56 protein-coding genes and 1 riboswitch (2 of these 57 only partly in view) are annotated in these 56482 nt (G+C 59.7%); of the genes, 28 read left to right on the plus strand and 28 right to left on the minus strand.

All coding sequences use genetic code 11. From position 1 onward, the window contains the following. The 5 genes from FYJ43_RS12550 to FYJ43_RS12555 all read left to right on the plus strand — a co-directional run. A protein-coding gene (locus tag FYJ43_RS12550) for a radical SAM/SPASM domain-containing protein (protein WP_154561682.1) crosses the window boundary here: on the plus strand, nucleotides 1-16 show its 3' portion. The gene continues 893 nt to the left of window position 1, outside the view; the window shows 16 of its 909 coding nt (coding positions 894-909); its start codon lies off the left edge, out of view; it ends in the stop codon at nucleotides 14-16. An 11-nt stretch (nucleotides 17-27) separates the two neighbouring features. Continuing rightward, complete coding sequence (locus FYJ43_RS02660) at nucleotides 28-480, plus strand: hypothetical protein (RefSeq protein WP_154561684.1); 453 nt, start codon at nucleotides 28-30, stop codon at nucleotides 478-480. Between the two features lie 329 nt (nucleotides 481-809). Then, on the plus strand, nucleotides 810-1259 hold the full coding sequence (locus tag FYJ43_RS02665; protein WP_154561686.1) for a hypothetical protein: 450 nt from the start codon (nucleotides 810-812) through the stop codon (nucleotides 1257-1259). An 8-nt stretch (nucleotides 1260-1267) separates the two neighbouring features. Continuing rightward, nucleotides 1268-1909 carry a hypothetical protein gene (locus tag FYJ43_RS02670; protein ID WP_154561688.1) on the plus strand — a complete coding sequence of 214 codons (642 nt, stop codon included), beginning with the start codon at nucleotides 1268-1270 and terminating at the stop codon, nucleotides 1907-1909. 355 nt (nucleotides 1910-2264) lie between these two features. Next, nucleotides 2265-2564 (plus strand): IclR family transcriptional regulator domain-containing protein, encoded by a 300-nt coding sequence (locus FYJ43_RS12555; RefSeq protein WP_154562178.1) that lies wholly within the window; start codon nucleotides 2265-2267, stop codon nucleotides 2562-2564. Nucleotides 2565-2746: 182 nt separating this feature from the next. Here FYJ43_RS12555 and FYJ43_RS02680 read toward each other — a convergent pair whose 3' ends face one another. The 8 genes from FYJ43_RS02680 to hemE are packed head-to-tail and all read right to left on the minus strand — an operon-like array spanning nucleotide 2747 to nucleotide 10916. Beyond that, nucleotides 2747-3331, minus strand: a complete 585-nt coding sequence (locus tag FYJ43_RS02680) for a nucleoside/nucleotide kinase family protein (protein ID WP_229771570.1) — start codon at nucleotides 3329-3331, stop codon at nucleotides 2747-2749. Continuing rightward, a complete protein-coding gene (locus tag FYJ43_RS02685; RefSeq protein ID WP_326833250.1) occupies nucleotides 3328-4203 on the minus strand; it encodes an HhH-GPD family protein in 876 nt (291 codons plus the stop codon). Before FYJ43_RS02685 ends, FYJ43_RS02680 begins: the two co-directional genes overlap by 4 nt. 3 nt (nucleotides 4204-4206) lie before the next feature. Continuing rightward, a complete protein-coding gene (hemL, locus tag FYJ43_RS02690; protein ID WP_154561690.1) occupies nucleotides 4207-5520 on the minus strand; it encodes a glutamate-1-semialdehyde 2,1-aminomutase in 1314 nt (437 codons plus the stop codon). Nucleotides 5521-5567: 47 nt separating this feature from the next. Next, nucleotides 5568-6614: a porphobilinogen synthase gene (gene hemB / locus FYJ43_RS02695; protein WP_154561692.1), complete on the minus strand. Its 1047-nt coding sequence runs from the start codon at nucleotides 6612-6614 to the stop codon at nucleotides 5568-5570. Nucleotides 6615-6643: 29 nt separating this feature from the next. Further along, the gene (locus FYJ43_RS02700; RefSeq protein WP_154561694.1) at nucleotides 6644-7372 is read right to left on the minus strand and encodes a uroporphyrinogen-III synthase; all 729 of its coding nucleotides are present in this window, start codon (nucleotides 7370-7372) and stop codon (nucleotides 6644-6646) included. Further along, the gene (gene hemC, locus FYJ43_RS02705) at nucleotides 7369-8373 is read right to left on the minus strand and encodes a hydroxymethylbilane synthase (protein ID WP_195839865.1); all 1005 of its coding nucleotides are present in this window, start codon (nucleotides 8371-8373) and stop codon (nucleotides 7369-7371) included. Before hemC ends, FYJ43_RS02700 begins: the two co-directional genes overlap by 4 nt. A gap of 45 nt (nucleotides 8374-8418) precedes the next feature. Further along, nucleotides 8419-9852, minus strand: a complete 1434-nt coding sequence (locus tag FYJ43_RS02710; RefSeq protein WP_154561698.1) for a protoporphyrinogen/coproporphyrinogen oxidase — start codon at nucleotides 9850-9852, stop codon at nucleotides 8419-8421. A 2-nt stretch (nucleotides 9853-9854) separates the two neighbouring features. Continuing rightward, on the minus strand, nucleotides 9855-10916 hold the full coding sequence (hemE, locus tag FYJ43_RS02715; RefSeq protein ID WP_154561700.1) for a uroporphyrinogen decarboxylase: 1062 nt from the start codon (nucleotides 10914-10916) through the stop codon (nucleotides 9855-9857). 129 nt (nucleotides 10917-11045) lie between these two features. Here hemE and FYJ43_RS02720 point away from each other — a divergent pair, with 129 nt between their 5' ends. The 3 genes from FYJ43_RS02720 to FYJ43_RS02730 all read left to right on the plus strand — a co-directional run bounded on the left by FYJ43_RS02720 (nucleotide 11046) and on the right by FYJ43_RS02730 (nucleotide 15123). Then, the gene (locus FYJ43_RS02720; protein WP_154561702.1) at nucleotides 11046-12380 is read left to right on the plus strand and encodes a glutamyl-tRNA reductase; all 1335 of its coding nucleotides are present in this window, start codon (nucleotides 11046-11048) and stop codon (nucleotides 12378-12380) included. Then, on the plus strand, nucleotides 12377-14443 hold the full coding sequence (hemQ, locus tag FYJ43_RS02725; protein WP_154561704.1) for a hydrogen peroxide-dependent heme synthase: 2067 nt from the start codon (nucleotides 12377-12379) through the stop codon (nucleotides 14441-14443). Before FYJ43_RS02720 ends, hemQ begins: the two co-directional genes overlap by 4 nt. Nucleotides 14444-14748: 305 nt before the next feature. Further along, on the plus strand, nucleotides 14749-15123 hold the full coding sequence (locus tag FYJ43_RS02730; protein WP_154562182.1) for a hypothetical protein: 375 nt from the start codon (nucleotides 14749-14751) through the stop codon (nucleotides 15121-15123). Nucleotides 15124-15138: 15 nt separating this feature from the next. Here FYJ43_RS02730 and disA read toward each other — a convergent pair whose 3' ends face one another. The 3 genes from disA to FYJ43_RS02745 are packed head-to-tail and all read right to left on the minus strand — an operon-like array spanning nucleotide 15139 to nucleotide 18378. Continuing rightward, nucleotides 15139-16248: a DNA integrity scanning diadenylate cyclase DisA gene (disA, locus tag FYJ43_RS02735; protein WP_154561706.1), complete on the minus strand. Its 1110-nt coding sequence runs from the start codon at nucleotides 16246-16248 to the stop codon at nucleotides 15139-15141. 52 nt (nucleotides 16249-16300) lie between these two features. Next, the gene (gene radA / locus FYJ43_RS02740; protein WP_154561708.1) at nucleotides 16301-17698 is read right to left on the minus strand and encodes a DNA repair protein RadA; all 1398 of its coding nucleotides are present in this window, start codon (nucleotides 17696-17698) and stop codon (nucleotides 16301-16303) included. Between the two features lie 41 nt (nucleotides 17699-17739). Next, on the minus strand, nucleotides 17740-18378 hold the full coding sequence (locus FYJ43_RS02745; RefSeq protein ID WP_154561710.1) for a VOC family protein: 639 nt from the start codon (nucleotides 18376-18378) through the stop codon (nucleotides 17740-17742). 211 nt (nucleotides 18379-18589) lie between these two features. Between FYJ43_RS02745 and FYJ43_RS02750 the strand changes: the two genes are divergently transcribed. The 14 genes from FYJ43_RS02750 to FYJ43_RS02815 all read left to right on the plus strand — a co-directional run bounded on the left by FYJ43_RS02750 (nucleotide 18590) and on the right by FYJ43_RS02815 (nucleotide 31505). Continuing rightward, nucleotides 18590-19414 (plus strand): sugar phosphate isomerase/epimerase family protein, encoded by an 825-nt coding sequence (locus FYJ43_RS02750; RefSeq protein ID WP_326833308.1) that lies wholly within the window; start codon nucleotides 18590-18592, stop codon nucleotides 19412-19414. A 59-nt stretch (nucleotides 19415-19473) separates the two neighbouring features. After that, complete coding sequence (locus tag FYJ43_RS02755) at nucleotides 19474-20370, plus strand: proline dehydrogenase family protein (RefSeq protein WP_154562184.1); 897 nt, start codon at nucleotides 19474-19476, stop codon at nucleotides 20368-20370. Nucleotides 20371-20372: 2 nt separating this feature from the next. Further along, nucleotides 20373-21206: a CPBP family intramembrane glutamic endopeptidase gene (locus FYJ43_RS02760; protein WP_154562186.1), complete on the plus strand. Its 834-nt coding sequence runs from the start codon at nucleotides 20373-20375 to the stop codon at nucleotides 21204-21206. A 48-nt stretch (nucleotides 21207-21254) separates the two neighbouring features. Further along, nucleotides 21255-22289 carry an aspartate-semialdehyde dehydrogenase gene (locus FYJ43_RS02765; protein WP_154561714.1) on the plus strand — a complete coding sequence of 345 codons (1035 nt, stop codon included), beginning with the start codon at nucleotides 21255-21257 and terminating at the stop codon, nucleotides 22287-22289. Next, on the plus strand, nucleotides 22286-23077 hold the full coding sequence (gene proC, locus FYJ43_RS02770; protein WP_154561716.1) for a pyrroline-5-carboxylate reductase: 792 nt from the start codon (nucleotides 22286-22288) through the stop codon (nucleotides 23075-23077). Before FYJ43_RS02765 ends, proC begins: the two co-directional genes overlap by 4 nt. 135 nt (nucleotides 23078-23212) lie before the next feature. Beyond that, nucleotides 23213-23314: a 30S ribosomal protein bS22 gene (locus FYJ43_RS02775; RefSeq protein WP_002550589.1), complete on the plus strand. Its 102-nt coding sequence runs from the start codon at nucleotides 23213-23215 to the stop codon at nucleotides 23312-23314. Between the two features lie 19 nt (nucleotides 23315-23333). After that, nucleotides 23334-23675 carry a glutaredoxin family protein gene (locus FYJ43_RS02780; RefSeq protein WP_154561718.1) on the plus strand — a complete coding sequence of 114 codons (342 nt, stop codon included), beginning with the start codon at nucleotides 23334-23336 and terminating at the stop codon, nucleotides 23673-23675. Nucleotides 23676-23798: 123 nt separating this feature from the next. Further along, on the plus strand, nucleotides 23799-25514 hold the full coding sequence (locus FYJ43_RS02785) for a bifunctional uroporphyrinogen-III C-methyltransferase/uroporphyrinogen-III synthase (protein WP_154561720.1): 1716 nt from the start codon (nucleotides 23799-23801) through the stop codon (nucleotides 25512-25514). A 69-nt stretch (nucleotides 25515-25583) separates the two neighbouring features. Beyond that, nucleotides 25584-26252, plus strand: a complete 669-nt coding sequence (locus tag FYJ43_RS02790; protein ID WP_154561722.1) for a histidine phosphatase family protein — start codon at nucleotides 25584-25586, stop codon at nucleotides 26250-26252. Then, nucleotides 26249-26818 carry a TlpA family protein disulfide reductase gene (locus FYJ43_RS02795; RefSeq protein WP_326833252.1) on the plus strand — a complete coding sequence of 190 codons (570 nt, stop codon included), beginning with the start codon at nucleotides 26249-26251 and terminating at the stop codon, nucleotides 26816-26818. Before FYJ43_RS02790 ends, FYJ43_RS02795 begins: the two co-directional genes overlap by 4 nt. Nucleotides 26819-26865: 47 nt before the next feature. Continuing rightward, nucleotides 26866-27576 (plus strand): cytochrome c biogenesis CcdA family protein, encoded by a 711-nt coding sequence (locus tag FYJ43_RS02800; RefSeq protein WP_154562192.1) that lies wholly within the window; start codon nucleotides 26866-26868, stop codon nucleotides 27574-27576. Next, nucleotides 27576-29165: a cytochrome c biogenesis protein ResB gene (resB, locus tag FYJ43_RS02805; RefSeq protein ID WP_154561724.1), complete on the plus strand. Its 1590-nt coding sequence runs from the start codon at nucleotides 27576-27578 to the stop codon at nucleotides 29163-29165. Before FYJ43_RS02800 ends, resB begins: the two co-directional genes overlap by 1 nt. Nucleotides 29166-29167: 2 nt before the next feature. Further along, nucleotides 29168-30061, plus strand: coding sequence for a c-type cytochrome biogenesis protein CcsB (gene ccsB / locus FYJ43_RS02810; protein WP_326833253.1), 894 nt, complete (start codon nucleotides 29168-29170; stop codon nucleotides 30059-30061). Between the two features lies 1 nt (nucleotide 30062). Next, nucleotides 30063-31505, plus strand: a complete 1443-nt coding sequence (locus FYJ43_RS02815) for a sigma factor-like helix-turn-helix DNA-binding protein (protein WP_154561726.1) — start codon at nucleotides 30063-30065, stop codon at nucleotides 31503-31505. Nucleotides 31506-31513: 8 nt separating this feature from the next. Here FYJ43_RS02815 and FYJ43_RS02820 read toward each other — a convergent pair whose 3' ends face one another. From FYJ43_RS02820 to FYJ43_RS02835, 4 genes are all read right to left on the minus strand, one after another. Further along, on the minus strand, nucleotides 31514-32302 hold the full coding sequence (locus tag FYJ43_RS02820) for an SDR family NAD(P)-dependent oxidoreductase (protein ID WP_154561728.1): 789 nt from the start codon (nucleotides 32300-32302) through the stop codon (nucleotides 31514-31516). 23 nt (nucleotides 32303-32325) lie between these two features. Continuing rightward, nucleotides 32326-33840 (minus strand): threonine ammonia-lyase, biosynthetic, encoded by a 1515-nt coding sequence (gene ilvA, locus FYJ43_RS02825; RefSeq protein ID WP_154561730.1) that lies wholly within the window; start codon nucleotides 33838-33840, stop codon nucleotides 32326-32328. 11 nt (nucleotides 33841-33851) lie between these two features. Next, nucleotides 33852-35729, minus strand: coding sequence for a dihydroxy-acid dehydratase (gene ilvD, locus FYJ43_RS02830; protein ID WP_195839866.1), 1878 nt, complete (start codon nucleotides 35727-35729; stop codon nucleotides 33852-33854). A 223-nt stretch (nucleotides 35730-35952) separates the two neighbouring features. Beyond that, a complete protein-coding gene (locus tag FYJ43_RS02835; protein ID WP_407643717.1) occupies nucleotides 35953-36483 on the minus strand; it encodes a hypothetical protein in 531 nt (176 codons plus the stop codon). Between FYJ43_RS02835 and FYJ43_RS12200 the strand changes: the two genes are divergently transcribed. After that, nucleotides 36374-36646, plus strand: coding sequence for a hypothetical protein (locus FYJ43_RS12200; protein ID WP_229771573.1), 273 nt, complete (start codon nucleotides 36374-36376; stop codon nucleotides 36644-36646). The genes FYJ43_RS02835 and FYJ43_RS12200 overlap by 110 nt on opposite strands. Nucleotides 36647-36763: 117 nt before the next feature. Beyond that, nucleotides 36764-38164 (plus strand): mycothione reductase, encoded by a 1401-nt coding sequence (locus FYJ43_RS02840; protein ID WP_154561736.1) that lies wholly within the window; start codon nucleotides 36764-36766, stop codon nucleotides 38162-38164. 46 nt (nucleotides 38165-38210) lie between these two features. Here FYJ43_RS02840 and FYJ43_RS02845 read toward each other — a convergent pair whose 3' ends face one another. The 10 genes from FYJ43_RS02845 to FYJ43_RS02890 form a co-directional block, all read right to left on the minus strand. Then, on the minus strand, nucleotides 38211-39221 hold the full coding sequence (locus tag FYJ43_RS02845) for an ABC transporter substrate-binding protein (protein WP_456064342.1): 1011 nt from the start codon (nucleotides 39219-39221) through the stop codon (nucleotides 38211-38213). A gap of 11 nt (nucleotides 39222-39232) precedes the next feature. Next, nucleotides 39233-40009 carry an ABC transporter ATP-binding protein gene (locus FYJ43_RS02850; protein WP_154561738.1) on the minus strand — a complete coding sequence of 259 codons (777 nt, stop codon included), beginning with the start codon at nucleotides 40007-40009 and terminating at the stop codon, nucleotides 39233-39235. After that, the gene (locus tag FYJ43_RS02855; protein WP_154562198.1) at nucleotides 40006-41025 is read right to left on the minus strand and encodes a FecCD family ABC transporter permease; all 1020 of its coding nucleotides are present in this window, start codon (nucleotides 41023-41025) and stop codon (nucleotides 40006-40008) included. Before FYJ43_RS02855 ends, FYJ43_RS02850 begins: the two co-directional genes overlap by 4 nt. 36 nt (nucleotides 41026-41061) lie before the next feature. Beyond that, nucleotides 41062-41222: riboswitch (cobalamin riboswitch) on the minus strand. 61 nt (nucleotides 41223-41283) lie between these two features. Then, entirely contained in the window at nucleotides 41284-42060 is a 777-nt protein-coding gene (gene pstB / locus FYJ43_RS02860; protein WP_154561740.1) for a phosphate ABC transporter ATP-binding protein PstB, read from the minus strand. A gap of 18 nt (nucleotides 42061-42078) precedes the next feature. After that, nucleotides 42079-43005 carry a phosphate ABC transporter permease PstA gene (gene pstA / locus FYJ43_RS02865; RefSeq protein ID WP_154561742.1) on the minus strand — a complete coding sequence of 309 codons (927 nt, stop codon included), beginning with the start codon at nucleotides 43003-43005 and terminating at the stop codon, nucleotides 42079-42081. Continuing rightward, the gene (gene pstC, locus FYJ43_RS02870; protein ID WP_154561744.1) at nucleotides 43002-44006 is read right to left on the minus strand and encodes a phosphate ABC transporter permease subunit PstC; all 1005 of its coding nucleotides are present in this window, start codon (nucleotides 44004-44006) and stop codon (nucleotides 43002-43004) included. Before pstC ends, pstA begins: the two co-directional genes overlap by 4 nt. A gap of 106 nt (nucleotides 44007-44112) precedes the next feature. Continuing rightward, the gene (gene pstS, locus FYJ43_RS02875) at nucleotides 44113-45255 is read right to left on the minus strand and encodes a phosphate ABC transporter substrate-binding protein PstS (protein WP_326833254.1); all 1143 of its coding nucleotides are present in this window, start codon (nucleotides 45253-45255) and stop codon (nucleotides 44113-44115) included. Nucleotides 45256-45427: 172 nt separating this feature from the next. Further along, nucleotides 45428-46369: an NUDIX hydrolase gene (locus tag FYJ43_RS02880; protein WP_326833255.1), complete on the minus strand. Its 942-nt coding sequence runs from the start codon at nucleotides 46367-46369 to the stop codon at nucleotides 45428-45430. Between the two features lie 7 nt (nucleotides 46370-46376). Beyond that, the gene (locus FYJ43_RS02885) at nucleotides 46377-48482 is read right to left on the minus strand and encodes an RNA degradosome polyphosphate kinase (RefSeq protein ID WP_195839867.1); all 2106 of its coding nucleotides are present in this window, start codon (nucleotides 48480-48482) and stop codon (nucleotides 46377-46379) included. A 115-nt stretch (nucleotides 48483-48597) separates the two neighbouring features. Further along, on the minus strand, nucleotides 48598-49305 hold the full coding sequence (locus FYJ43_RS02890; protein WP_154561750.1) for a winged helix-turn-helix transcriptional regulator: 708 nt from the start codon (nucleotides 49303-49305) through the stop codon (nucleotides 48598-48600). Between the two features lie 53 nt (nucleotides 49306-49358). Here FYJ43_RS02890 and FYJ43_RS02895 point away from each other — a divergent pair, with 53 nt between their 5' ends. Next, nucleotides 49359-50237: an NADase-type glycan-binding domain-containing protein gene (locus FYJ43_RS02895; protein WP_154562202.1), complete on the plus strand. Its 879-nt coding sequence runs from the start codon at nucleotides 49359-49361 to the stop codon at nucleotides 50235-50237. A gap of 9 nt (nucleotides 50238-50246) precedes the next feature. Here FYJ43_RS02895 and dtd read toward each other — a convergent pair whose 3' ends face one another. Continuing rightward, nucleotides 50247-50684, minus strand: coding sequence for a D-aminoacyl-tRNA deacylase (gene dtd / locus FYJ43_RS02900; RefSeq protein ID WP_154561752.1), 438 nt, complete (start codon nucleotides 50682-50684; stop codon nucleotides 50247-50249). Between the two features lie 388 nt (nucleotides 50685-51072). On the opposite strand from dtd, the gene FYJ43_RS02905 reads away from it, so the two are divergent. From FYJ43_RS02905 to FYJ43_RS02915, 3 genes are read left to right on the plus strand one after another with little or no spacing between them, the layout of a single operon-like run. Further along, nucleotides 51073-51573: a nitrobindin family protein gene (locus FYJ43_RS02905; protein ID WP_154561754.1), complete on the plus strand. Its 501-nt coding sequence runs from the start codon at nucleotides 51073-51075 to the stop codon at nucleotides 51571-51573. Nucleotide 51574: 1 nt separating this feature from the next. Then, nucleotides 51575-52516 (plus strand): CAF17-like 4Fe-4S cluster assembly/insertion protein YgfZ, encoded by a 942-nt coding sequence (ygfZ, locus tag FYJ43_RS02910; RefSeq protein WP_154561756.1) that lies wholly within the window; start codon nucleotides 51575-51577, stop codon nucleotides 52514-52516. A 40-nt stretch (nucleotides 52517-52556) separates the two neighbouring features. Then, on the plus strand, nucleotides 52557-53942 hold the full coding sequence (locus FYJ43_RS02915; RefSeq protein WP_326833256.1) for a sugar transferase: 1386 nt from the start codon (nucleotides 52557-52559) through the stop codon (nucleotides 53940-53942). Between the two features lie 20 nt (nucleotides 53943-53962). On the opposite strand, the gene FYJ43_RS02920 is transcribed toward FYJ43_RS02915, so the two are convergent. Together FYJ43_RS02920 and ptsP are read right to left on the minus strand one after the other, a co-directional pair. Then, complete coding sequence (locus FYJ43_RS02920) at nucleotides 53963-54700, minus strand: SDR family NAD(P)-dependent oxidoreductase (protein ID WP_154561758.1); 738 nt, start codon at nucleotides 54698-54700, stop codon at nucleotides 53963-53965. A 110-nt stretch (nucleotides 54701-54810) separates the two neighbouring features. Then, on the minus strand, nucleotides 54811-56482 hold the 3' portion of the coding sequence (gene ptsP, locus FYJ43_RS02925; RefSeq protein ID WP_154561760.1) for a phosphoenolpyruvate--protein phosphotransferase. It continues 2 nt past the right edge of the window; 1672 of the gene's 1674 nt are visible here — the last part of the coding sequence; the start codon is cut by the window's right edge — 1 of its three bases falls inside, at nucleotide 56482; it ends in the stop codon at nucleotides 54811-54813.

Raw genomic sequence — 56482 nt, forward strand, 5'->3', positions numbered from 1 at the left:
AATCCATATAGATTGAGGAGAACTGTCATGAAGAACTGCGACATCATCTTTAATGATTCCATTAACGAGTCGGACTTGTGTGCCCGCTCTGGCCTTCACAGCCCCTCTCCGATGGTGGCGATCTACGTCGAAAACCTGGAGGTGGCGTCTGGCTTCTATCGCCAGTTGTTCCCGACTTCTGCTGTTCGGTTCGAAAATGATGAGGTGTTCTGCATGGAACTTGACGAGCGTGTTGAGATATTTATCCAGAAGGTTGAGAAAGACTCAGTTTTTGGTGAGCTTTGTGGAAAACAGACGGTTGCTGTTTCGGTTTCCGAGGAGGTGTTCAACAGCGCCGGCCAGAACCTGCCCGAAACTGCTTCATTGGACGTGGAGACTTGGACTGGAGGGCCGGCTGTTGATGACGGCTTTATGTTCGGCGACGTTGAGGGGAATCGCGTTCTCCTGATGCCAGTCCGCGAGACAGCTGCTACTGCATGATCGTTTCAAGGGCTGAACCGGTCAGGGGTGCTTCGGCTCCCCTGACCGGTTTGGGCGGAGACCGTATGAGAAAAGCCGGACTATGGCGTAAATTGGCAGCGGGACGGTACGAGCTAACTCCTCTGGGTAGTTATATCCGACAATCCTGGCTCCAGGCGCTGGCGAGAAGTATTCCGGCTCCTTTGTCTGATGCTAGGCAGATCGAGCGGGCAGTACTGCGGCCATCACCACGACGGCTAGTTCAGTTCTCTCTTGTCTGTATCGAAAGATCAACGTCTTTTGATGGAGGGTTATCTGTACTGCTCGATCTGCAGCATGCCCTAGCAGGTATGAGCCTGATTACGCAGCTTGGTCGATGTCGCAATAATGAACTGTCTCTGTGGCCGCTTTCCTCCGATGACTTTGATGTCAGCATCGCCTCTTATGACCCGTTCGAGGGAATGGTCTTCTTGGGAGTGGACGTTCTGGAGGGATCTTTAGTTGCAGAGTGGCACGAAAATGTGTGGCCGTGGGGCTTCATCCCAACGATTGTGGTCCCCCGGGTTCCGCGATTCCTTCCTCTCGCTAATAGCGTCGTCCGCCAGCTATGCCGAGCTGAGGAGAGAGCCGTTCTGAGTGAGCGTGCGCCCGAGGGATTCGTGGCACCGTGCGTCGTGACGATCATGAGTGCACAGAGAGCGGTCATCAACCGCGCCAACGGGAACGAGAGGTATGAGGAAGGATGCTCGATAGGGGACCTACCTGTCCTTGTGGGAGAAGCTGGAGTGTCGCAGCGGTAAGCGATTATGTGGACGAGGCAACAGCGAAAATCGCAGCTCGTCTGGGCCTGCCGACGAAGGCCGACCACATTGACGTGGTTGATTCAAGCCGGACGGATGTTGAGGCCTTTACTCACGATGGCGTCATTCACCTCAATATGGACGCGTGGCGTTGCTGGAAGGCACGATGCATTCTTGCTCACGAGGTAGCACACGCGCTTTTATCGCCGTGCCATTCCGAGCGCTGGGTTGAGGAGACGATTGCTGAGGGCTGCGCGCTCTGGGCTCTTTATACTGTCTCTGGCCCGCTCTATGAGGCCTCGCTACATCTACTTGTGGCCAGCAACCGCGCTCGGTTGTTCCCTGGACCACTCCCTGACGCGCTGTCGTGGTACGGGTTGGGCGCTCTCTCTGTCTCTCATCGGTTAGTTGCTGGAGAAATCGATGCGTCATATTTAGTGGAGGCACTCTTATCTGCAGAAGATAGTGGATTAGTGCTGGCAAAGCAGCGATTCGTGGCTCCACCTGAGATAGAAATGTTCGCTCGATATGTAGTGGATATAGACAAAGGTACTATAGGTTGCCATCTGCCTCATTTAGCAATGGACAGGCTGTCCAGTGTGACAGACAAAGAAGTATTTAACTGGTGGGATTTTTCAATGGTGCTTTAGAAATATTGCATGATATGAAACGAAAGATAGGAATCTAGCGGTTGTTTGAGTGGCACTAAAGAGGCTCTTCGCAGATGAAGGTGTAGTGCGGGCTGGCGCGCCCAGAAGAGGCGAGTGCGTCCCTTGGTGGGCTGTCCGGGGGCTCTCGATATGGACAAGTCAAGCCTCCACCATACTCTCGCCACTCTGAAAGATCGGGATGGGTTGATCAGGATTCGAACGGACAGTACTGTTTGGGGGCTGGAAGTTTGGTTGTTGCGCAATGGTGGTCAAGTTTTCGGAGAATAATCAATGTTCTTCATCCAACACTGGTGGGAATTCTTCAGAAAGGCCATGAGACGGTGCATTTGGGGTTCTGTCGGGTACCTCGGTTGTCTACCTTGACAAGGTTGAACCAGGTCGACCGATACGTGTCGTCTCACGGGTGGGGCGGCGAGTCCCTGTAGTATCTACAGCAATGGGCCGCGCAATCCTAGGTGCGAGAGCCCTCAAATTGGAGCAAGCTCGCGCTTTCTTGGATGCCGCCGATTGCCAAGGCAGTGGGTTCATAAACAGTTTCGATCACGAGTGTCAGAGGGTTCGCGAACAAGGGTACGCTGTTGAAATAGAAGAGAATGAACCAAATATGCGTGCATCGGCGTTCCTGTCGCTCTGAATGGCGTCTATTCATTAGCGATATCGGTCGCTATGCCTGTAGGGCGGTATAGTGAGAAACGACTGCTCTCTCTTGCTCGCGTCATTGGCGAAGCCGTACGGCAGCTCGACGACGAAGCCGTGTCGGCTTACCCAGTTACCCCAATGGTGTGATTTTGAGCCCACTTTGTCGTCAAGGTGTGGTTAGGTTGTTCGACGGGTTACGACGCGTTGACGCGTGATTACAGCAGGGCGCCTTTGTGGTTCGGTCAGATCTACCACGACGTCAGCGAGGTGCTCAGGGTCGTGACGGACCTGGTGAAGCCTCTCCTGGATGGCCCACATGGCCCAGGAGTCGACGAAGTATTCGTCACGCCCGAGAGCGCGGTCGCGGCGGGCTTTGTAAGGGCAGGAACACCACACCGTCATCGTGGCTTGCTTGGCATTCAGCACGGTGAGTACTCCGCAGCCCTCGATGACTACGGGACGGTGAGCGTCGAGGGTCACCTCCTCGGCGAAGCAACCTTGGTGCCAGTCCCAGCGTTGGTATCGATTTTTGACGGTGAGTTCGCTCAAGTCCCACACCGCTGACAGCCTGGCCCAGCCGGGGTAGAGGTCGTCACCGTGGACGACCTGGGCCGTTGGGCAGAGCTCGGTCAGGCGGCCGGCAAGAGTCGTCTTCCCTGACCCCGAGCCACCGTCAATGAGGACAACTGCCCGCCCCGACGTGGCGTCGATGTGGTCGGCAATGGACCGGGCAGCGGCAACACTTCCCGTAATCGTCTTCACAGCGTTACCCGCTCCCCGCGTCGATGCACCAAACCGTCGCTAAGCAAGGAGTCCAGGCACCGTGATGCCTGATCGGGTTCGGGCCACGCAGAAATTGCCACCTGAACCTCTACTCCGTGGGGGTTGTTGCGCACCACGTCCATGATCACTCCGCGGCACTGACGATCCGTGCCCTTCCATGGTTGTCCCCGACGGGCCGGAGCGTTGTCGGGTTTGCCGTCTGCCACCCAGCGACACCGGTTTCTGATTGGGCAGGCCTCGCACTGTGGTGACCGTGCCGTGCATACCAGCGCTCCCAGTTCCATGGAGGCTACCGCCCACTTCGCGGCGTGAGCGTCGTCTTCGGGGACAAGCGCGTCGGCGACGACTCGTTCGGCTTTTGTCACCGAGGTCGGGCAGTTGGCGATCCCGGATTCTGCGCGCGCAATGACTCGACGCACGTTGGTGTCCAGCACCGTTGCACGTCCTCCGAAGGCGAAGGACACCACTGCGGCTGCGGTGTAGTCGCCGATGCCTGGCAGGGCGATGAGGTCGTCATAATTGCTGGGCACATTCCCCTCGTGCCTGGTGGCGATGGCGACGGCACACGCATGTAGGCGAAGGGCCCGACGCGGGTATCCCAGGCGTCCCCACGCGGCGACCGCTTCGCCAGAATCCTCTTCGGCGAGATCGTCGGGGGTAGGCCAACGGTTCATCCAGTCGTGCCACGGGCCAATTACCCGCGACACTGGCGTCTGCTGGCTCATGACTTCGCTGACGAGTACACCCCACGGTGAGGTGCCAGCTCGACGCCACGGCAGATCGCGACCGTTAGCGTCAAACCAGTCACACACTGCCTCGACGGCCTGTGGAGTTAGCCCGGTGCCAGGCACTGATCACGCCTGTGATGTCACCCGGGCAGCTGCCTCGGCGGCTTGTGGTAGTGCGGAGCTAAAGACCGCAAACGCCTCGTCGTCGTGGGCGTCAGAAAGGAACCAGGCCTCGAAGCACGATGGCGGTAGGTTGACCCCGGCGTCCAGCATGGCGTGGAAGAACGCGGTATATGCCTCGGCGTTTTGAGATTTCGCGTCGTCATAATTGCGCACCGGGGAATCGACGCCAAAGAAGACGCTGAAGAGATTCCCGGCGTTCTGTAAGCGGTAGGTGACTCCCGCTGCATCGAGTGCTGATGTGAGCTCTGTGCGCCACTTCTCAGATCGGGCATCGAGTCGCTGATATACCTCGTTATTAGCAAGTTGCAGGGTCTTGACCCCCGCGACGGTGGCTAGTGGGTTACCAGATAGTGTGCCAGCCTGGTATACGGGGCCGGTGGGAGCGAGCAGGTCCATGACATCGGCGCGTCCTCCCAGGGCGGCCAACGGCATACCCCCGCCAACCACTTTGCCGAAGGTGAAAATATCGGGAGCGAAATCCTCGCCCTCGTGTTGTTGAAGACCCCAGAACCCCGATGCGCTACACCGGAAGCCGGTGAGTACTTCGTCGGTAATCATCAGGGCACCGTGCTCGGTTGTGAGGCGACGGATTGCGGCATTGAAGCCGGGTTCGGGAGGAACGACTCCCATATTGGCGGGGCAGGATTCCACGATCACTGCGGCAATCTGGTCGCCGCGCTCTAAGAACACCGTCTCCAGCGCCTCGACGTCGTTGTACGTTACGACGATGGTATCGGCGGTCGATGCAGCCGGCACACCGGCCGAACCCGGCAGTCCAGCTGTTGCTACACCGGAACCGGCTGCGGCAAGTAGTGCGTCGGAGTGGCCGTGATAATTGCCTGCAAATTTGACGATGACGTCACGTCCGGTGGCGCCACGGGCCAAACGAACTGCCGTCATGGTCGCTTCTGTGCCGGTAGAGACGAAACGTACCTTCTCGACTGGGGCCATCCGTTCGACGATGGCATCGGCGAGTTCGGTTTCGGTGCGAGTCGGAGCGCCAAAGGACAGTCCTTTTGATGCGGCCTCTTGAACTGCACGGACGACGTCGGGGTGAGCGTGTCCGAGCAGAGCTGGACCCCAGGTACACACCAGGTCGAGGTAGCGAGTGCCCTCGGCGTCCCAAATCCACGGGCCCTGAGCTTTCTCGATGAAGCGGGGGACTCCACCTACTGAGCCGTAAGCCCGCACCGGGGAATCCACTCCGCCGGGAATGACAGCTTGAGCGGCGGAAAACAGTTCGGCGTTGGAGGTCATGGCTTCCTTCCGGTGTTGGGGCTTGCGGTGAGCATGATCACGGCGGATTAGAAATCTTTGCGGAACATCTGGGCGGCCTCGATCGCCCAATAGGTCAAGACAAGATCGGCACCGGCGCGCACAATCGACGTCAGCGACTCGCTGATGCAGCGGTGGCGATCGATCCAGCCATTGGCGGCAGCGGCTTCGAGCATGGCGTATTCGCCGGAGACTTGGTAGGCGGCCACTGGCACCTGCGACACCGTGGCGACGTCGGCCAGGACGTCGAGGTAGTGGGATGCGGGCTTGACCATGACCACGTCGGCTCCCTCGGCGAGGTCGAGCAGAGCTTCGCGCATACCTTCCCGGCGGTTCGACGGATCCTGCTGGTATGCCTTGCGATCACCCTTGAGGGAACAATCGACGGCGTCACGGAAGGGCCCGAAGAAGGCTGAGGCGTACTTGGCCGAATACGCCATGATCGACACGTCAGTGAATCCCTCGCCATCTAAAGCATCGCGAATAACCGCGATCTGGCCGTCCATCATTCCCGACGGGGAGACCATGTGTGCTCCGGCGCGCGCCTGGGAGACCGCCATCGCGGCGTACAGCGGTAGAGTGGAGTCATTGTCGACGCGACCATCAGGTGTCAAGGCTCCGCAATGGCCATGGTCGGTGAACTCGTCGAGACACGTGTCGGCGCAGACCACCAAATCGTCACCGACGGCTTCGCGCACCGCAGAGATGCCAGCGTTGAGGATGCCCTTGGGATCCCACGCCTGAGAACCGATCTCGTCTTTATGTTCGGGGATGCCGAATAGGTCAAGACCGCCGATACCAGCTTCGGCAGCTTGGGTGGCGAGCTCCTTGATCGACTCAGTGGAGTGCTGGAACTGTCCGGGCAGACTGGCGATCTCGACGGGAGAGCTAATCCCCTCCTTGACGAATACCGGCAGCATCAGCTGGGCGGGGGCGACACGGGTTTCGGCAACCATCCTGCGTATCGCGGGGGTGGCGCGTAGTCGGCGCGGGCGGGAGACAGGGCGCAGCCTTTCGGGCAGTGGTTTGACTCCGGTCATGCGTGGATCACTGGCATCAGGCAGGTACAGGTTCATGATCAACTTCTTTCATGAGCGGTCGTCGATCAGGCGACCAGGGATTCCACCGCTTCAAGGACGGCCTGTGGCGTAGGGGAGGAGGCCACCGCATCCGCTGGGCGACCAAGCTCTTCAAGGGTCCCGGCGGTGGGCTTACCAAGGGCGACGAGCTTTTGACGGCGCCATCCCAGCGGCTCAACCAGCTTGACGAGCGCACGCCCTACCGAGGAAGCAGTAACGACGACAGCCCCGACAGATGGCCACGATTGGGCGATGACCTCAGGCAATTCCTCGACGGCGGCAGTGGTGTACACCTCGCGGCGATTTACTGTGCAGCCGATTTTTGTTAGCCCTTGCGGCACGGTATCGGCGGCTAACTGGGATGTCGGTAGTAGCACGTTGGCCACCCCGCCAGGCCACTGCGTGACCAACCCGGTACCGCTGTGATCGTTGGGAACAAAGTCGACATTGATGCCGCGCCCGCGCAGTGCGCTAGCGGTGGCGGTGCCAACCGCAGCCACCTTGATGGTGGGATTCGGTAGCGGGTCAGGTAGGAGCGCAACGGTGGTTTTCGAGGTGACGACTAGCCAGTCGGCCTGCCGCCACAGGTCGGAGTTGGTGAGTTCCTCGGCTGGTGGCAGCGTCACGGTGCGCGTCAACGCCTTGTGGATGACCCCATAACCGGCTTGCTTCAAGGTTGTTACGAACTTGTCGTGGGGGTCGTCGCGGGGAACGACGACTGGGGGCTTGATGCGATCGGCAGGGTTTGTGGTCATCGAGTGCTTCCTGAGGCTTTGAGGTCTGCAACGTCGGTAGCGCCGTCGTCCAGTAATTCCTCGGCGGCCGTCACACCTAGCGTATGTGCCGCTGCCAGCGCTGGATCAACCTCATCGGGCAACTCGACGCTGACCCGTTCTCGAATGGTGCGCGATCCGTCGATGGCAGCCACCACGACGTCCAGCGTCAGTATGGCCGGAGACTTTCCAGCAGCAGGCTTGAGGTGTGCCAATGCTCCGATGGGGGCAGCGCACCCCGCTTCCAGATGGGAGAGCACCGCACGCTCGGCGGTGACTGCCAGCCTGGTCTGCTGGTCGTCAATCTTTGCTAGCGCCTTGGCGAGTGTGCCGTGGCGTGAATCGGCGGTTCGGCATTCGACAGCGAGCGCTCCTTGCGCGGGAGCTGGTAGCACGATTGATGGGTCGAGGACCTCAGTGATGACGTCGCGATGGCCCAGCCGAGCCAATCCGGATGCTGCCAGCACGACGGCGTCAAGGTCCTCTTTGCCACCGCCCTGGGCGTAATGGCCAAGTCCCTTCACGCGACCCAGTCGGGTGTCGACATTTCCGCGAATGTCGACAATGGTCAGGTCCGGGCGCACCGCCAATACCTGTGCTGCCCGTCGCGGTGAGCCTGTTCCGACGCTAGCTCCGTGCGGGAGGTCGGTAAGGGTGAGCCCGTCGCGGGCTACCAAGGCGTCGCGCGGGTCTTCCCGAACTGGAACGGCACCGATCGTCAACCCGAGCGGGTGTCCGGTAGGAAGGTCCTTGAAGGAGTGGACAGCTATATCGGCATCTCCGCTAAAGAGGGCAGACCGGATCGCTGAAGCGAATACCCCGATCCCACCCATTGCCGCTAACGATGCTGTCGAGGTGTCGCCGTGGGTCGTGATCGTCGTCAGATCGACGTCTAACCCCTCCGATCTGAGTAATCCCGCAACCATTTCTGATTGAGTAGTGGCCAGGGTACTGGCTCGGGTTCCCAGACGGATCGCAGACATATTCTTCATTGTGTCACTCAGCACCGACGCCGGTTCAGTCCGCTATCAGACCAACTGACGAACGGTTTGGCGAGCTTGCGGCACCAGAGCAGCGATACCCGATCCTGACGCCCACGCCCCGACGAGGCCGATTCCTCCCCGTCCCGCCTGGTTCAATGCTTCGAGCTGACGATGCAGACCGTCACGCCATGCTCTCGTTTGAGGAGTCGTCGGAGCCAGCGAGCCTGTCCAGTGGATGATCTGAGAGTCCACAACCTGATCGGCTGAGAGGTCGACGCCGAGCAATACGGAGGCGTCTGCTAGAGCCTGGTCAACGCTCAAGGCGACATTCGTCTCACCGGATCGACCGTAGGAGACCCTCAGTAGGTGCAGGCCGTCGGGGCACGATTGTGCCAAGCTGGGCCACTTCGCCGACATATGGGTGAGCGCCTTGGCGGTGACGGTGGTCGTTCCGGGGGCTACCAGCATTCCGTTTCCGCGCGGGTTGGCATCGAGCTCGGGTGCTTGCAAAGCGAGATTGACGTGGCCAATTGGGGCGCCGGGTACCATCTCGGGCCCGGCAGTATCAATGACACTGCTCAGCAGCTTTGTGGCAGGCCCGGCTGAGCATGCCACCACGACCCGAGGAGTCACAAAGGACCGGACGTCGCCGTCAGGAATTGGTGGCAACGAGGGATTCGGGTTGCGGGAGGTTCCAGCTGCCTCTACCAGCCACTCGTCGCCGTGGTGAGTAACCTCGCGTGCCCCCATTCGGGTCATGATGGTCGCGCCAGCGCGTTCGGCTTGACGGTGTAATTCTGCGGGCATGGTGAACATGCCGCCGGCTACCGAGGCGACGGCAGGCCCACCTGGCATCCGTGAACGGCACAGCGCAACTCCTGCGGCCAGTGATCCAGTGGCCTGAGTGGCGGCTCTGAGGCCGGGGGAGACGACGTCGGCTGACAGCACATGCGGATCGGCGGCATGAATGCCGCCGGCGATCGGGGTAACGAGGCGACGTAACACTTCGGGCCCCATACGGGAAGCCACCAGCGTTCCCAGGTCTCGGGGGAGTTCCTCGGGCATCGGGGCGCGATCGAGCTCTGCAGCACGGGCGGCTTCGTCGGCCCCCAGGGCACTGATGACGGCTAGGTCTGACAAGTCCGCCGGGATGCCCAAAATGGCGTTGGTTGGCATCGCGAAGCAGGCGTCGTCGAAATACACCCACGACGGGGCTGTGGCCGGTGTTTCAACCGTCAATCCCAGCTCGGTAGCAAGCTCGGCGGAATCCGGTAGACGGGTCGCCCACCCTTCGGCTCCAATGTCGTAGCTGATTCCGGCCAACGTCGACCCTGCCACCAGGCCGCCGGTGTACCCGCGTGACTCGACAAGGACGGGGCGCAGACCCTCCTGGGTGAATTGCCAGGCGGCTATGAGGCCAGCCATGCCCCCGCCAATAACGACAGCGTCGACGCGCTGCGGATCAGAAGTGTTCGTCATAGTCACAGTGAATGCACCAGCTCTACTAGGCGTGTCAAGATGTCAGGGTCGGTATTCGAGGGCACGCCGTGGCCCAAATTGACGATATGCCCAGGGGCTTGACGTCCTGCTGCGACGATCTGGCGGGTGGCAGTCTCTAACGGTTCCCATCCGGCGAAGAGCAACGCAGGATCAATGTTTCCCTGCAGCGGCATCTCCATGCCGGAAACTATGAGAGTCGCTGAGGCTTCGTCGAGGCTGACGCGGTGGTCGACGCCAAGTACCGGATACCGCGACGCCGTAGCTGCTACCTGCGCAAACTCAGAAAGCAGGTGCGTCGCGTTTACGCCGAAATGAATTACTGGGGTAGTGGGATCGACGCTAGCTAGCGCACGCTGAGAAAAGGGTGCGGCGCTGGCTCGGTAATCAGTAGCGCTCAGTGAGCCAGCCCAGGAATCAAACAGCTGAATGGCTCGCGCCCCACCCCGCAACTGGGCTGCCAGGAAGGCGGCGTCGAGGTCAGCAACCCAGTCCATGAGCTTCGACCAGGCGGATGGATTGGAATGCATCATCGCCCGAGCAGCCAGATGATCGCGTGACGGACCACCCTCGACAAGGTAGGCGGCAATAGTGAACGGGGCACCCGCAAAACCGATGAGTGGGGTGGCGTTGCCTAACTCAGCGACGACTAGGCGTGCCGCCTTCTCAATAACAGAACAGTCCCCGATATTGCGCTCAGTAATGCGGTCAACATCCGAGGTTGTACGGATGGGCTCGTCGAGGACAGGCCCGACTCCCGGCTCAATGCGTACCCCTGTCCCGGCGAGGGCCAGCGGCACCATGATGTCGGAATAGAGGACGGCCCCATCGACGTGATGGCGGCGCACAGGTTGGCAGGTGATTTCGGCAGCGAGCTCGGGGTTGAGGCACGAGTCGAGCATCGTAGTGCCCGCTCGGGCTTTCCGATACTCCGGCAGCGAACGGCCTGCCTGGCGCATAAACCACACCGGGGTGACGGCAGGGCGATGTCCGCTCATGGCCTGTAACAGCGGTGAATCTGCTGTGAACGTAGTGGTCTCAGTCATCACCTTGATTGTGCCTCACTGCGCGTCGATGTCGTCCACGGGGCGGCAGTTGGGTGAAATACGCCCCTCAAATGTGCTGGGGTTCGTCGTGACAGCATGGTTGAATAGCGCCTCGTGGGATTGTGTGTCTTGACCGTGGATCATGCCGAGCAAGGGCTTGGCGTCGTTTCCGAGGCTGCCGCGCAGGTTGACGGACTCGGCCTGGCATTGACCGATCATCCCCAGATTCGGGGAGCCCTTGTGCTGTCCACGTGCAACCGGGTGTGCCTGATTGCTGAGACGTCTCCCGATGCCACCGTGCAGGGGTTTGACGAGGCCGCGCTGCGCACCCTCATTGCAGATCACGGTGCGACTGTGTTGGCCGAATCGGCCCAGCTCTTTTGTGAAAACGACGCTGTGTGGCGTGTGTTCCGGGTGGCTTCCGGCTTGGAATCGATGGTCGTCGGGGAGCGTGAGGTTGCCGGACAGATGAAGCGTGCCCTCACCCAGGCGCGCCATGAGCAGACCGTCAGCTACACCATTGGCCACGTCGTCGAGGAGGCCCTCAAGACGTCGCGTCACGTCGCTACTGAGACCGCGCTGGCTGCTGAGGGCCGTACGGTCGTCGCGGTCGGCCTTGAACTTGTCGCTCAGCGGGTGGATTTGGATGGCGCTCGGGTGCTTGTCATGGGGACTGGCTCCTATGCCGGCGCATCGTGCGCTCAGCTGACGTCTCGCGGGGTTGCTGAGATTATGGTCCATTCGGCCTCCGGGCGCGCCGCAGGATTTGCTCGACGCCACCGGGTGACTGAGGCCCTCGACCTTGACGCTGCACTGGCGCAGGCTGACCTTGTCGTTACCTGTCGTGGGTCGGGGATTCCGGCATTGTCCACCGAGGCTGCTCAACGTGCGGTTGACGCTCGTGATGGCCGCGATCTGATGGTCCTTGATCTAGCGGTCAGCGGGGATGTTGAGGAGCCTGTTCCCGCCGGGGTGGAGGTCATCGACTTGGAGACGATCCGGCAGGCTGTCCCCGCGTCGGCGGAGGCTGAAAGGGCTGCCGCCGAGCACATCGTCGCTACCGGAGTCCGTCATCTTGCCGTCGATCTTGAGCGTCGTCGGATGGCTCCAGCTGTTGTGGCACTGCGTGACGTTATTTCAGATTTGGTTGCCGCTGAGCTGGAGCGTCTGCCCGAAGAAGGATCGGTACCTGTCGATGAAGTAGCGGCGTCCCTTCGACGGCTTGCCGCGTCAATGGCGCACATCCCGTCGGCTCGGGCCAGAATGGCCTCTGAACAAGGTTTGGGAGATCGCTGGCTGAATTCCTTGTCAGACGTATTGGGTATCGACGTAGACATTGCGGCACCCGTTATCGACATGTCCAATTTCGCTAAATCTGACTATATGACGTGTCCGGTCACCGGTTTGCGAGTGGAAGATCTTGCTGCAAACGCCGTGCACCGAGGTGAGGAGAGGAAATCATGACTGCCAACCCCTATGCTGCTCCCGCAGATCCGGTGGCTCCTTATGACGCCGTGCTCGTCGCCTCTTTTGGTGGGCCACGTTCTCCTGAAGAGGTCGTACCTTTTTTGAAAAGGGTGTCTAATGGTCGCATTCCCGAAGAGCGTTTAGACGACGTCGCACATCACTACGACCGTTTCGGTGGTGTTAGCCCAATCAATAGCGCGACGGACGCATTCGTCAAGGCGCTTGAAAGTGAATTGCGCCGTCACGGGGTGCGAGTTCCGGTACTGCTGGGAAACCGCAACGGCACCCCCTTCCTTGATGATGTCTTGCCTCAGATGCGCGCGCACGGAGTGCGTCGAGTGTTGACAGTTGTTACCTCGGCCTACGCTAGCTACTCCGGATGCCGTCAATACCGTGAGGAGATCGCCGCTGCATTGACTCATGCCGGTATCACCGACATGCAGGTCGATAAAGTACCCCCCTTCAATGAGGCTCCCGGATTTATTCGCGCCAATGCAGACGCCCTGATGCAGGCTTTTATGAGAATTCCGCCGACTCCTCTCGAAGCTACCCGCGTCGTTTTCGTTACGCATTCCATCCCTGACGCCATGCAAGACGCATCCGGCGCTGGGCAGTCGGGAACGGACTACGTTTCCCAACACAAAGCAGTGTGTGAAAGAGTCGCTGCCCACGTGCGCCATACTTTTGGGAATATGCCCCAGTGGGATTTGGCGTACTGCTCGAGGTCGGGACGCCCCACGGATCCTTGGCTTGAACCCGACATTAACGACCATCTGCGTGGTCTTTCCGAGCAGGGTGTGAAGTCTGTTGTCGTCGCGCCGATTGGTTTCGTCGCTGACCACATGGAGGTCGTTAACGACCTTGACTACGAGGCTGCCGAGACGGCAAGAGAGGCCGGGCTCGCCTTCGCGCGGGCGGCAACTGCTGGTGTCCATCCAGCCTTTATTGCAGATCTGGCTGGGCTTGTCATATCCCAGGCTGCCGCGGCTCGTGGCGAGGGGAGCGTCCTGACATCGTGGCCGACTCCGTGTGCCGCCGGTTGCTGTCGACGCTGCCCAGGCGCCGACGATATCCCAGCCGTTTCCGGCAGTGATGTCGTTGAGTCTCCGGTCGCTGAGGGCGAGGCATCTGCGCCCCAACGAGCAGGTGCGCGAATGGCGTCACATGGACCAACCGCAGCCGGTGCCGCAACTGCAGCCGCACATCCGGAACCAGAAGCCGATGACCCCGAGGCTTCTTCCCCGTACGACCTGCTGACGAAGGAGATCCCCATGTCTGAGCACTCAAGCGCTGAATCTGTGATCGAAGGACCACGAGACGACGAGGTCCCAGCCGGCTCCTACACTGCGCCGACTGATCCCCGCGACACCCCGGTTATTCCCGAGGAAGTCAACGCCTCAAGTAGGTGGGCTATGTACTCGGTGTTCCGTGTCGCGACCCCGCTGCCCGCTGACGACGACGAGCGTCGCCACCTCGTTGAGGGGTCCGATGAGTGGGTGGGGTTATCTGGTGTCGGCACCCGGGGATGGTATGACCTGTCGGGGCTGCGCGCTGACGCCGACTTGCTGGTGTGGTGGGTTAGCGATGATCCGACGGTGCTTCAGGACGCCTACCATCGTTTCCGCGCCTCCGGGTTGGGTCGCCACTTGGATCCGGTGTGGTCCAATGTGGGGGTCCATCGTCCTGCCGAGTTCAATAAGTCTCACCTGCCTTCGTGCTTCGCCGGTGTGGCTCCCCGGCGTTGGGCTGCTTTCTATCCGTTCGTCCGGTCCAAAGAGTGGTACCTCCTTCCGGCGGCTGATCGTTCCCGCATGTTGCGCGAGCACGGCATCGTCGGTGCCGCCAGTTCTGACGTCAAGGCGTCGACCTTGGCTGCATTCGCACTAGGCGACTACGAGTGGATTCTCACCTTGGAAGGTGATGACCTTGCCCGTGTCGTCGACGTCATGAAAGACCTTCGCTACGTCGAGGCCCGTCGCCACGTCGACGTCGACACCCCCTTTTTCACCGGTGAGCGTGTTTCTCCGGTGACGTGGGCCGACCGCCAGATGAGATCCTGATGACGCCACTGCGTGGTTTAACTGATCCGGTGGGGCCAGAATCTCCACAGACGTATTGGATGCGGCGACTGGTGCTGTTGGTTGCTGCGGTCGTCGTCGTAGCGTTGGTTGTTGGCGGAATCGCCAAGCTGGTAGGAGGGTCGAAACAGTCGAGTGCTCCGGCAGCATCGCCGTTGACGCCAAACCCGTCATGGACGGACACCGCATGGGGGCCAACGGCTAGCTCGTCTGTAGCCAGTCCGCCCAGTAGGTCTGCACATCGGACGGCCTCTCCATCGGCACCGACGCCGTCAACGTCGTCAGCGATGTGTCAGGGTTCGCAATTATCGGTGAAGGTGACTGGGGATACCAAGAATCCCACTGTCGGCGACACGGAAAAGTTCACCGTGACGGTGAGTAGTTCGGCTGATTGCCGGTGGGACGCCCAGAAGGTGAAGCAGACACTCGTCGTCACGTCTGGGTCAGATCGCATCTGGTCGACCGATGATTGTGGCTCCTGGGGGCCGAAAGGCTCGCACGAAATCAAGCCCAACCATCCCTGGAGCTATGAAGTTTCATGGCCGACAAAGCGCTCTACTGGTACGTGCACGTTGTCGCAGGAGGCTCTGGGAGCCGGATACTATGTCGCCACCGTCAATATCGGTTCCAGCGACCGTTTCGTGATGCACATGCGTGGCTAGAAGCGAGCGCACACGTCAGCGCGAATGGCGGTGATGGGTGCGCTGATCGCCCTCGAAAATGGACTCCAACCCCTGACGGATCTCACGGGCTCGCCTGACGCCAACCCCCTTAATGTCGCCGAGTTCAGAGGTGGACGCCGACACAAGGCTTTGCAAATCGTTGAAGTGGTCGATAATGCGCTGGATCGTGCGCGAGGAGAGGTCCGTCATGATCGTCAATTGGCGATGACCGCGTGCCCGAATAGCGGAATCCAACGGATGCTCGGCTGCGCCAAGGTTGATGGCCTCGGCAACGTTGCCTAGCTCAAGCAAATCTTCCCACGATAACTGTTGGAGTCCGGACAGAGAAAACTCGCCAGGGCTGACGGAATCAGGGCGATAATCCTCGGTGAGTAACCGGCCAAGATCTTCCACTCCTAGGGATAATTCGTTGCGCTGCAACTGGACGAGGCGTCCTTCTAAACCCAGGGCCGAGACGTACCCGCGAACTTCGGCGTCAATCCGACGCCACATCTCGAACCGCTGAGCGACGGCTGCGACGTCACGCACTTGGACTTGGTCGCGAATCTCCAATGCGGTGAGATTCTCAGCCTCCTCGACCAGCCGCCTGCGATAACTCGCCAGGGTCGCGAGGGCCTGATTAGCTCGAGCAAGTAATTGTTCGGGCTTTTCGATTAGATACCGGCGGCCATTAAGGAACAGTGACATGACCGACATCGACGCCGATACAACCACCACCGGAGCCCCGGTTTGTTGAGAAAGCCGATCGGCAGTGCGGTGACGGGTACCAGTCTCCATCGTGGGTAGGTCGCCGTCAGGAACGAAATGGACGGCCGCTGCTTTGATGCGTTCGTGGTCACTCGAGACGACTAGCCCGCCGTCCATCTTGGACAGCTCACGCATCGCCTGCGGGGTGAGCCGGACGTCGAGCGGGAATCCGCCGGAACAAACCTTGTCGATCTCTGGCCCATCACCGAGCACGATAAGACCACCCGTGCGCCCATTGACGATGCGATCTAGCCCTTCTCGGATAGGCGTGCCGGGAGCCAACAAAGCCATCAGGTGGCGTACTCGCTCTGCCTGCACGTCCCGGGAGGTGTCGGGATTGGGCTGGCCGTCGGTCATGAGTCGACTCTAGTTCGCTGGCCCAACGTTCTCACGTCGGATGTCTTTGCTATCAACGATCAGCCCTCCGCTGTCGGCGCAGGTTGAGCACTGAAAGAGACTCCGCCACACTCCCGACTTCAATGACGTGTAACCCGTGCATTGTTGGAACCTTGGTATGCGCCTGCCGAGAATTGCGCGGCACGACAGCGAGGTCGAATCCCAACCGTGCCGCCTCGCCCACTCGTTTCTCTAAGCCTGGGACGCGACGCAAATCCCCGGCCAGACCGACCTCTCCGAGAGCAACGACTCGGGTCGGGAAATTGGTATCGAGAACCGCAGAAGCGACCGCGACCGCGATCGCTAGGTCAGCCGATGGCTCGGAGATGCGGGCGCCACCGACCGTCGAGACGTAAACGTCCCGATTACTCAACGGCAAGCCTGCTTTGCGTTCCAGCACGGCCAAAATCATGGCCACACGACCGCCCTCGACCCCATGGGTGGTGCGTCGCGGGTATTTCTCGGAAGCCGACGGAGCCACCAAAGCCTGCACCTCGGAGAGTAAGGGTCGGCGTCCCTCCATCGTTACCGTCACACAGGTGCCCGGCTGGGGATCGGCGTTGTCTGATGTGAACAAGCCTGACGGGTCAGGGACCTCCATAATTCCGGAATCGGTCATCTCAAAGCAGCCGACCTCGTCGGCTGGGCCGTAGCGGTTTTTCGTGGCACGGACCATGCGGAATCCGCTGTGGCGATCCCCCTCGAAATTGAGAACGACGTCGACGAGGTGCTCCATTGTGCGCGGACCGGCGATAGACCCTTCCTTGGTGACGTGGCCGACGATGATGACTGCCATGCCGCGCCTTTTTGCCACTCGCACCAGGGCCCCGGTGACCTCCCTCACTTGGGAGACCCCGCCGGGGGAGCCATCAGCCTCACTGGTGCCAACCGTTTGCACTGAGTCCAGCACCATGAGAGAGGGCTCGGTTTGCTCGATATGCCCGAGGACTGTACCTAAATCGGTCTCGGAGGCCAGGTAGAGCTCGTCGGCTAGTGCCTTCGTTCGGCCCGCCCGCAGTCTTACTTGAGCAGCCGACTCCTCCCCAGTGACGTAGAGGGTACGCCTGCCAGCTTGAGCCCACTTGGCTGCGACGTCGAGCAGCAGGGTCGACTTTCCGACTCCCGGCTCTCCGGCCAGCAGGACCACGGCTCCCGGTACCAGCCCACCGCCTAGCACGCGATCGAGTTCACTGATCCCGGTGAGATGACGATGAGCGGCTTGCTCGCTCACCTGGCTGATGGGCACGGCCTTTGACGTGGGCGTCGCTGGGGCGACCTCAGTGAGCTTGGGGGCCCCTTTTTCTACCACCGAGCCCCAGGTTTGACACTCGCCGCATCGGCCGACCCATTTGGTCGTCGTCCAGCCGCATTCGGTGCACACCCACGTCGGAGTCTGCGTCTTCCTCGCCATGGCGTCTACCCTGCCAGCACGAGCCGACAGGTTTGATGGCGTCAGATGCGAACTCTGCCGCGCGAGGGGGTGTCGAAGGTCACCGCATCAATGCCGGGGTGTCCGTTCGGGCTGGTGAAGTCGAAAGTGATTCCCTCAACCTCGTCAGGGATCGTCTCTCCCAGCCAATCCTCGACGCGTTGCCGCGATCCGGACATCTCGACAGAGGCCAACGTGACGTTACCCGTCAGGCTGGACGGCAGCAGCTCAGCCGGAGAGGTCCACTTGATGAAGAAAGGCAGCTGTGGATCGGCCATCAGGCCCCTAATTCCGATCTGACGCCATTCCAGATGCCGACCGTCAGGGAAAGTACGCTTACCGGGCACCGACTGGCGCTCAAGACGCTTCTCGTAGGGGGCGAGGTCGTCGACCGAGACGGCCCATCCCATCCAACCGCCGCCCTGCTCTTGGCGCGCCCGCACTGCTTGCCCAAAGACAGCTTTCTCTGCGGCTGGGTGGTCGAGCACCTCCACAATCTCGATGTAACGCGGACCGACCAGCGGAAGGATGCGATTACGGGTGCCGAAGCTGGGATGGACTCCGCCGTTGATGAAGGAGGTCCCCAAGACATCGCCGATGCGAGCGGCGTCCTCATCGAGACCTGCAGGGCCAGCGGCGAACATGAGATGGTCGACGTGCATGGCAGTATTGTCTCCCGTGCGCTTCCCACGATGAAATCGACCCCCCATTTGTCAGTGATAAAGCGGTGCAACATCGCTATTCATCCTGACGTGGAGGCGGCACATCAGGTGTCCGCGTCACGGCGTCGGCCTGGGCACGGTAGGTTGATGATGTGCCTGATTTTTCGGACTTTCTGAGATAACGCTCATGTCTGCTTCAGTCGCTCCTCGCGTGACATTGTCGACGACCTCGGTGTATCCCGAGTCGACTGCCGACGCTTTTGCCCGCGCTAGGGCCATCGGTTACGACGGGGTCGAATTGATGGTCGGGATTGATCCAGTCGCCGCCGATGTTGACAGGATCGTCGATCTCTCTGCTGAGCACGGTGTCAACGTGTGGTCGATTCACGCGCCATGCCTGCTCGTCACTCCGAATGTGTGGGGTAGTGATTCGTGGGGCAAGCTGGATAAGGCTGCTGAAGCTGCTGGGCGGCTTGGCTCTCAGCTCGTCGTCGTCCACCCGCCCTTCCGCTGGCAGCGCGACTATGCCAGTAGATTTGAGGAAGGTATTGCTGAGCTTAACGAGAAATATGCTCCACTGATCTTCGCGGTAGAAAACATGTATCCATGGCGCACACCCGCTGGTCGCTTTGCCGCATATTCCCCCGGATTTGATCCTACGAACCTCAGTTACGATCATCTCGTTTTGGACCTCTCCCATGCCGCAACAGCGCAGATGGATTCTCGTGCTTTAGTTGACTTGTGGGGCCCGCGGCTGCGGCATATCCACTTGACGGACGGTTCGGGCACGTTTAAAGACGAGCATCTTCTTCCTGGTCGGGGAAATCAGCATGCCTGGGACGTTATTGAGCGGGCAGTCGCCGGTGGATTCAACGGCGACATTGTTTTGGAGGTCAACACTCGTAAGCTCTCCGGTACAGGACACGATGCGCGCTTCGAGGCATTGTCTGAATCTTTGATGCAGACCAGGATGGCAGTTGACCGCGGAATCTTCGCTCGTCGACGCGATCCTACGCGTGAAGGGGCTCAGCAGTGACTGAGAATCGTCATGATTTCCGGGGTGGAGCTTTACTGGCATCGGGTCGACGTTGTGCCATGCATGTGGCGATGGACCCCACGATTGCTTACAAAGTGTCTCAGTCTCGACTCGCTCGTGAGATCGCCGCGACGTATGTTGCGGGCGAGGACGTCGATTCGGCGATTGTCAAGGCTGTCGACCAGGTGTGTAAGGGCCTCGACGTCAGCCTGCATCCGTTGGATCCTGATCCCGTCGACCTAGCCCAGGCTCGACGAGCTACCGTCAGGCTGTGCAGAGCTATTGAAAGCCTCGGCGCAAATCCGGTCTTTGATGGCCATGCTGAGGTGTCGATCAGCCTGGCAGCGCTCGGTTTGAGAGTCGATGACGATCTGGCTTTGGATCACGCCCGGCAGGTGTGCCAGGTCGCTCGCGACAACCACGTCGCTGTCACTGTTGACGATGAAGGCCCTGACATTCATGACCGTTCCCATCGCATTGTGATGGACCTGCTCGACGACTACGAAGACACCGGAATCGTTATTCAGGCGGCACGTCACGATTCCCTCACACAGGTTCGACAACTGGCTGCTCCAGGACGTCGCATCAGGTTATGCAAAGGCTCATATACCGGTCCTCGCTCGGTCACCTTGATTCGCCCGCATGACGTCGATCTGAGAATGGCGGCTTGTCTACGTGCCCTCATGACTGGGCCTTCGACGGTGATGCTGGCCAGCCATGATCCAGTCTTTGTGGCGCTCGGCGAGCAGCTCATGGCGAGCTTGGATCGCCCACTAGAATTTCAAATGCTGCAAGGAATCCGTCCCCTTGAACAGCGGAGACTGGTAGATATTGGCCATCGGATGAGGGTTTATCTGCCCTACGGCCATGACTGGTACCGGTATTGCACTCGACGGATAGTTGAGAGGCCGAGCAACATATGGCTGTTTGGGCGGTCATTGGTGGAGAGGCGTTGACGATGGGGGACGGTACGGGCACAGCTGGTCCTCGCCGGCGCCTGGATGAGTCGCCCCGTCGGGCAATTGCGAGGAGTAGTGCGTCGGATCGACGCTTGCTTTGGGAAACAATATTTTTATTGGCCGTCAGTCTGGGGCAATCAGCCTGGTACTCCATTCTGCGTATGGCCGAGCGTCTTACCCGGGGCGTGCCCATGAGGCAGCAGACCTCCACCCTCAATTCCTCGGTGACTCCGGAACGTCCATGGCTCGATCTGGTGTATCAGCTGTCTGACATCGTTTTTGGGGTGGTGCCAGCCCTGCTCGCAGTTCTCCTATTGGCCCAGGCCAAGCCACCACGACGAGGGGTCCGTCACGCTCTAGGTTTAGAGGCCCCAGGCTGGGGACACGACGTCGGAGCTGGGGCGGTACTGGCGGCCATTATTGGTATCCCTGGGCTTGGTTTCTACTGGGCGGCTCGTGCGCTTGGCTTTAACACCACTGTTGAGGCAGCCGGGTTAGAGCACGTGTGGTGGACCGCCCCGATTCTCATTGGGCTAGCTGGCATGAACGCAGTCCTCGAAGAAACCGTCATGGTCGGCTACCTTTTTACGAGGTGGCGTCAGATTGGGTGGTCGACGACGGCTGCCATCCTCACGTCAGCTATCATCCGTGGCACCTATCACCTCTACCAAGGGTGGGGTGGTTTTATTGGCAACATTGCCATGGGCTTGCTCCTGGGATGGGTCTTCTCCCGTCGGCGTCGACTCCTACCTCTCATCGTGGCACACGCCATCCTCGACATTGTCTCGTTCCTGGGATACAGCTATCTAGCTGGCCATGTGAGCTGGTTATAGAACGATCCGTGCGCTCGTCATGTCGTGGTGTGCCCCTACTATGGCGATATGAAGCTTGGAGTCTTCGGAGCCACTGGACAAGTTGGCCGGGTGATGCGCACCCTGCTGGCGCAGCGTCATTTCCCCGCCGATGAGGTGAGGTTCTTCGCCTCCTCACGTTCGGCTGGCCAGAAGTTACCCTGGAATGACGGTTCCGGTGATAGAGACGTCGTCGTTGAGGACACCGCAACGGCGGATTTTGCTGGACTCGATATTGCCATCTTTTCTGCTGGCGGTGGCACCTCCCGCGAGTTTGCCCCCAAGGTCGCCGCTGCCGGAGCGGTCGTCATTGACAATTCGTCAGCGTGGCGACGCGACCCTGACGTTCCCTTGGTTGTTAGCGAGGTCAATCCTGAAGACGTCGCCCGGCGCCCCAAGGGGATTATCGCTAACCCCAATTGCACGACGATGGCCGCGATGCCGGTGCTCAAACCATTGCACGACGCTGCTGGCCTGACTCGCCTCATTGTTGCTACATATCAGGCTGTTTCGGGTTCTGGAGTGGCCGGGGTACGGGCGCTCACTAACCAAACCGCTGCTATCGACGACCCCGCAGCCCTGGCCTTGCATGGTCGCGGCGTGCCGGTAGCAGACCTTGGCCCCTACGTCGCACCAATTGCGTTCAATGCTGTACCAGTGGCAGGCAATGTCGTCGACGACGGTACTGGCGAAACTGACGAGGAACAGAAGCTCCGCAACGAGTCACGCAAAATTCTCCACATCCCAGATTTGCTGGTTGCGGGAACATGCGTTCGGGTACCGGTGTATAGCGGTCACGGACTCGTCGTTCACGCTGAGTTTCGGGAGGAGCTCAGCCCCGAAAAGGCCACTGACCTTTTGAAGCAGGCGCCCGGAGTTAGGGTCGTCAACGTTCCCGATCCCCGGTCGGCAGCCGGACGTGATCCATCCTTGGTTGGGCGCATCCGTGCCGACCAGTCCGCACCGGCTGGCAAGGGTCTGGTGTTCTTTTGTACTGCCGACAATTTACGCAAGGGTGCCGCCCTCAATGCTGTGCAACTCGCTGAGTTGGTGGCTGCCGAATGAGTGGGAAGATCGCCGTCCTGGGCTGCGGGACGATGGCTGGGGCGCTTGTCGAGGGACTTATCAGCGCTGGCACAGTGCGGGCCGAGGATGTGGTAGCGACAGCACGATCGGCGTCGCATCGCGACGAGATCGCCAAGACCTTGGGCGTGACTACTAGCGGTGACAATGTTGCGGCTGTGCGTGATGCCGACCTCATCGTCCTCGGCGTCAAGCCGTATGCCGCTGTTGACGTACTCGACGAGGTGTCGGGCGCTCTCAAAGCCGACGCGACGGTCGTCTCCATCGCTGCCGGCGTCACGACGGAGACGTTGCTCAGGGCGTGGCAGGGCAACGTCGTCCGCGTCATGCCAAATACTCCCGTTCAGGTGGGCAAGGGGGCGTTCATCGTGAGCCCTGCCCCTGGTGCCGACGTCGCAGCTGCGAAGGTGGGGGAGTTGCTCGAATCTGTGGGAGTCGTCGCCACCGTGCCCGAGAAGCTCCATGATGCCGCCACCGCAGTGTCGGGATCTGGTCCGGCGTACGTGTTTCTTGTGGCTGAAGCGATGATTGATGCTGCGGTGGCGATGGGTCTGCCACGTGACCAGGCCAGCCAACTCACCGTGGCAACATTGGCTGGCTCGGCTGAACTGCTGGCAGGGGGAGAGCACCCTGCAATCCTGCGGTCTCAGGTGACGAGCCCGGGGGGCACGACTGCGGCTGCTCTCGCGGCACTGGAGGCTGGCGGTGTGCGCCCCACATTCGCTACTGCGATGGCGGCTTGTCGGGATCGTGCAGCTGGCCTGTCGTGACGGGTCGGCGTGGCCATTTTGGCTACCGTGCCTGACACGGCGTAAAGTACCCCTTTGTCCGCCTTGTCGGTGGGCCTAGAACTTCGCACCTGCCCAGGTGCATCAAGCGTCCAATTCCAACGAAAGAGGTTGATCGTGGGATCCGTGATCAAAAAGCGTCGCAAGCGCATGGCGAAGAAGAAGCACCGCAAGCTGCTTAAGAAGACGCGTATCCAGCGTCGTCGCGCCGGCAAGTGACGCTTTGGGTGGTTGTGACATGTGGCGGCATCGACATGGCGCGACTGCCCCCCGCAGCGGTGAATCACGGCCCCTCGACCCGCCGGTCGAGGGGCGCGTCGTCATTATTACCCGCCAAGGCTGTCATTTGTGCGATGAGGCCGTCAGCCTCGTTGCACGTATGAGGCGCGAACGCCGCGATCTCGTGCCCGAACCGACGATCGTTGACGTCGATGCCACTGAGGCTCTTCGCTCCCGCTGGGGCGATCATGTCCCGGTCACGTTCGTTGACGGCACTCTTATTGCTTATTGGACCCTTGACGCTGATACTTTCTGGTCAGCCTTGAACGATGGTCCCTCGCTCCCAGCTGTGTTGCCCTGACAGCCGGGATGTCTCGTGGGCGAACTGGTTTGCACCTTTGCTCACAGACCAGCACTATTAACCTCGATGCCCCATGCTGGAGCACACCGCCTGGCATGACGGCAGACACCGGAAGGACTCCAGATGACTGACGAGGCTCACCAGTCGACGATGCAGCCGGCCGGTGATCTGAGCACGGCGTCGGCTCAGGCCAGAGTGCAGTTTGTGGGTACCGGTCCAGGAGATCCGAATCTGCTGACCCTCGGGGCTGTCGAGGCCATTAATCGCGCCCAGGTCATCGTCATTTCATGCGCTCAGCACCGCATATTGCTCGGCAGTGATTGTCTAGAGCTGCGTCCTGACGTGCGAATCGTATCGGCCTGTGACACTGATGGAGAAACCGCCGTCCTGCCTAGTCAGCCAGGGGCTGGCGCTCCGGTTCCCGTTGACATAGACGAACATTGCGCTGACGTCACGGCCACTGTTATTAATGCGGCTTCCCAAGGCCTTGAGGTCGTTCGTCTCGTCTCTGGTGACCCTTTCCTTGATGGCGATATTGGTGCCGAAGCTGCCGCGGTGGCCCGCGCTGATCATGACGTCGACGTCATTCCTGGTGTTACCGGCATGACGGCCGTTCCGGAATACGCCGGGCTGACATTGCATGGTCATGACGTCCAGCTCATTGGCCAAGCAGCATGTCAACGCGATGTCGATGGGCGCGGCTCGGACTGGTCAGATCAAGGGCTCATCGTCGTCAATACCTCTGCTGGCAAGCTCAAAGATGTCGTCAAGCATGCTGTTGAATCTGGCCGCAGCCAGGACGAGCCGGCAGCCCTCATCTGCCATGGTGCGACGACTCAGCAGACCACCCACACCGTTACTCTCGGTGAGTTGCCGCAGGCGGCCAAGACGGCGCGGCTGGGCAGCGCTGAGCCGGTTCACGTTGCTATCGGCAAGGTTGTTGAGGCTCCCGAGCGTGAGCAGCTTGATTGGTACGAATCCAAGCCGTTATTTGGCTGGAACATTCTTATCCCGCGCACTCGCGACCACTCAGCAACTCTGCCTTCACGACTGCAGAGTTACGGTGCGCATTCCCTAGATGTGCCGACGATTTCGATGGAGCCTCCGCGTACTCCCCAGCAGATGGATAAGGCGATTCGCGGTCTTGTTGAGGGGCGCTACGAGTGGGTCGTCTTTACCTCTGCCAACGCCGTGCGCGCTGTTTCGGAGAAGCTCGAGCAGATCGGTCTGGACGCTCGGGCATATTCAGGCTTGCGGATCGCCGCGATCTTTGATTCGACGATCAACGCCTTGGCTGAGTGGGGTGTTCGACCCGATCTCGTGCCAGCCGGAGAGCAGTCCACTCGAGCGCTCGCTGCCGTGTTTCCAGCCTTTGACGAAGCTCTCGACCCCATCAATCGGGTTTTCGTGCCGCGTGCCGATATTGCCACGGAATCGCTATCAGCCGATCTGTCTGAGTTGGGCTGGGAGGTTGAAGACGTCGTCGGATATCGCACCGTGCGTGCCGCCCCACCGCCTGCCGAGACCCGTGACGCCATTAAGACTGGCAAATTTGACGCCGTCGTGTTTACCTCATCGACGACGGTGCGCAATCTCGTCGGTATCGCCGGAAAGCCGCACAAACACACCGTGGTTGCCGCCATCGGTATGCGCACCGCAGATACCTGTCGCGAGCACGGCCTGACCGTTGACGTCGTCGCACCCGAGCCGACGGCGTTGAGTTTGGCGGACGCTCTGGCGGATTTCGCGGCCAAGCGTCGTGACGACATGATTGCCAAGGGCCTGCCGGTGGTCCGGCCGTCGCAACGCAAGCGTCGGGGTCGTCATCCGTCACGCTGACACAGACTCATGACGTAGGGTCGTGGGCAGGACGGGAGGGCCGTCCGCGAGGTATCGGAAGGGGGGACTATGGTCGCCACGACGACTGTCCATTTGCTGCGTCACGGTGAAGTCGACAACCCGACCGGGGTTCTGTACGGCTGTATGCCCGGATACCACCTATCGGCGCTGGGGCGACGAATGGCCGCTCGTGCCGCTGAACATTTCGCCGGAATTGAGTTGTCTGCCCTGGTGAGTTCCCCGTTGGAGCGCGCTCGTGAGACGATGGCGCCTATCGCCGCCGTGCATCCTGAGCTACACGTGCGGATTGATTCTGATGTTGTCGAAGCCGCAAATGTCTTTGAAGGTCAGGTGTTCGGCAAGGGCAACAAGGCCTTGCGTAACCCTCGTAACTGGCGCTATCTGGTGAATCCTATGACCCCCAGCTGGGGGGAGCCCTATGTCGAGATCGCTGAGCGGATGACCAGGGCCATCATGCGGGCCGCAGATGAAGTCCCGGCTGGCGGTCAGGCTCTCATCGTCTCGCATCAGCTGCCGATCTGGGTTGCGCGTTGCGCAGCCGAGGGTCGACGTCTTCCCCACGATCCCCGTTCTCGCAAGTGCACGTTGGCTTCGGTGACGAGTTTTGGGGTATTAGATGGTCGTATCGTCCGCGTCGACTATTGCGAACCGGCACGTGACCTCATTCCGGCGAAGGATCGTCGGGCCAATATCTCTGCAGGTGGTGCACCACGGTGAAGATTCGGCTTATCGCCATGATCGCTGTAGCGACCCTTATGGTGACGGGTGTTTCGGCGTGCTCGTCGACGTCAGCCAGTGACGACAAAGGATTCGCAACCGGAGATGGATCCTGGTCGAAGCTTCCGGTCGAAAAACGTGAGCCTGCCGCTGTCCTCACCGGTAACGACTTAAATGGTAAGACGATCAGCACCGATGACGCTAAGGGCAAAGTCATCGTTGTCAATGTGTGGGGATCCTGGTGTGCGCCGTGCCGTCACGAAGCTCCTGCGTTGGCGAAAGCGGCGGATAGTACCAAGACCGTCGCAGCGTTTTACGGGATTAACACCCGCGATCTTGACCCTGGCCCGCCGCAGGCGTTTTCCCGCGCATTCCATGTCCCTTACCCGAGCTTCTATGACCCCGATGGGCAGATGCTGCTTAAGTTCACCGAGTTGCCTCCCAAAGCAATCCCATCCACCCTGGTCATCGACCGTAAGGGCCGTTCGGCTGCCCGATTCGTGGGAGAGGTGAGCACCGCCACCCTTGTCCAGGCGATTAATGATGTTGCCAAGGAGAGCCAGTGACGCCGCTAGACCTGGGATCCTGGGCAGCTGACGCCTTGACAGGGTCGATGGTTGGGGCGATCCCCGTGGCGGTATTTGCTGGCCTGCTGTCGTTCTTTTCACCATGCGTCTTGCCTCTCATCCCTGGCTACTTCAGCTATGTCACAGGTCTGGGAGCCGCAGATGTCATTGAAGGACGTCGTCGGGCCCGCACCGTGGTGGGCACCGCCCTTTTCGTGGTCGGCTTTACCGCCGTTTTCGTTGCCACAGGGACGATCATTGGCACTCTCGGCAGGGTGTTGATGGTTCATCGTCGCGTTATCGAGGTCGTCGTCGGAATCCTGACGGTTGTACTTGGGGCGATGTTTGCTGGGCTCGTTCCGCTGGGTCGCCGAGAACTGCGGATCCATCGTCTACCTCGGGCAGGATTGGCTGCTGCACCGATTCTGGGAATTGTCTTCGGCTTGGGCTGGACGCCGTGCATCGGGCCAGCGCTGTCGGTGGTTTATGGGCTGTCGTTGGCTCAGGGATCAGCGATCAGAGGCGCAGTGTTGGCTACCTGCTATTCGTTGGGTTTGGGGATTCCATTTATTGCGGCTTCTGCTGCGTTGGTGTGGATGGGGCGCACGATTGAAGCGGTGCGGAACCATCAGCATGGTGTGCAGCGTTGCGGCGGAATACTCCTGATGGCTATCGGCGTGTTGTTGGTCACCGGATGGTGGGAGTCAATTATGGCAATGCTGCGATCCTGGGCAGCTCAATTCGGGGCGGTGATCTGATGAGCCGTTCTGTGAGGAATTCGAAAGCAGCGACGTCGTCAACGCCATCTGCCGGTCATCGCGGGCTGGGTTTGCGCCCATTCATGCGTTGGCTATGGGGTCAATTGACGAGCATGAGGACGGCTCTCGTTCTGCTTTTTCTGCTCGCACTTGCAGCTATCCCAGGATCGCTGGTTCCGCAGAGCGCTAATAGCGCTATCAAGGTTTCTGATTTCGCTGCCAACCATCCCATTCTAGATCGCATTTTTCGTCCGCTAGGGATGTACAATGTCTACACCTCGGTGTGGTTTTCAGCGATTTACCTGCTATTGTTCATCAGCCTTATTGGTTGCATCGTCCCGCGTATTATGAGCCACGCGAAGGCGTTGCGTCGCCAACCTCCTCGCGTCCCGGCCAGATTGGATCGGTTGGCGGCTTATGCGTCGACGACTACCTCTGCGTCAGCCGACGAGGTCAGTAAACGCGCTCAGCGATGGTTGAAATCTCATCGGTATCGTTTCCTTGTTGACGACGATGGCTCCCTTCGCGCTGAGGCTGGCCGTCATCGCGAGACGGGGAATCTGGTATTCCACGTCTTCTTGGTTTTCCTGTTGGTCGGTGTTGGTTGGAACACCTTGTGGGGGTACAAGGGAACATCCGTTGTTGTGGAGGGGCAGGGTTTTTCCAACAACATCACCCAGTACGACGAATTCAAGGCTGGAGCGATGGTTGATGCCGATAACCTCACCCCATTTTCCATGAAGCTGCGCAAGTTTGTCGCGTCGTTCGAGACTGGCGAGGTGCAGCGAGGGGCCGCCCGCACTTTCGATGCTACCGTCGACCTCACTGTGGATGGGAAAACACAGACCCGAGATTTACAGGTCAACCATCCGCTGCAGATTGGGTCAACGAAGGTACACCTGCTTGGTCATGGCTACGCCGCGAACGTCGTGGTCCGCGACGGCGAAGGCAAGGTCGCCTTTTCCGGGCCTGTCGTCTTTTTGCCACAGGATGGCAATTTCACATCGGTTGGTGTGATCAAAGCCCCCGACGCGCGTCCGGATCGGCTGGCCTTTCAGGGGTTCTTTTTACCTACCGGCGCAATCACGGCTGGCGGTCCGACGTCCTTGTTTCCGGACGCCCTCAATCCGCAGCTTTATCTGACGGCGTGGTACGGCAAACCGGCTGTCGAAACAGGGGTGCCGTCAAATATCTACACCCTCGACGCCACTGGCATGACCCAAGTGATGGATGGTAAGGACAAGTCCCACTTCGCGCTCTCTGTGGGCCAGGGGTACACGCTGCCCAACGGCAAGGGCTCGATCCAGTTCAATGGCTGGCAGCGGTGGGCGAAGATCCAGGTGTCGCAGGCCCCAGGTCTCCCATTGACCTTCGTGTCAGTGCTGTTGTCGGTAGCTGGCCTGTGTGTGAGCTTGTTCTCGCGATCTCGGCGGGTGTGGGTGAGGACTACCCCCAGTGGTGACGGTTTCAGGGTAGAAGTTGGCGGCTTAGACCGCAGTGATTCCCGATCCAGCGCGGTGGACGATGTAAATTCTCTGCTGGCTGCGGTAGGCGGGGATACCATGTCTGGCGATACCGAGGAGGACTAGTCGTGAGCGTGGAGAATCTGTCTGCCGTCGGCATCGTCACTGCGGCGGTGCTTTATATGCTTGCGTTCCTCGCTCATGCTGCGGAATGGGCTAGTGTGCGGGGCGCTGAGCATCCTAGCCGTAAGGTACTGCTGCGTTCGGAGACCTGTGGCCGTATGGGGCTTAACCTCACCGTGCTCGGTGCGGTGTGTGCCGCGATCGGTGTCGTGTGCCGCGGCATCGCTGGTCGCCGGTTGCCCTGGGGCAATATGTACGAGTTCGTCACATCGGCGCTGTTTTTCGTTGTCATTGTTTATCTTGTGCTTGTCGCTGTGCGTCGTGTTAGATGGATGGGTATTGCTGTCGCGTTGCTATTAGCGCTTGGTAACGGTCTGGCGGCGACGGTCTTTTATGTGGCTGTGGCGCCGCTGGTGCCGGCTTTGCACTCGGTGTGGTTTGTGATTCATATTGTTGCTGCCTGTATTGCTGCGGCTGCTCTCAATGTTGGGGCTATTGCGTCGATCATGTATCTCATATCGATGAATGCTCAGGTGAGGGCTGAGCGGACTGGAGTTCCTGTTAAGGGGTTGTTGGCGAGGCTGCCTTCTTTGGAATCCATGGATACTCTTGCTTACCGGGCTCACGGCATTGGTTTTCCGATCTGGACGTTTACGATCGCTGCCGGTTCGGTGTGGGCTGATTATGCGTGGGGGCGTTTCTGGGGGTGGGACCCTAAGGAGACGTGGTCTTTGGTGACGTGGGTTGTGTATGCGGCTTATCTTCATGCCCGTTCCACGGCTGGATGGCGCGGGCGCCCAGCTGCGGTTATTGCGGTTATCGGTGTGGCTTGTTTCTGGTTCAATTTTGTTGGCGTTAATTTGATCTTTAGTGGCCTGCACTCATACGCCGGCATTTGATATGACTTTTTCTGAGTCTCGCGACGAGTGGCTTCCACAGCTCTACCAAGAGCGGTGGGACGATTTCGTGCGGTTGGCCGCCTTGTTATTGGCAGACCAGCATCTGGCTGAGGATGCCGTTATTGCAGCTTTTGCCACCTGCTATGTGCGAGACCCAAAACTGCATACCGATGAACACGCTGTGTCGTATGTGCGCACGGCTGTTGTTAATAAGGTGAGGGGGCGTCAGCCGGTCGCTAGGGATGCCATGCCACCGAAGGCGCCAGAGGACCTGGCCTATTGGTGCCTACGAGGCTTGCCGGCTCGCCAACGCGAGGTGTTAGTGCTGAAGTTTGCCACTTCGGAACTATCCGACGACGATATCGCTGAAGTCCTTGGCATGAGCGTCAATGCAGTGCGTAACAACGAGACCAAAGGTCTTGTTGCTATCGGTGAGAGTTTGCGGCCAGGATCGCATACGAATCCTGGCCACGTCGACCCCAGAGTCGAAGCGGTCGTGCGTTCTGCGCTAGAAAGTGCGGGGGAATCAGTTCATCCGGTGTCACGCTATGATGCCATCATCTCCGAGATCGCACGCCGTCCGCGTCGAGGCAGGCCTCCCATCTGGGTGATTGTGCTTGGCTGTGTGCTTGCTTTTGCTGTCGGAGTTGTATTGCCTGTGCTGGGGTCGGGTCGTGGCCCGGCGCTGGAGGATACGCAAGCCTTACCTTCTGTTCAGACTCCAGAACCCAATAGCCAGTCAATACCGACTCTGCAAACTGGTCTTGACGTGTTTTACTTGGGGCGCAATGACGGTCTTATTCACCGTGAATTGCGCGACCTGCCTACCTCGGGTGATCGTTTAGGAACAGCTGTTGGCGCCGTCCTTAATGTTGCGCCATTGGATCCGAATTACATCTCGGGTTGGGCTGCTGGGCAGGTGAATCGGGCATCAGTGAAAGGCAGTCAGATCACTCTCGACTTGTCAGTTTCAGCGTTTAGTCAATTTAAGAGTGGTGAGCAGGTACAGCGTGCTATTGAGCAGCTTGTTGTGACGGCGACTGCTGCGGTTGGTGATCGTACTGGCGAGAAGTCAGTGCGTATCCTTGTTGATGGTTCTCCTAATTTGCCGATTATCGGTAAGCCGGCGACGGATTTTGTTGATGAAGGTTTTGCCCAGTGTGCCCGGGTGTGGGTTGATTCGCCTCAATCTGGTGCGGAGGTACCGGCGGGTACGGTCACGATTAGTGGTGTGGCGCAGCCGACGGTATCGGTTATGACCTATGAGGTGAAGCTTCCCCAGAGTGGTCGGATGGTCATGAGCGGACAAATTAACCTATCAGCTAGTGACGGCAATAGCTGGCGGCCGTGGCATGCCACTGTCACTGTGCCGAAGGGGGAGTATGACGTGATTATCCGGGAGGGTACTCGGGTCGCTGAGGAGAAGGTCATTACGGCCACGTGATGGCTGTTTTAGAGTTTCAGGTATTTTTCGGCTTGAGACATTACGAGTCGTGGTGGCACGTGTGGTGCTAGTCGGGCTATAGCGCGGTTGGCGAATCCGTCGACGGCGTAAGGGCGGTGATGAGCTAGAGCTTCGAAGGCGGTATGTACGACGTCGTCTGGGTTGCGTCGGGTACCTGCTCCCATGCGTGGTACCCCTGCGGCATCGAAGAACCCGGTTTCGGTTGGTCCGGGGCAGATGGCGGTGGCGCGTACTCCGGTGCCATTGGTTTCAGCCCACAATGCGCGGGTGAAAGACAATACGAATGATTTCGATGCCGCGTATGTGGCGAATTGCGGGATGGGTTGGAAAGCTGCAGTAGAGGCAACATTAATAATTGATCCCTGCTTGGCTGCGATCATGCCAGGCAGCAGTAACCCACACAGGTGGACGACAGCCTCGCAGTTGACCTCCACCTGAGATGTTTGCCGTGCCGGGTCGGTTTCAGCTATCCGGCCAGCCGCACCGAACCCAGCATTGTTGATGAGGGTGTCGATGACGATCCCGCGCCTCGTGATGTCATCGACCAGTGCTAGACGCTGCGGTGCTGAGGAGATATCACACGGGTAGACGATGGTTTGGATTCCGTACCGTGTTGTGAGCTGGCCGGAGAGGTCGTCAAGGACGTCACGTCGTCGTCCTGTCACAACGAGGTTGACGCTACAGCTGGCCAGATAACGGCTAAATGCCTGCCCTAGCCCACCACTAGCCCCACTTACTAGTGCCCACGGGCGTTCGTCACGAGTTGCATCATTCATATCCCAAGTCTTCCACGCAGTTCTTAGCGTTCCCGCAGGAACATCTGATACGCGGGCGAACCAGAAACGTCAGACCACGGATAGCCGATGTTATCGAGGTGAGCGGACAGGTCAGGATCATCGGCGGCACCTTCAAACCCGGCGAGAACCCGTCCAGTATCCATCGCGAAAGAGCGGTAGTGGAATAAGGAAATATTCCAGCGGGTGCCCAAGGTCGTGAGGAAGTGAGTGAGTGCTCCCGGAGACTCTGGGAAGACGAATGAAACGACTTTCTCACCGACAGACCGTGATGGGTGCCCGCCAACCATATAGCGCACGTGGGTTTTAGCGGCTTCGTCGTCAGACAGATCGACGACTCGGTGGCCCGCGTTGCGCAACGTATCGACGATCTCGGAACGCTCATCACGATGTGCCAACTGCACGCCGACGAAAATTGCCGCAGAATCGTCGTCAGCTAGCCGGTAATTGAACTCGGTGACCATGCGACCGCCTAGCAGATGGCAGAAGTCCAGGAATGCTCCCGGACGCTCGTCAATAATGACCCCGAACATTCCTTCGCGGTGGCCGCCGATCTCAGCACGCTCTGCGATGTGACGCAGGGACCCGAAGTTGAGGTTGGCCCCGCTGAGCACGGTGGCGAGTTTCTCGCCGTGGATGTCATTAGCTCGCGCGTACTTTTTGAGCCCTGCTAGCGCGACAGCCCCGGCGGGCTCAGCGACTGCGCGAACGTCGTCAAAAAGATCTTTGACCGCGGCACTGATCTCGTCAGAGTCGACGGTGACGACGTCATCGAGGCGATCCTTGAGTAGTCGGAAGGTTTCGTCACCGATTCGGGCGACGGCCACCCCCTCGGCAAACAGTGAAACTCGATCCAGGGTCACCGGCTTTCCGGCTGCCATGGCGGCTGCCAAGCACGCCGACTCGGCAGGTTCGACTCCGATGATCTTGATGTGGGGCATGAGCTGCTTGACGAGAACGGCGATTCCGGCTGCCAGGCCTCCGCCACCGACGGGGACGAAAATCCGGTTAATATCGGCGGCGTCCTGGATCAGTTCCAGCCCGATTGTTCCCTGACCGGCGATAACGAGCGGGTCGTCAAAAGGGGCGACGTAGGTCAGATTGTCCCGCTCAGCTAGTTCAAGGGCGTGAGTCTTGGCTTCGTCAAAGGAATTTCCAGCTAGCACGACCTCGCCGCCGAGCTGACGCACTGCGTCAACCTTGATCGACGGCGTGGGGCGCGGCATGACAATTCGCGCCTTGACGCCCAACCGAGAACCCGACAAGGCGACTCCTTGGGCGTGGTTGCCTGCTGAGGCCGTCACCACCCCGGCGCGGCACTCTTGGTCGGTGAGATTGCGCATCCGATTGTAGGCGCCGCGAATCTTGAAAGAATGTACCGGTTGACGGTCTTCTCGCTTGACGAGTACGGTGTTGTCGAGACGTCGCGATACATTCGGCATATACTCAAGCGGAGTTTTTTGTGCGACCTCATATACGGGGGCACGCAGTACGGCGCGCAGGTAGTCTTGATCACTCATCGGTGGCCTTCTCACTCGGCTATCGGGCGGACTTGGGACAGGTCTCGTACCCCGCCACGGTCGGCGGAGGAGGCGAGCATCCCATAGGCGCGTAGGGCAGTGGACACATGACGTGGACGTGAGGAGTGGGGGGTCCACGCGTCGATTCCGCGGGCTTCTTCTTCGTCGCGGCGACGCGACAATTCAGAATCGTCGACGTCGAGGCTGATCGTGCGATTGGGGATGTCAATGCTGATGGTGTCGCCATCGCGCACCAGAGCGATGAGACCACCGGAGGCGGCTTCAGGGGACACGTGACCGATACTCAGGCCGGAAGTGCCACCAGAGAACCGGCCATCGGTGAGCAGTGCGCACTCCTTGCCTAGGTGCATCGACTTGAGGTAGCTGGTCGGGTACAGCATTTCTTGCATTCCCGGGCCGCCCTTGGGGCCTTCGTGGCGGATAATGACGACGTCTCCCGACGTGACTTTCTTACCGAGAATCCCGGCAACGGCATCGTCTTGGGATTCATAGACGACAGCTGGTCCGGAAAAGGTAAGGATGGACTCGTCGACTCCCGCCGTCTTGACGATGCAGCCGCGCTCAGCGATATTGCCGAAGAGCACCGCTAGTCCGCCGTCAGCGGAGTAGGCATGGTCGATGTCACGAATGCAGCCGTTCGTTCGGTCGGTGTCGAGACTCTTCCAGCGGGACGATTGGGAAAACATCTCGGTAGTGCGCACTCCGCCAGGGGCAGCCGAGTACAGAGTTCGGACGTCATCGTCGGGGTCAGACATCAGGTCATAGTGAGCGATCTCGACTCCCATGGTGGCGGGCGTGCCGTCGGGTGACCATACCGTGGTGGCGGTGGTGTCGATGAGCCCGCCCCGGTCCAGTTCGGCAAGGATGCCGAGCACGCCACCGGCGCGGTGAACGTCCTCAACGTGGAAGACGTTTGTTGAGGGAGCCACCTTGCACAGGTGCGGCACGGTGCGAGATAGGAAGTCAATGTCTGCCATGGTGAAGTCGACTCCGCCTTCTTGGGCAGCGGCCAGTAAGTGCAAGACGGTGTTCGTCGAGCCTCCCATCGCGATGTCGAGGCTCATGGCGTTAGTGAAGGCAGCTTTGGTAGCAATCGATCGGGGCAGTACTGAGGCATCGTCGTGGTCATACCAGCGGTTGGCTAGGGAGACGACGGTGCGTCCGGCAGTTTCAAAGAGCCGACGACGATCCGAGTGGGTGGCTAGCAGAGACCCGTTTGCGGGCAAGGCGAGCCCAAGAGCTTCGGTCAAGCAATTCATGGAATTGGCCGTGAACATGCCTGAACATGATCCGCAGGTCGGGCACGCGTTGGCTTCCATGAGTTCAATGTCAGAGTCGGACGCGGTCTCGTCACCGGCAGCAACCATGGCGTCGATGAGGTCGAGTTTGCGCTCCCCGTCAGTCAGCGTTGCTGTGCCAGCCTCCATGGGGCCGCCGGATACGAAGACGGTCGGTATGTTGAGGCGCAACGCGGCCATCAACATACCCGGGGTGATTTTGTCGCAATTTGAGATGCAGACGAGGGCGTCGGCACAGTGGGCGTTAACCATGTACTCCACGGAATCTGCAATGAGCTCGCGGCTGGGGAGGGAGTAGAGCATGCCGTCGTGACCCATGGCGATGCCGTCGTCGACTGCGATGGTATTGAACTCCTTGGGGACGCCGCCGGCGGCGCGCACCTGCTCGGCCACGGTCTTTCCGACGTCGCGCAGCCCGACATGGCCGGGGACGAATTGAGTGAAGGAGTTCGCGATCGCCACGATAGGACGGCCAAACTCATTGTTACGTGTGCCGGTGGCGCGCCACAGTGCGCGAGCGCCGGCCATGGCGCGTCCGGCTGTGCTGGTGGCGGATCTCAGCGTGGGCATTGTATTCCCCCTTGACGACGGCATAGGCATGACAACGCCCTCCATCCGGAAGTGGAAGGAGGGCGCGCGGTTGAAATCCGGTGCGTGGTTAGGCCGCGCGCCGGGTAATGAGGATCCAACCGTTCATCATGGGCTCGACGCTAGCAGCGTTCAGGAAGATGGAACGTCGGTCCGCATCCCGAGATGCGCGGGGATTGGATCGGGTGTCAACGGTCGTGACCGGTCAGGGGTGTAGGTGGGCCATGAAAGGCATGATCGGGGCGAGTAGTCCGGTGCTCATCCAGAACATGCCGAAAGCCATCGCGAAATCGGCGAGACCGGAGAGGCGAATCGCCACTGGATCGGTAGCGACTACGTGGCAGGTCGGCACCTTGTCGGGGTGTTCCGCGCGGCCACTGACGGCGCGCCATAGCCCGGCGATAGCCATGGCCAGCAGGGCGACCATGAGCGGGACTCCGACGACGGCGTAACCGTGCATGGCGGCGTCGACGGTCATGGTGTGGTCGCCGTGCATGGGGCTGTGGGCCATATGCGAGTGCTCAGCCATGAGTGAGGACATGTTGCGCATGGCAGCCAAGTGCCAGACCATCGCTGCGAACATTGCGGCGTGACCCCACGACGACCACGACGATCGCCAGGCGGCCATGAACACCATCCACGCGGTGAATACAGCAAAGATAATGACTGGTGTCGTCGGGCCGCCGATCGCAGAGACTAAAGGTTTCCACCACGATTTCGCCACCATGACGATCATGGTGGCGGCCATGACGACGTGGATCCAGGTAGAGATCTTAGTGACGACGGTCGGAGCCTTGACGGCATCCCATACTGACCACACGAGTGACCATGCAAAAAGGATGAGAAGCCCGACGAAGGTGACGGGCGTTGAGGTGAGGGTGAACATTGCGCTCCTGTGAAACCGGTAGGGGCTGGCGATCACCCTACATGGTGAGGCCCATGATGACCGGGACAACGATCCTGCTTTGCAGTGGGTTAACGAAATTCGCCTGCGGTGCAGATGACAGACTGGGGTTATGGAGCACTACGACATTGTCGTCATTGGTTCAGGTTCGGGAAATACGATCCTGGACGAGGAGTTTGCCGACCGGCGCGCCGCCATCATCGACTCTGGCATCTTCGGAGGTACCTGCCTCAACGTTGGTTGCATACCGACGAAGATGTTCGTGCTCCCCGCCGATTGTGCGACGTCGCCGTCGCAGGCGGCTCGGCTGGGAGTGAACTTGCAGTTCCGTGGAGCGCGGTTCGCATCGATCCGTGACCGGATTTTTTCCCGAATAGATCCCATATCTGAGGCTGGGCTTTCGTACCGCCACAAGCTGGAGAATATTGACGTTTACACTGACGAGGCGACATTTGTTGATGCACACACCCTTCAGGTGGGGGACAAGCAGATCGCTGCTGACCAGATCGTCTTAGCAGCCGGATCGCGTCCACGAGTGCCCGATGTCCTTGGTATCGACGATCCCAGCTTGGCGGAGTCCATTCACACCTCCGACACCATCATGAGGTTGGCGGAACTGCCTCAACGGCTGGTGATTCTTGGCGGCGGGTTCATCGCGGCGGAGTTTGCCCATATCTTTTCTGGGCTGGGGTCCCAGGTGACCGTCATCAACCGTTCTGGTCGAATGCTGCGCCACGAGGATCGCGAGATTTCGGAGCGGTTCACGGAACAGATTGGGCGGCGGGTAAGGCTGCGAATGTCGGAGGGATTAGTGGGCATTGACCGTGACCCCGGTGGTCACCTGGTGGTGCTGACTGTCGATGGCGATGGTGTCGACTACGACTACCCGGCAGATATCGTCCTCAACGCCACAGGTCGGGTTCCCAATGGGGATCGCCTCAACCTGCCAGCCGCTGGTGTTGACGTTGACGACGATGGGTTCGTCGTGGTTGACGAGCATCAACGCACTAACGTCGCGCATATTTGGGCTCTCGGTGACGTGTGTTCCCATTGGGAGCTTAAACATGTGGCCAATCATGAGGCGCGGGTAGTGCGTCACAACCTCTTGCATCCAGACGATCTGGTCAGCTCCGATCACCGCTTCGTGCCGCACGCGGTCTTTTCGAATCCGCAGGTTGCTGCGGTCGGTGCCACCGAACAACAGCTATTGCAGTCCGATATTCCATATGCATCGTATCTTCAAGAATATGCTGACGTCGCTTATGGCTGGGCTCTTGAGGACGAGGGGCATTGTGTCAAGCTGTTGGGAGACCCACAGACGAGAACGCTGTTGGGGGCGCATATTATCGGGCCTCAAGCGTCCACCCTCATCCAGACGTGCATTCAGGGGATGAGTACCGGACAAACGGTTGATGATATGGCGCGTGGGCAGTATTGGATTCACCCCGCCTTGCCCGAGGTCGTCGAGAATGCCTTGCTAGGGCTTGGCAGGGAAATGGACGCCCGAGGCTAAACGTCGACGGTCTGCTGCGTGCATCCGCGAGCTCGGGGATTGCTCCTCAGTGTTGCCGCTTCTTGTCCTGGACGAGATCGTGCAGCTTCTCGGTGCCGGTGATGGTCAGTGGGGTTGGTGGATCAGTGAGGGCGAACGACATTGTCACCACGTGACCGTTCTTCACAGCCTTGAGTTCCTTAGCCCCCTTGAAAGACAGAAAGGTCGGTTCTACCTGCGACATGGCACCGTCGCCGGCCAACAGTACGATCCATTCGGGGTTCTTGTGCAGTAAGTCCTCCATCGTCGCGTCAGAGACGCGTGTCGTATTAGAGTGATACATATTGCGTAAGCCAGTGGCGGCAAACATTGGCTCAATCATGCTTGACGATCCGTAGGTATAGAACTCGGTGCTACCCGGAGTGATGTACAGGGCGACGGCATCGGCCTTGGCTCCAGATGAAGTCTCCTTTTCGATAGTGGCGATTTTCTTTTCAAGGTCTTTATTGACGTGGTTGGCTTTATCTGGGACATTGAAAATCTGTCCGACCTTATCCACCTCATCCTTAACCTGGGAGAAAGTAGCGGGGGCGGGTGGTTTCTTGTCGGTGCACATGGCGTCGGTACTGTACATTTTGACGCCAGATTTACGTAGAGCGTTGCGATCCACTCCCGTGTCGTAACCGATAACGAGGTCCGCATGGTGCTCAAGGATCGTCTCAGTAGATACCTTGACGCCGCCAGTATTGAGTTGCTGTGACGCGATCGTCGGGATGGCCTTGAGCTTAGCGAGGGTCTTGGCATCATAAGCCCCCTCCTTGATCTGCCCGGCACGAGCAACAACGTGATCGAGCACACCAAGGGCATTCATCGTGGACGCGTCGGTGTCTCCCATCATGATGACCCGCTTCGGTGGATCGGTGAAGGTGAGTTTTTCTTGACAACTCATGACGGAGCGCCCTGTCGTCGAGGTGGTTGGGCCCTCGGTCGACGATCCGGCGCAGGCAGCCATGGTCAGGATGCACAGACCAGCAAGTGCAGCTGAGAGGCGTGTTCGGTGAATGCGCGATGGAGACATCATATTCTCTTTCATTGTTTGGGTGGCTCATTGTTGGGAGGATTGAACAGTAGGTGGATGCGGCCGTTGTGGGTGATTCGCTCGACGCCTACCCGATATACGTCGGAGAGCAGGTCGGGGCGCAACACCTCTTCACACGGGCCAGACGCGACTAAGTGTCCCTTATCGAGGAGTACTAATTGGTCGGCTACCCGGGCTGCCAGGTTGAGGTCGTGCAGCACGATGATGGTGGTGGAGTCGATGCTGCGAACGAGGTTGAGCAGTGCGAACTGGTGGCCAATATCGAGGTGGTTCGTGGGTTCGTCGAGGAGCAGGTGACCAGCCTGCTGGGCAATTGCTCGGGCGACGAGAACACGCTGACGTTCCCCTCCAGACAGTTGGGTGACGAGGCGAGACGCCATGCCGGTGAGATCGGTACGTGCCAAGGCGGCGTCGACGATTTCGCGGTCGGCGGCGTCTCCATATGCCATGAGGGAACGGTGGGGCAGGCGTCCCAACGCGACGGTGTCGCGGACTGTCAGCGGCAGAGCTTGATCGGGGGTTTGCGACACGACGGCGACGTCGCGGGCGATGTCGCGGCGACTCATCGTGGACAGGTCTCGGTCGCTGACCGTGATTCGTCCCGAACAGATAGCGACATTGCGATACAAAGCTGACAGCAAGGTGGACTTGCCTGCGCCATTCGGGCCGACGATACCCACCGTTGTGTGGTGATCTGCAGACACATCGACGCTATCGAGGACAACTCGCTGCCCACGTCGAACAACCACGTCGCAGGCGGCAATCATGCCAGCGTCCTCCTGACGAGTACCAGCAGGAAGGGAGCACCAAGCAGACCGGTGACGACGCCTATGGGTAGTTCGGCCGGGCTAAAGACGGTTCGGGAAAAAGTATCGGCCCACACCAGAAAGATGGCGGCAGCAATTGCCGACGACGCGACCAGTCGACGGTGCCCATGACCGATGAAAGATCGCATGAGGTGGGGAATGACTAATCCGACGAACCCGATCCCGCCCGAGATCGCCACGGCCATCGCCACTCCAGCCGAGACTGGAACGAGGAGCAGAACTCGTATCCTCGCCGGGTCGATGCCCACGGCGATTGCGGTGGAGTCGCCGGATGCCAGGGCATCGAGCCATGGCGCGCAAGCCCACAAGAGTGCGGCGAGAACGACGGCCACGATGACGCTTGTCCACCCCTGGGCCCAGCTCGCACGGGAGAGGTCACCGAGGGTCCAAAACATGACAGCGCGGGCGGTCTCGGGAGAGTCAGATGAGAAGATGATGAAATTTGTGACAGCTTGGCACACGAACCCCACTGCGAGACCGGCAAGGATGAGTCGCAGAGTCGACGAATTCCGTCCACCCGCCATGAACAACACGATGGTGGTCGACAGCAACGCGCCAAGGAAAGCCATTCCGGCTACGCCTAACGTCGATGAGACGCCGATGAGGATGATCGCGGTTGCGGCCCCACACGAGGCACCGGCGCTGACGCCGAGGACGTAGGGCTCTGCGAGGGGGTTTCGCACTACCGCCTGTAGGGCGACACCGGATACCCCGAGAATCGCTCCTACCCCTAGTCCGGTGACGATACGGGGCATCCTGTTCTGCCACACGATGGCGTCAGTGACGAAATCCCACGTCACATGCACGGGGATACCGCAGTGGTCAGCGAGTACTCCTAGGACCTGGTCGATCGGTACCGGGGCGGCACCAAACGCAATAGACAGCACCGGCGTGAAGACGATCAGGGTCGTCAACAGTGCGAAACGCGCCGATAGTCGGCGGTGGGGTCGAGCCAAGGAAGCCGTCCTCGTCAGGGCCGAGTCGCGCGGCCGTCGGGTAGATAGCGTCCGAGAGGTTTTCGGACTCAGCATCATCCGAACGGGCGCCTTCCCGGGTTACCCCCAGTGGCCGTCTGCCTGTTCGTCCGCCTTACCGCTGCGCGTCAGTCCCCGATTTGCACGAGGTTCCCTGCGTCGGACGAAGTCAGCTTAGCATTGCTTCACCTAGGGGGTTAGGACCCCCTCCATAGCAACGGCTGACCCGTGCCTAGCCACTCAGCCGAAACGGCCCGAGATGTAATCTTCGGTGGCTTTTTCTTTCGGGTTAGAGAAGATCTTGTCAGTGGAGTCGATCTCGACGAGATGGCCGGGCTCACCCTGTGCCTTCAAGTTGAAGAACGCGGTCTGGTCAGACACGCGCGCCGCCTGCTGCATGTTATGGGTCACAATCACGACGGTGAAGCGTTCCTTAAGTTCCCCCACGAGATCCTCGATGGCGAGCGTGGAGATCGGATCAAGGGCTGAGCAGGGTTCGTCCATAAGGAGGACTTCGGGTTCGACGGCAATAGCGCGAGCGATGCACAACCGCTGCTGCTGACCACCAGACAGGGAGGCGCCGGAACGATCCAGACGATCCTTCACCTCACCCCACAAGTTGGAGCCGCGCAGCGCCTTCTCACAGGCTTCGTCGAGGAGCTTGTTATCGCGCACGCCATTGAGCTTCAGCCCAGCGACGACATTGTCCCGAATAGACATCGCCGGGAAAGGGTTGGCTCGCTGGAAGACCATGCCGACATTGCGTCGCACAGCAACCGGGTCAACGTTCTTACCGTATAGGTTGACGCCGTCTAGCTCTACTTTGCCGGTGCAGTACGCGCCTGGAATGACCTCGTGCATGCGATTGAGGGTGCGCAGCACTGTCGATTTGCCGCACCCCGACGGGCCGATGAAAGCCGTCACTGTGCGGGGCTCAACCGTCAGGTTGACTGCCTCAACGGCGTGGAAGGAGCCGTAGTAGATATTGAGGTCCTCGACCTCGATCCGCTTTGCCATATTCAGCTCACTTTCGTGTCACTTGCCCATACGGCGCATGTAGCGCCGGGAAATCCCGCGGGCAATGAGGTTGAGTCCCATGACGATGATGATCAGGGTAATTGCAGCTCCCCATACCACTGGGGTATCGACGCCACCTTGGGTGTAGGCGTTGGTGATGACGGTTGGCAGAGTCGCGAAGTTCGGCGTTGACGGATTGACAGTCAACTCGGTGTTGAATTGCAGCAACACGATGAGCGGGGCCGTCTCGCCCATCACTCGGGCCAGGCCCAGAACGATACCGGTGAGGATACCGGTCATTGAGGTCGGCAAGACGACCTTTATGATCGTCTTCCACTTGGACACGCCCAAGGCGAAGGAGGCCTCACGCAAAGAATCTGGCACGAGCTTGAGCATTTCCTCGGTCGACCGCAGCACCGTCGGAACCATGAGGATCATGAGGGCTAGCGAGGAAGCCCATGCCGACTGGGTGCCACCGAGCGTGGTCACGACGACGGCGAAGATGAAGAGCGCCGCAACAATGGAAGGCACGCCGGTTAGCACGTCGACAGCGAAGCTAATGACCTTGGCGATTTTGGTTCCGCGGGCGTATTCGACAAGGAAAATGGCGGTCAGCAAGGCGATTGGCACCGAAATAATCGACGTAATAAGGCCGATTTCGAGGGTTCCGACGATGGCGTGAATTGCGCCCTGTTTGGCCAGCTCGAAAGAAGGGTCCATCGAGTGGGTCCACCACGATACGTGGAATAACGAGCCGATTCCGCGTCGGATGGCGGCGAAGAGCAGCCAGACCAAGGGAATGACGGCGAGCAGAGTAGCCACGACCATGAAGACTGAGGCGCAGCCACTCTTCGTGGTCCGCTTGCCGGACGGGCGGGACAGATCCAGCTGGCCGGGCTCGGGCGTCGTGTCGCCGTGGCGAGCGATGTGGTCAGGGGCGCTCATCGCTTAACTCCCTTCGCCGCGATCAACCGGGCAGCCGCGTTGACCACGAAGGTGATGACGAACAAGGCCAGGGCCGATGCTACGAGGGCACCTAGCGAGGTGGGATCGCTAATGGCCTCGGAGAAGTTGCCAGCGATCTTGGATGCGAAGGTTTCACCACCAACGAATATCGACAAGTTGAGGTTTTGTTTGAGGGCCATCGGGCTGATCGTCTGCAAGATCAAGGTGACAGCTAGGGTCTCGCCAAGCGCACGTCCTAAACCCAGCATGGCACCCGAGATGATGCCGGACCGCGAGTGGGGGAGTACTGCGAGCTTGATAACTTCCCAGCGCGTCGATCCGAGGGCGAGTGCGGCTTCGACCTGGTCGTGAGGCGTTTGCGCCATGACGTCTCGGCTGACGGCGGTGATGATCGGCAAGATCATGATGGCCAAGACGAGGCTGGCGAGGTAAACCGTCCCTGTGGCCGAAGACCACGACGGGTCTTCAGAAAAGATCGGAATCCAGCCGAGTGCCTTGATGATGACGTCGCGCACACCGTTGACGATTCCCGACGACCCGAAGACGATGCCTCCCCACAGACCGAAGACGATCGACGGAACTGCTGCTAGCAGATCAACGACGAATGCGACTGGGCTAGCGAGCCTCTTGGGAGCCAGCTGGGTAATAAATAGGGCAATGTCTACCGACAGCGGTACTGCGATGAGCAGGGCAAGCACGGATGAGATGAGTGTCGTCCACAACAACGCCTGGATGCCAAAGGCAGGCGGGTTTTGATCTGTCGTCCACGCTCGGGATGTGAAGAAATTATCGGTATTGGCCGACAATGTTGGGGCCGCCGTCTTGATGAGGAAGACGAACATCAGGATGACGATGATGGCCAGAGCTACGGCGATAACCGACGAGGCGCCAGCGAAAATCTTGTCCCCGACCCTGGACACCGGCTTCATGCGGGATGCCGCTGTGGGCGTCCGCTGTGCCGTCGATGTGGATTCAGCCATGGGCTTCCTTCGTCGCAATCATGGTCGTGTCGTGATGAGGGGCGGGAAGACGACAGGCGTCCTCCCACCCCAGAGCGTCGGGACTCATGCCCCGACACAGAGTCGATCAGGAAAGGGCCTGAGCAGAGCTCACAACCTTCGAAGCGACATCGGAAGGCAGTGGAGCGTAACCGAGGTCCTGGATCTTCTTCTGCTCCTTCTCAGAGGCGTAGAAAGACAGGAAGTCCTTGAGGAGAGCGGTCTTGCCAGCGTCCTGGCCCTTGGAGCAGGCGATCTCGTAGGTGACGAGGACGGCAGGGTACACGCCAGCAGGGGTGTTCTTGTACTGCAGCTCGAGCTGCAGGTCATTGCCTTGGCCGACGACTTTCGCTGCGGAGACAGCCTTACCAGCAGACTCGCCGGTCAGCTTGACCGGGCCGTTGCCGTTGTCGATGGCGGCCATATCGAGGCTGTTCTTGGTGGCGTAGGACCACTCGTCGTACGAGATGGAGTTCTTGGTGCTCTTGACAGCTTGAGCGATGCCAGCCGACTTGTCGGCGCCCTTGCCGGCACCCTTCCACGTCTTAGAGTGCTTTTCGGTCCAGATGTCACCAGCCGCCTTGTTAAGGAACGTGGTGAAGTTGTCGGTGGTGCCCGACTCGTCCTTGCGGTAGAAGACCTCGATCTGCCCCGACGGCAGCTTGGCGGTTGGGTTCTCCTTCTTGATGGCGTCGTCGTTCCAGTTCTTGATGGCGCCGGAGAAGATCTTGGCGAGGGTCTGAGTAGACAGGGTCAGATCCTTGACGCCGTCGACGTTGTAGACCACAGCGATCGGGCCGGCGGCCATGGGCAGGTGCCACGGATCGGCGTTGCAGCGTTGCTTGGCCTTGTCAGGCTCGCCTTTATCAGGATTGAGAACGGAGTCAGAACCAGCCCAGTCGACCTGCTTGCCGATGAAGGACTTGACGCCGGCGCCGGAGCCAGTGGGGGAGTAGTTGATGGTCGCCGAGGAACACGCAGCCTTGTAATCGGAGATGACCTGGTTGATGGCATTCAACTGAGCCGAGGAACCAGCACCGGAGATGCTTCCACCGGGGCAGGCGGGCTTGAACGATGCAGCGTCAACCGAGGAAGCACCCGATTGGGCGGCGGAGCTGGCAGCGGAGGACGAGGTAGAGCTGGAGCTCTTGTCACCATTGGCTCCACAAGCGGTGAGGGAGATGGCGCTAATAGCAGCCAGAGCAGTGATTTTGGCGAAACGATTCGTCACGGCACATCCTTCTTCGAGCGATGTCCTGGAGCCGCCGACGCGGTCCTTGGTACAGGGATGACGCTAGGGTCTGAAGGTGTCGCAAGTATCGCGTCAAGGTGAACGCAGCGTGAACACCGGGACCACCTTGACTAAAGACAACCGCCTCAGACTCAGTCTGTGGCCCGCTAGTTCAGTAACGCGACGAGTACCACTCTTGACAGACCGTGTGGCCCGCCTCATCTAGATGAACAATGAGGCATTCCGCAGTTGACATGGGGTGACTCGCGCCGCCAAGTGCGTCTCGCATAGTCGGCAGCACCGGACGATGACCACAGATAGCAACCGGTTGGCTGGGATCTGCCAGCGCGCGGCCAACTATTTTTCTCATAGCAGAGACCGTTTTACGGGGGTTGGCTGCGTGCGCCTCTTCACTCAAATCATCGATCCCGACGATCTCGGTCTTCAAGGTGCTGGCGTAGGGCTGAAGGGTTTGCATACATCGCGTCGATGACGAACTCGCCAGACGAGACACTCCATACGCGCTCAGCAAGCCGACCAAGGCCTGAGCCTGACGGCGACCTCGCCTTTCTAGCGGACGGGTAGCGTCTTGGGCGTGCTTCCTGCGGGAACTCCACTCTTTCCGGGAAACCGCTTTGCCGTGCCGCACCAGAACGACTGTCGATGTTGGTGGTGCCTCCAGTGCTTCCTCGAGCACTTGGACATCGGTGGGATAGGTAAGGCGCTCAAGAGCCTGGTCAGTCGGCATCCAGAAGGCGTCGTCGATCTCCTCAGGGCTGGCTGTCGCAGCACCAATCGACCCCCCGACGACGACTCCTAGCCACCAGAAGACGACCTTGGCTTGCGACTTCGGTCGGCCGCCGGAGGCGGAGTATTTCACGGTGTATTCGATGGGCTGCAGGGGCAGCGTCAACCTGATGTTGATCCCGGTTTCCTCGGCGACTTCGCGTACTGCAGTGGTGGGAAGATCCTCGCCGGGTTCGAGTTTCCCTTTGGGCAGGGAGAGGTCGTCATAATCGGGACGATGGACGACGAGAACCTCGCGGGCTGTCTCGGTGGCCTCGCGAAGCACGACGGCGCCAGCCGCTTGAATAGGGCCCTTGTGTCCTCCCACCTCGGTCTCACCGCCTCTTGTCGCGGGTGCGTCGAATGAGCTCCTCTTGAAAGTCAGTCAGAGGGATGCCGTCCGGTCCGCGTGAGACCTCAGTCCAGGTACGATCCTGCAGATGCCATGACACCGTTCCTGGGTCGAAGGCCATGTCGAACATTTCTTCAACCTCAGCGACATGCTGCTTGTTGGACAAGCCGACAAGAGCCTCGACGCGACGGTCCAAATTGCGGTGCATGAGATCAGCCGATCCGATTGCCACCATCGGGCGGCCACTATTGGCAAACCAGAAGATGCGAGAGTGTTCCAGAAACCGTCCCAGAATAGAGATAACACGGATGTTCTCGCTGAGCCCGGGGACACCTGGTCTAATAGAGCAAATCCCGCGTACCCACAGATCTACCGGAACACCGGCGCGCGATGCGCGATAGAGAGCGTCAATGACGCGCTCATCGACAATGGAGTTGACTTTGATCCGCACCCCGGCAGGCAATCCCGCCTTTTTGTTCTCGATCTCACGCTCAATCGCGTCGATAATGCCGCTACGGATACCCTCAGGGGCCACGAGAAGGCGACGATAGCGTTTCTCAGCCGTCATTCCAGACAGGTGGTTGAATAACCTCGCGACGTCCTCAGTGATAATCGGGTTCGACGTCAATAAGCCGAGGTCCTCGTACTGACGAGCGGTCTTGGGGTTGTAATTGCCGGTTCCGATGTGGGCATAACGGCGCAGCCCTTCACCTTCGTCGCGGATGACCATCGCGAGTTTGCAGTGGGTTTTGAGCCCCACCATGCCGTAGACGACGTGGACGCCGGCACGTTCGAGCACACGTGCCCAGGTGATGTTGGCCTGCTCATCGAACCGGGCCTTGATCTCGACGACGGCCAGCACCTGTTTGCCAGCTTCGGCAGCGTCGACTAGGGCGTCGATGATAGGGGAGTCTCCTGAGGTGCGGTAGAGAGTCTGCTTGATTGCCAGCACCTGCGGATCGGCGGCCGCCTGTTCGATAAACCTTTGAACGCTGGTGGCGAAAGAATCGTACGGATGATGGACGAGAACGTCACGCCGCCGGATCGCAGCGAACATGTCGGCTGGGCGAGCCGTTTCCACCTCCGCCAAATGCGGGTGCGTGATAGGCAGGAAATTCGGGTATGAGAGGTCGTCACGGTCGACGTCGGCAAGGGAGAACAGTCCAGTGAGATCCAGCGGGGCGGGAAGCCTGAAGACCTCCTTGTCTTTGATGTCGAGTTCGCGAGTGAGCAGAGCGAGCATTTCGTCAGTGATGTCGTCCTGTACTTCGAGACGCACTGGGGGCCGACCCACGTTGCGGCGGAGAAGCTCTTTTTCTAACGCGAAGAGCAAGTTTTCAGCGTCATCCTCTTCGACCTCGAGGTCCTCGTTTCGAGTGACGCGGAAGGTGGTGTGTTGCAGCACGCGCATGCCTGTGAACAGCTGATCGAGGTGACGGCTGATGATTTCCTCCAACGGAAGAAACCGCCCCGCACCCAGGTTAACCAGTCGGGGCAGTACCGACGGCACCTTGACTCGGGCGAACTGTTCGGCACCCGTAAGAGGATTGGCCAGCATAACAGCCAGATTGATTGACAGACCGCGGATGTACGGGAAGGGGTGGGACGGATCGACAGCCAGGGGGGTAAGGATAGGGAAAATCCGCTCTGAGAACAGGGTACGCATACGTCCCTTCTCATCGTCGGATAGCTCAGACCAACGCAGGATTTCGATACCCTCGGCTGCCAGGCTGGGCCTGACTTCCTCAGCGAATACCCTGGACTGTTCAGCAACCAAGTCATGGGTGCGAGACAGGATGGCGTCGTGCAACTCGCGAGGCAGCATTCCGGCGACAGACGGCACCGCGACCCCAGCGTCGATACGGCGCTTGAGGCCGGCGACTCGCACCATAAAAAACTCGTCAAGGTTGGACGAGAAGATGGCCAAGAACTTCGCTCTCTCAAGCAGGGGGATGCGCTCGGCGTCTCGGGCAAGATCCAGCACCCGTTCATTGAAGGCAAGCCACGACAGCTCGCGATCGCTGTAGCGACCTTCCGGCAGCTCGTCGGGGGAAGCCGGGGAGGTCCTGGGGGCGGGCTTCTTGGCCATGGACATACTCCTTGGAGATTCGTCCGCTCACCATTGGGTGGGCGTAGCTGCACCTAATCTATCGGACGACGCCCGCTCTCACGGCGGACAACTTCCATGTCGCGTCAGGGTGGATTCAGCGTTCTGCCTGGAATCGGTAGCCGACCGATCGCACTGTTTGGATATGGCCTTCGTATTCCGGGCCGACTTTGGCTCGCAAGCGACGAATATGGACGTCCACGGTCCGGGTGCCTCCGTAGTAGTCATAGCCCCACACATCCGACAATAACAGGTCTCGGGTGAGCACTCTGCCGGGGTGTCCGACGAGGTACTTCAGCAACTCGAACTCGGTATAGGTCAGGTCAAGGTCCTTATCTGCGACACTGGCGGTGTACCCATCCTCATCAATGGTGAACGGCCCAGCTACGAGTTGGTTTGTGACGTGTGCTGTGAATAGGCAGCGAAGGCGTGCCTCCGCTTCTGACGGAGTCGCCGAATCGCATAAGAAGTCGTCCATTCCCCAGTCGGGGCTGATGACCGAGAGGGTGTCGGAACCAGCCAACAGCAGGATCGGCACGCGCCTCTCGTAGCACGACAGGTGAAGGCAAGCTTCGCGGGCCCGGGCTGGTTCATCGTGGCAGTCGACCAACACGACGTCGACTCCCTCTAAGTGGGACATGCACTCTTGCAGGTCGTCGTAGCGAGAGATGCTATGCGGTAGCAGTTCCAAAGCCTCAGGCAGCGGGGTGTCTAACGGGCCCAGTAAGGATAGTCGTGCCATCCAGATGCCCTCCCATACTGAAATCGCGTCGTCCAAGGTCGTGACAATGTTGCATTCCATCATCCCACGACAGCTTGACCCGTCTCATCGGCACTACGATTTATGCCGTGACGAGGATGCCTGATGAGTGGTTCCGTCCGGACGATGATGGGTCCGGACCGGATGAACTCTGCCCCGCGGAGGGTACCGAGGAGGCCTCGGACAGCGGAAATCCGCCCCCTCGCCATGCCGACGACAGCCTCATCTCCTCAACGACGAGTGGTGTCATCCGTGTCGTCACCGGTGACACCGGGCCTAGTGTGGTGGTTGGACGCACTCATGCCTCCGTCACTTCGACATCGTCGCGGCGTCGCCATTTCCCCGTCTGGATCCTGATAGTCGCGGCGGCGCTCGTCGTCGGGTTAGTGCTGGGTACCTTCATCACTCAGTCGCGTGATAGTACCGGGGCAGTGCGCGTCACCCCTGGAGCGACGGTGTCAGCCTCCAGCGCTGCGGCGGATATGCCGTATCAAGGACGCGTTAAGGCAATTGATGGTGTGAGAGCAATCGCATCGTGCGTGTCTGATCCCGCAGTCGATTCTGACCATCATGTCGTTCGCTACGATCCGGAGTTTGTCGTTGATGACAAGCCGGACACTGCGTGGCGGTGCAATGGTTCGGGGGAGGGACAGCAGATCACGCTCACCTTGCCTCGGTCCTCCCGGATCGTCGGTGTGGGGATGATCAACGGTTATGCGAAGGTTTTCGGCGACGTCGACTTATATTCGCAATACCGTCGGGTACGCACTGTGCGCTGGACGATGCCTGACGGGACATGGTTTAACCAAGATTTCACCGACGACGATCAAGATCTGCAAAAAGTTATGATCCCGCCACGTACCGTCAAGGGAGATATCACCGTCACGATCATTGCGACGACGAGCCCGGGCTTGATTGGTGAGCCCACCCGGGACTCGGTTCTCATTTCGATGCTGCAGGTTTACGAAGCGTCGTAAGCAGGTCACTTAGCGCCAGTCGTCGGTGTCGATGAGAATCGTCATGGGGCCATCGTTGACCAGACGTACCTTCATGTCGGCGCCAAAGATGCCGGTTTCGACGTGCGCTCCCAGGTTGCGTAGATGACTCACGAAGTGGTCTACCAGTGGTTCGGAGATAGGGCTGGGAGCCGCAGCGCTCCATGAGGGGCGGCGTCCCTTACGGGTGCTGGCGTATAACGTGAATTGGCTGACGACGAGAAGTGGGGCGTCGAGGTCGCTGGCAGATTTCTCGTCTGCCAAGATGCGAAGCCCCCAAATTTTTTCGGCGAGTTTTTCCGCTTCGGCGACTGTATCTGAGCCGGTAATTCCAATAAGGACCACCAGACCTGGACGGGGCAGTGCCCCAACCGTTGCGTCGTCGACGACGACGTCGGCACTGATTGCTCTCTGGATGACGACTCGCATGACTATCGAGTCTACGCAGATAGCCTCGTAGGATTGCGATATGGCTGTCACAGGGCTGGTGGTATTAGTGGTTGTTGCGGTACTGGGTGCCCTTATACCCCTCGCCGCAGTTGTCCGTTCCCTACTATCCGCATGGCGACAATAAGCGAGTTGCCGTTTTTGACGAACGTGCGCCATTAGTGAATATGGACGTTCAGCTGATCGTCCATTCGGGTTGCGCTGGTGCATAGCATTCCGTAGCCCGTCGCCACTCTACGGTTGGCCTCATCCTGTTCGGTGCCGTGTTTGCGTGGCCTGCATCGCATAGAATCATCGCTGAGGTGACGGCGGGGGGACGCCCCGACTGCTCCTACCTCATCCATCCAACCGCGACCCGACACGAGGACCCATGCCCTTCCAGATTCCTGACGACCTCAATCGTGATCTCATGCCCCTGGCCTGGATGATCGGCCACTGGGAGGGCGAGGGACACGGGAACACCCCAGACGGCGGTGAGTTCAGCTTCGGGTGTCAGGTCGATTTCACGGAGAATGGCGGAGACTATCTGCACTACATGTGTCAGACGTTCACCAAAAATCCCGACGGCACCCCGGCTGCGCCGTTGCGCATGGAAACCGGCTTCTGGCGTCCCAACGTCGACACCCGCAAGGTTGATGTGCTGATGGCCGCCCCGGAGGGTTGGGCCGAGGTGTGGACCGGAACTATTGACGGCGCCAAGATCGAGTTAGTTACCGATGCTGTGGCTCGCACTGAGGATGCTCTCGTGACCTACACCGGCGGTCAGCGTCTTTATGGGCAGGTTGAAGGCGATCTGCTGTGGACTTTCGATCGAGCTACCGTCGATGCCCCCCTGCAGCCCTATATGTGGGCTCGCCTCACGAGGTCCTGAGATGTCTGATCCGGTATTGCTGAGCGATGGCCTGGACGCTGGCCTGGTGTCCCACATGGGAAATCCACTAGCCGAGCAGCGTGTGATGCTCGACGGCGGTGGGAGTATCGAGCTGTCCAACCGCGACGTGTTTTCAGTGTCTGGCGTCGATCGGCTGGGGTGGCTGCATTCTTTGACGTCACAGTTCCTTGAGGGCATGGAGCCAGGGCACACGACGACGAGCCTCATATTGTCGCCGACTGGTCACGTGGAACACGTGATGCACGGCGTCGATGACGGTCAGACGTTCTGGGCATGGACGGAGCCAGGTCGCGGGGCTGACCTGGTGGAATGGTTGGATTCCATGCGCTTCATGATGCGGGTCGACGTTGCGCTGCGTCCCGATATGAGCGTCCGATGGGTCGGTCACGAGGTTGCTCTTTCCGAGGGGATCGTCCTGTCCTCGGAGATAGCCCATGGACATGAAGTGATTGTGCCGGTTGGCTCTGCGACGCCCAGCGATGCGCAGCCGGTCGGCGTGCTGGCATGGGAGGCATTACGGATTGCCGCCGGCATTCCGCGGATTGGGCTAGATACCGACGACCGAACTATCCCCAACGAGATTGGTCTGTACGGCACCCACTTGGATAAAGGGTGTTACCGAGGCCAGGAGACGGTCGCTCGGGTTCACAATCTGGGTCGTCCGCCGCGTCGATTGACTCTGCTGCAGCTCGATGGGTCTCGCGCTGAGCTACCCGAGGTTGGTACTGAGATTCACGCTGGTGGGCGCCGAGTCGGGGTGATGGGGTCATCCGCGCACCACCACGTCGATGGTCCAATCGGTCTGGCTCTGGTGCGCCGCAGTGTCGATGTCGCTGTGGAATTGGAGGTCGGCGGGATTGCGGCAGGTCAGCAACCTCTCGTTGACCCTGACGTTGGTTTGCACGTCCGCCCGGTAGTGTGAGCCTGTGCCCCTGTGCCCAGCAGGGTCGAGGAGGAAATACGTGAAGAAGGATTATTTCAACCGCACCCAGAAGTTGGTGACGGTCCTCGTTGACGTCATCGTTTTTGTGACAGGCATCTTTCTGTCATTCTGGATGCGTTTCGGAATGGTCATTCCGCAGCGAAACTTGGACGACGGGAAAGCCGCGCTTATGGCGTCGGTTATTGCGTTCCTAATTATCAATGTCTTGTCCGGTGTTTATGTGTTGTATAACAAGACATTGTTAGACATAGGAATCATTACTGTCGTCGATCAAGTCATGGTGACCATCGTCATCATGGCGCTGACATTTTTCGGGCGATGGTTTGCCTTTCCGCGCTCGGTTCTCCTTATTAACCTCGTGGTTGGCATCGCCTTACTCTTGGTGTGGCGCAGCGTCGAAATGGTGGCGTATCGACGCCTACGCGGCGCCAAACGAGTGATGCTGCTGGGTACGCCAGAGACGCTCAACCGGGCCGTCATGAACTATATGGCTAATAAGGCAACTCGCCATCGTCTCACCCATGTGGTGCGGGGTCACTATTTGGAGCAGATTCGATCCCATATTGACGAATTTGATACCGCCCATGTTTCGGATGACATTCCTCCCGCTGAACGAGTAGCGATTTATGACCTCTTGTTGAGTGAGGACAAGGAAATCTTCATGTCTACCTCGTTTGAGCATATGATGCTTATCAATCCGACAATAATGTCGATTGAAGATGAGACAATCATTGCGGCGAGTCCGTTTAAGATTCCGGCGGAAATGGATATCGTCAAGAGGTTCTTCGATATTCTGTTGTCGCTCGTCGCCTTGGTCATTGCTTCACCGATCATGCTTGTTACCGCAATCCTGGTGAAGGCCAGCTCGCCTGGCCCGGTGTTCTATCGCCAAACCCGCATTACTAAGGATGGGCGTGAGTTTAAGATTCTCAAGTTCCGGTCTATGGGTGTGACCGCCGAGAAGGAGTCCGGTCCCATGCTGGCCACCAGCAACGACCCACGCGTCACTCCGGTCGGCAAGTATCTACGCAGTCTGCGCATCGACGAGATCCCTCAGCTCATTAACGTGCTTATTGGCGACATGTCGATCGTCGGTCCTCGACCAGAACGGCCCTTCTTCGTCGACCAGTTCCAGGAGCAGAACGCTCATTACGCATTGCGGCACAACGTGCGTGCCGGCATCACCGGATACGCACAGGTTTACGGCAAATATGCGTCCGACTTCGCTGCCAAACTCAACTTCGACCTCATCTACATCAAGCAATACTCGCTCATCCTTGACGTTAAGATCATGATCCAGACGATCAAGATTCTCTTCGACAAGGTCTCTTCACGAGGCGTTGACGAGACAGCAGAGCCCGACGAGAACATCCACCTGCCCGCAGAGGTCCAACAGCTGAACTGACGGGCAGAGGATCCCTGGAATCAGGACTCGCGAGCGACCTTGTATTGGGCAGCTTGGGCCCGAGGACGGACGATCATTCGATCAATGTTGACATGGCTTGGCAGCCCAGAGATCCACCGCACGCATTCGGCGATGTCTGCGGCGGTCAGAGGAGAAGCGACGCCTTGATACACCTTGTCAGCTTTGGCCTGATCGCCGTGGAAACGTACGAGGGAGAATTCTTCGGTGTGCACCATGCCGGGACTGACCTCGCACACTCGAACCGGATGACCACACAGTTCTAGGCGCAGGGCCTCGACAATGGCTCTCTCCCCAGACTTGGCGGCACAGTATCCGGCGCCTCCCTCATAGCCCCATTCAGCGGCAGTAGAAGTGATGGTGACGATGGTGCCCTCTGCACTTTCGAGTGCCGGCAGCAGGGCTTTTGTGACCCGACCCATACCTAGCACGTTGGTTTGGTACATCGTCGTCCAGGCATCGAGGTCTGCCTCAGAAACGGGTTCCTGGCCGACGGCGCCACCAGCGTTGTTGACGAGGAGGTCGACTGTGCCGCCGACCGTCTCGACGAGGTTGGCGACGGATTCGTCGCTCGTGACATCGCAGGTTACCGCTTGTCCACCAATTTCAGCAGCGAGTGGCTCGATGCGTTCGACCCGTCGTGCCGCACAGATAACGTGCCAGCCGTCGCCTGCTAGGGCGTGAGCCGTCGCTGCGCCGATTCCCGAACTTGCTCCTGTGACCACTGCAGTCTTTGTCATGACTCCATTGTCCTCCGGCACAGGCCGCACTGTTGCGGATGCCGCGCAGAACCGTCCCCGCGTACAGAGCATGCCGCAGCCCCCGTCTCCGGGGGCTGCGGTCGAATGAGTCAGCTAACGAGAACCTCGATACTCGGGTCCGCTAGCTTCAGCGCAGCCGTGCGAGCTTCCTGCGGGTCGGAAGCGGCGAGGGCAGCGTCGGCGATCTTGCGGCATTGCTCCAAGCTGTGCCGTGACAACGCGGCCTTGACGGCGGTGATCTTGCCTGCGGCCATCGATAGAGAACGAACTCCGACGCCGACGAGAACTAACGCCAGCAAGGGATCGCCGGCAGCTTCTCCGCATACACCAATGAGCCGCCCACCAGCTCCGTCACAGGTGGCTTTGACGAGCTGAATGACGGCAGGCTGCCACGGCGTCAAAAGCTCAGCCAGCTCGCCTTGCAGACGGTCAGCGGCCATTGCGTACTGGGTTAGGTCATTCGTGCCGATAGACGCGAAATCCACTGACTCTAGTACCTGGAACGACCGTAGAGCTGTTGACGGGACCTCGACCATGATGCCCACGGTCTTGATACCGGCGGCGCGGGCACGAGACGAAAACCACTTGGCTTCCGCCTTCGTGGCGACCATCGGGGCCATGACGTAGGGGTCACGGTTGGTTTGCTCAGCGGCCTTGGCAAGTGCCTCCAGCTGGGCGTCAATGAGATCAGTGCGCACCTGGGATAGCCGCAGACCGCGCCGACCGAGAGCCGGGTTCTCTTCTGGGCCTAGATCGGCGAAAGCGAGCGGCTTATCGGCCCCGGCGTCCAGGGTACGGAAGACAACCTTGGCGCTCTCATCGAAGGTCTTAAGGACCGTGGCGTACGCCTCAGTTTGCTCTGCGACGGTAGGGGCGTCCTGGCGGTCGAGGAACAGGAACTCGGTGCGAAACAGACCGACTCCTTCGGCGCCCTTCTTTTTCGCCGCTGGGGCGTCAGAAGGGTTACCGATGTTAGCGAGGACGAGGACGCGCTCACCGTCAGACAGCGTGGCGTCTCCCTGCGGAGTGGATGCCAGCACTTCGGCGCGACGGTTGGCACGCTCGGTGAGCTCGGCGACGGCTGACTCGTCGGGTTCGATGAGCACTGTCCCAGTGACGCCATCGAGGGCTAGCGCAGTGCCGTCGTCAATGTCGCGAGCGCCACTACATCTCACCACTGCGGGAATGCCGATCTGAGATGCCAGGATCGCAGTATGGCTCGTGGGGCCGCCGGCTGCTGTGATGAGACCACGGACTAACTCTGGATTGAGCGTCGCGGTGTCGGCTGGGGCAAGGTCCTCGGCGACAAGGATTACTGGCGAATCAAAGGATGGAATACCAGGTTCGGGAAGTCCCTGCATGACGGCGATCGCGCGGTCGCGAACATTGCGCAAATCGGTGACGCGTTCGGCGAGGTAGCCACCTGCGGCACTTAGCTGAGCGCAGAAATCATCAAAAGCAGCCCATAAGGCATGGGCAGGGCCATGCCCGTCAGACAGGTGAGACTTGACGCTGGTAAGCAGCCCAGGATCACGAGCCATCATGGCGGTGGCTTGCAATACCGCAAGGGCCGACGGGTCCGCGTGGAGAGAGCGTTCATCGAGACGATCGGCCACCTTATTGAGGGCGGCCTCAACCCTGGCCAGGTCTGCCTCTGTGCCTTGGCTGGGATCTGATGCGGGTAGTCCAGGAGCGGGGGAGACGATGAGCGCGTGGGCCTGTCCGACTCCTGCCGAGACCCCGAGCCCCGAGAGGGTCCGC

This window comes from Cutibacterium porci (genome assembly GCF_009696315.1).
Classification (GTDB): Bacteria; Actinomycetota; Actinomycetes; order Propionibacteriales; family Propionibacteriaceae; genus Cutibacterium; species Cutibacterium porci.

Excerpts from the sequence above, each read along its gene's own strand:
- FYJ43_RS02745 (WP_154561710.1), bottom strand. The coding sequence starts at position 18,378 with ATGCACGTCGACCATCTCATGTTCGCCGCTGGCCCTGCAGGTCTCGAT.
- resB (WP_154561724.1), top strand. The coding sequence starts at position 27,576 with ATGAGCCGTTCTGTGAGGAATTCGAAAGCAGCGACGTCGTCAACGCCA.
- radA (WP_154561708.1), bottom strand. The coding sequence starts at position 17,698 with ATGGCGAGGAAGACGCAGACTCCGACGTGGGTGTGCACCGAATGCGGC.
- FYJ43_RS02850 (WP_154561738.1), bottom strand. The coding sequence starts at position 40,009 with ATGATTGCCGCCTGCGACGTGGTTGTTCGACGTGGGCAGCGAGTTGTC.
- FYJ43_RS02665 (WP_154561686.1), top strand. The coding sequence starts at position 810 with ATGAGCCTGATTACGCAGCTTGGTCGATGTCGCAATAATGAACTGTCT.
- hemB (WP_154561692.1), bottom strand. The coding sequence starts at position 6,614 with ATGAACCTGTACCTGCCTGATGCCAGTGATCCACGCATGACCGGAGTC.
- FYJ43_RS02780 (WP_154561718.1), top strand. The coding sequence starts at position 23,334 with ATGTGGCGGCATCGACATGGCGCGACTGCCCCCCGCAGCGGTGAATCA.
- FYJ43_RS02905 (WP_154561754.1), top strand. The coding sequence starts at position 51,073 with ATGCCCTTCCAGATTCCTGACGACCTCAATCGTGATCTCATGCCCCTG.
- hemC (WP_195839865.1), bottom strand. The coding sequence starts at position 8,373 with ATGTCTGCGATCCGTCTGGGAACCCGAGCCAGTACCCTGGCCACTACT.
- FYJ43_RS02700 (WP_154561694.1), bottom strand. The coding sequence starts at position 7,372 with ATGACCACAAACCCTGCCGATCGCATCAAGCCCCCAGTCGTCGTTCCC.
- FYJ43_RS02800 (WP_154562192.1), top strand. The coding sequence starts at position 26,866 with ATGGTTGGGGCGATCCCCGTGGCGGTATTTGCTGGCCTGCTGTCGTTC.
- FYJ43_RS12200 (WP_229771573.1), top strand. The coding sequence starts at position 36,374 with ATGAACACCATCCACGCGGTGAATACAGCAAAGATAATGACTGGTGTC.
- FYJ43_RS02895 (WP_154562202.1), top strand. The coding sequence starts at position 49,359 with ATGCCTGATGAGTGGTTCCGTCCGGACGATGATGGGTCCGGACCGGAT.
- ygfZ (WP_154561756.1), top strand. The coding sequence starts at position 51,575 with ATGTCTGATCCGGTATTGCTGAGCGATGGCCTGGACGCTGGCCTGGTG.
- FYJ43_RS02660 (WP_154561684.1), top strand. The coding sequence starts at position 28 with ATGAAGAACTGCGACATCATCTTTAATGATTCCATTAACGAGTCGGAC.
- FYJ43_RS02840 (WP_154561736.1), top strand. The coding sequence starts at position 36,764 with ATGGAGCACTACGACATTGTCGTCATTGGTTCAGGTTCGGGAAATACG.
- FYJ43_RS02755 (WP_154562184.1), top strand. The coding sequence starts at position 19,474 with ATGCATGTGGCGATGGACCCCACGATTGCTTACAAAGTGTCTCAGTCT.
- FYJ43_RS02885 (WP_195839867.1), bottom strand. The coding sequence starts at position 48,482 with ATGGCCAAGAAGCCCGCCCCCAGGACCTCCCCGGCTTCCCCCGACGAG.
- FYJ43_RS02790 (WP_154561722.1), top strand. The coding sequence starts at position 25,584 with ATGGTCGCCACGACGACTGTCCATTTGCTGCGTCACGGTGAAGTCGAC.
- hemE (WP_154561700.1), bottom strand. The coding sequence starts at position 10,916 with ATGACTGAGACCACTACGTTCACAGCAGATTCACCGCTGTTACAGGCC.
- FYJ43_RS02760 (WP_154562186.1), top strand. The coding sequence starts at position 20,373 with ATGGGGGACGGTACGGGCACAGCTGGTCCTCGCCGGCGCCTGGATGAG.
- dtd (WP_154561752.1), bottom strand. The coding sequence starts at position 50,684 with ATGCGAGTCGTCATCCAGAGAGCAATCAGTGCCGACGTCGTCGTCGAC.
- FYJ43_RS02815 (WP_154561726.1), top strand. The coding sequence starts at position 30,063 with ATGACTTTTTCTGAGTCTCGCGACGAGTGGCTTCCACAGCTCTACCAA.
- proC (WP_154561716.1), top strand. The coding sequence starts at position 22,286 with ATGAGTGGGAAGATCGCCGTCCTGGGCTGCGGGACGATGGCTGGGGCG.
- FYJ43_RS02920 (WP_154561758.1), bottom strand. The coding sequence starts at position 54,700 with ATGACAAAGACTGCAGTGGTCACAGGAGCAAGTTCGGGAATCGGCGCA.
- pstC (WP_154561744.1), bottom strand. The coding sequence starts at position 44,006 with ATGGCTGAATCCACATCGACGGCACAGCGGACGCCCACAGCGGCATCC.
- FYJ43_RS02730 (WP_154562182.1), top strand. The coding sequence starts at position 14,749 with ATGTGTCAGGGTTCGCAATTATCGGTGAAGGTGACTGGGGATACCAAG.
- disA (WP_154561706.1), bottom strand. The coding sequence starts at position 16,248 with ATGACCGACGGCCAGCCCAATCCCGACACCTCCCGGGACGTGCAGGCA.
- FYJ43_RS02845 (WP_456064342.1), bottom strand. The coding sequence starts at position 39,221 with ATGTCTCCATCGCGCATTCACCGAACACGCCTCTCAGCTGCACTTGCT.
- FYJ43_RS02820 (WP_154561728.1), bottom strand. The coding sequence starts at position 32,302 with ATGAATGATGCAACTCGTGACGAACGCCCGTGGGCACTAGTAAGTGGG.
- FYJ43_RS02835 (WP_407643717.1), bottom strand. The coding sequence starts at position 36,483 with ATGATCGTCATGGTGGCGAAATCGTGGTGGAAACCTTTAGTCTCTGCG.
- ilvA (WP_154561730.1), bottom strand. The coding sequence starts at position 33,840 with ATGAGTGATCAAGACTACCTGCGCGCCGTACTGCGTGCCCCCGTATAT.
- pstB (WP_154561740.1), bottom strand. The coding sequence starts at position 42,060 with ATGGCAAAGCGGATCGAGGTCGAGGACCTCAATATCTACTACGGCTCC.
- FYJ43_RS02785 (WP_154561720.1), top strand. The coding sequence starts at position 23,799 with ATGACTGACGAGGCTCACCAGTCGACGATGCAGCCGGCCGGTGATCTG.
- pstA (WP_154561742.1), bottom strand. The coding sequence starts at position 43,005 with ATGAGCGCCCCTGACCACATCGCTCGCCACGGCGACACGACGCCCGAG.
- FYJ43_RS02710 (WP_154561698.1), bottom strand. The coding sequence starts at position 9,852 with ATGACGAACACTTCTGATCCGCAGCGCGTCGACGCTGTCGTTATTGGC.
- hemL (WP_154561690.1), bottom strand. The coding sequence starts at position 5,520 with ATGACCTCCAACGCCGAACTGTTTTCCGCCGCTCAAGCTGTCATTCCC.
- FYJ43_RS02890 (WP_154561750.1), bottom strand. The coding sequence starts at position 49,305 with ATGATGGAATGCAACATTGTCACGACCTTGGACGACGCGATTTCAGTA.
- hemQ (WP_154561704.1), top strand. The coding sequence starts at position 12,377 with ATGACTGCCAACCCCTATGCTGCTCCCGCAGATCCGGTGGCTCCTTAT.
- FYJ43_RS02765 (WP_154561714.1), top strand. The coding sequence starts at position 21,255 with ATGAAGCTTGGAGTCTTCGGAGCCACTGGACAAGTTGGCCGGGTGATG.
- ilvD (WP_195839866.1), bottom strand. The coding sequence starts at position 35,729 with ATGCCCACGCTGAGATCCGCCACCAGCACAGCCGGACGCGCCATGGCC.